This is a genomic window from Paenibacillus sp. FSL M7-0656, from assembly GCF_038003225.1.
GTDB lineage: Bacteria > Bacillota > Bacilli > Paenibacillales > Paenibacillaceae > Paenibacillus > Paenibacillus amylolyticus.
In genome coordinates, this window is record NZ_JBBOOT010000001.1 from 5,305,768 (window position 1) to 5,363,438 (window position 57,671).

At 46.1% G+C, this 57,671-nt stretch carries 45 protein-coding genes, 1 pseudogene and 1 riboswitch (1 of these 47 running past the window's edge); of the genes and pseudogenes, 36 read left to right on the forward strand and 10 right to left on the reverse strand.

All coding sequences use genetic code 11. From position 1 onward, the window contains the following. The first annotated feature begins 10 nt into the window (after window positions 1-10). The 6 genes from MHI01_RS23285 to MHI01_RS23310 all read left to right on the forward strand — a co-directional run bounded on the left by MHI01_RS23285 (window position 11) and on the right by MHI01_RS23310 (window position 7,408). Window positions 11-769, forward strand: a complete 759-nt coding sequence (locus MHI01_RS23285) for a DeoR/GlpR family DNA-binding transcription regulator (protein WP_340984234.1) — start codon at window positions 11-13, stop codon at window positions 767-769. A gap of 77 nt (window positions 770-846) precedes the next feature. Continuing rightward, window positions 847-1,599, forward strand: a complete 753-nt coding sequence (kduD, locus tag MHI01_RS23290; RefSeq protein WP_036606921.1) for a 2-dehydro-3-deoxy-D-gluconate 5-dehydrogenase KduD — start codon at window positions 847-849, stop codon at window positions 1,597-1,599. 37 nt (window positions 1,600-1,636) lie between these two features. Next, window positions 1,637-2,482 carry a sugar phosphate isomerase/epimerase family protein gene (locus MHI01_RS23295; RefSeq protein ID WP_100529836.1) on the forward strand — a complete coding sequence of 282 codons (846 nt, stop codon included), beginning with the start codon at window positions 1,637-1,639 and terminating at the stop codon, window positions 2,480-2,482. 238 nt (window positions 2,483-2,720) lie between these two features. Beyond that, a complete protein-coding gene (locus MHI01_RS23300) occupies window positions 2,721-4,028 on the forward strand; it encodes a homocysteine synthase (RefSeq protein WP_036606925.1) in 1,308 nt (435 codons plus the stop codon). 422 nt (window positions 4,029-4,450) lie between these two features. Next, window positions 4,451-6,466, forward strand: coding sequence for a heavy metal translocating P-type ATPase (locus MHI01_RS23305; RefSeq protein ID WP_340984235.1), 2,016 nt, complete (start codon window positions 4,451-4,453; stop codon window positions 6,464-6,466). A gap of 132 nt (window positions 6,467-6,598) precedes the next feature. Then, complete coding sequence (locus MHI01_RS23310) at window positions 6,599-7,408, forward strand: alpha/beta fold hydrolase (RefSeq protein WP_127546588.1); 810 nt, start codon at window positions 6,599-6,601, stop codon at window positions 7,406-7,408. A gap of 123 nt (window positions 7,409-7,531) precedes the next feature. On the opposite strand, the gene MHI01_RS23315 is transcribed toward MHI01_RS23310, so the two are convergent. Beyond that, complete coding sequence (locus tag MHI01_RS23315) at window positions 7,532-8,263, reverse strand: ZIP family metal transporter (RefSeq protein ID WP_036606933.1); 732 nt, start codon at window positions 8,261-8,263, stop codon at window positions 7,532-7,534. A 256-nt stretch (window positions 8,264-8,519) separates the two neighbouring features. On the opposite strand from MHI01_RS23315, the gene trxB reads away from it, so the two are divergent. Together trxB and MHI01_RS23325 are read left to right on the forward strand one after the other, a co-directional pair. After that, window positions 8,520-9,461: a thioredoxin-disulfide reductase gene (trxB, locus tag MHI01_RS23320; protein WP_047841589.1), complete on the forward strand. Its 942-nt coding sequence runs from the start codon at window positions 8,520-8,522 to the stop codon at window positions 9,459-9,461. Window positions 9,462-9,523: 62 nt separating this feature from the next. Further along, on the forward strand, window positions 9,524-9,754 hold the full coding sequence (locus MHI01_RS23325; RefSeq protein WP_076212704.1) for a glutaredoxin family protein: 231 nt from the start codon (window positions 9,524-9,526) through the stop codon (window positions 9,752-9,754). 1,023 nt (window positions 9,755-10,777) lie between these two features. Here the strand turns inward: MHI01_RS23325 and MHI01_RS23330 are convergent. Together MHI01_RS23330 and MHI01_RS23335 are read right to left on the reverse strand one after the other, a co-directional pair. Then, complete coding sequence (locus MHI01_RS23330; protein ID WP_017692236.1) at window positions 10,778-10,975, reverse strand: hypothetical protein; 198 nt, start codon at window positions 10,973-10,975, stop codon at window positions 10,778-10,780. 147 nt (window positions 10,976-11,122) lie between these two features. Beyond that, window positions 11,123-12,289: an ROK family transcriptional regulator gene (locus tag MHI01_RS23335; RefSeq protein ID WP_340984236.1), complete on the reverse strand. Its 1,167-nt coding sequence runs from the start codon at window positions 12,287-12,289 to the stop codon at window positions 11,123-11,125. A gap of 198 nt (window positions 12,290-12,487) precedes the next feature. Between MHI01_RS23335 and xylA the strand changes: the two genes are divergently transcribed. From xylA to MHI01_RS23380, 10 genes and pseudogenes are all read left to right on the forward strand, one after another. Then, window positions 12,488-13,804: a xylose isomerase gene (xylA, locus tag MHI01_RS23340; protein WP_036606941.1), complete on the forward strand. Its 1,317-nt coding sequence runs from the start codon at window positions 12,488-12,490 to the stop codon at window positions 13,802-13,804. Window positions 13,805-14,535: 731 nt separating this feature from the next. Beyond that, complete coding sequence (gene xylB / locus MHI01_RS23345; RefSeq protein WP_076253582.1) at window positions 14,536-16,029, forward strand: xylulokinase; 1,494 nt, start codon at window positions 14,536-14,538, stop codon at window positions 16,027-16,029. A 221-nt stretch (window positions 16,030-16,250) separates the two neighbouring features. Then, window positions 16,251-16,967, forward strand: a complete 717-nt coding sequence (locus tag MHI01_RS23350) for a glycosyltransferase family 2 protein (RefSeq protein WP_256720160.1) — start codon at window positions 16,251-16,253, stop codon at window positions 16,965-16,967. After that, a pseudogene (locus MHI01_RS31020) lies at window positions 16,955-17,617 on the forward strand (glycosyltransferase); the annotation flags it as partial. The gene MHI01_RS23350 and the pseudogene MHI01_RS31020, both read left to right, overlap by 13 nt. 420 nt (window positions 17,618-18,037) lie before the next feature. Next, complete coding sequence (locus MHI01_RS31025; RefSeq protein WP_100529913.1) at window positions 18,038-19,108, forward strand: glycosyltransferase family 2 protein; 1,071 nt, start codon at window positions 18,038-18,040, stop codon at window positions 19,106-19,108. 246 nt (window positions 19,109-19,354) lie between these two features. Beyond that, complete coding sequence (locus tag MHI01_RS23360; protein ID WP_047841586.1) at window positions 19,355-19,981, forward strand: bifunctional 4-hydroxy-2-oxoglutarate aldolase/2-dehydro-3-deoxy-phosphogluconate aldolase; 627 nt, start codon at window positions 19,355-19,357, stop codon at window positions 19,979-19,981. A 169-nt stretch (window positions 19,982-20,150) separates the two neighbouring features. After that, complete coding sequence (locus tag MHI01_RS23365) at window positions 20,151-21,077, forward strand: alpha/beta hydrolase (RefSeq protein WP_051447016.1); 927 nt, start codon at window positions 20,151-20,153, stop codon at window positions 21,075-21,077. Between the two features lie 227 nt (window positions 21,078-21,304). Beyond that, on the forward strand, window positions 21,305-23,698 hold the full coding sequence (locus MHI01_RS23370) for an S-layer homology domain-containing protein (protein WP_340984238.1): 2,394 nt from the start codon (window positions 21,305-21,307) through the stop codon (window positions 23,696-23,698). Window positions 23,699-23,900: 202 nt separating this feature from the next. After that, window positions 23,901-25,028: a transglutaminase domain-containing protein gene (locus tag MHI01_RS23375; RefSeq protein ID WP_340984239.1), complete on the forward strand. Its 1,128-nt coding sequence runs from the start codon at window positions 23,901-23,903 to the stop codon at window positions 25,026-25,028. A 163-nt stretch (window positions 25,029-25,191) separates the two neighbouring features. Continuing rightward, complete coding sequence (locus tag MHI01_RS23380) at window positions 25,192-29,703, forward strand: collagen binding domain-containing protein (RefSeq protein WP_340984240.1); 4,512 nt, start codon at window positions 25,192-25,194, stop codon at window positions 29,701-29,703. A gap of 125 nt (window positions 29,704-29,828) precedes the next feature. Here the strand turns inward: MHI01_RS23380 and MHI01_RS23385 are convergent, their stop codons facing one another. From MHI01_RS23385 to MHI01_RS23395, 3 genes are all read right to left on the reverse strand, one after another. After that, a complete protein-coding gene (locus tag MHI01_RS23385) occupies window positions 29,829-30,470 on the reverse strand; it encodes a class D sortase (protein WP_036606954.1) in 642 nt (213 codons plus the stop codon). Between the two features lie 195 nt (window positions 30,471-30,665). Then, entirely contained in the window at window positions 30,666-32,147 is a 1,482-nt protein-coding gene (locus MHI01_RS23390) for an amino acid permease (protein ID WP_127546584.1), read from the reverse strand. Window positions 32,148-32,263: 116 nt separating this feature from the next. Continuing rightward, a riboswitch (Lysine riboswitch) is annotated at window positions 32,264-32,479 on the reverse strand. A 147-nt stretch (window positions 32,480-32,626) separates the two neighbouring features. Further along, window positions 32,627-33,769, reverse strand: coding sequence for a virulence factor (locus MHI01_RS23395; protein ID WP_076319643.1), 1,143 nt, complete (start codon window positions 33,767-33,769; stop codon window positions 32,627-32,629). A gap of 241 nt (window positions 33,770-34,010) precedes the next feature. Between MHI01_RS23395 and MHI01_RS23400 the strand changes: the two genes are divergently transcribed. Beyond that, a complete protein-coding gene (locus MHI01_RS23400) occupies window positions 34,011-34,430 on the forward strand; it encodes a hypothetical protein (protein WP_036606962.1) in 420 nt (139 codons plus the stop codon). Between the two features lie 49 nt (window positions 34,431-34,479). Here the strand turns inward: MHI01_RS23400 and MHI01_RS23405 are convergent, their stop codons facing one another. Next, on the reverse strand, window positions 34,480-35,178 hold the full coding sequence (locus MHI01_RS23405; RefSeq protein WP_017692253.1) for a response regulator transcription factor: 699 nt from the start codon (window positions 35,176-35,178) through the stop codon (window positions 34,480-34,482). Between the two features lie 344 nt (window positions 35,179-35,522). Between MHI01_RS23405 and MHI01_RS23410 the strand changes: the two genes are divergently transcribed. The 6 genes from MHI01_RS23410 to MHI01_RS23435 all read left to right on the forward strand — a co-directional run bounded on the left by MHI01_RS23410 (window position 35,523) and on the right by MHI01_RS23435 (window position 44,297). Beyond that, the gene (locus tag MHI01_RS23410; protein ID WP_340984241.1) at window positions 35,523-38,369 is read left to right on the forward strand and encodes an ATP-binding protein; all 2,847 of its coding nucleotides are present in this window, start codon (window positions 35,523-35,525) and stop codon (window positions 38,367-38,369) included. Between the two features lie 385 nt (window positions 38,370-38,754). Next, complete coding sequence (locus MHI01_RS23415; protein ID WP_036606964.1) at window positions 38,755-40,101, forward strand: cytochrome ubiquinol oxidase subunit I; 1,347 nt, start codon at window positions 38,755-38,757, stop codon at window positions 40,099-40,101. After that, a complete protein-coding gene (locus tag MHI01_RS23420; RefSeq protein ID WP_340984242.1) occupies window positions 40,098-41,132 on the forward strand; it encodes a cytochrome d ubiquinol oxidase subunit II in 1,035 nt (344 codons plus the stop codon). Before MHI01_RS23415 ends, MHI01_RS23420 begins: the two co-directional genes overlap by 4 nt. A gap of 8 nt (window positions 41,133-41,140) precedes the next feature. Continuing rightward, window positions 41,141-41,338: a cytochrome bd oxidase small subunit CydS gene (gene cydS, locus MHI01_RS23425; RefSeq protein WP_127546575.1), complete on the forward strand. Its 198-nt coding sequence runs from the start codon at window positions 41,141-41,143 to the stop codon at window positions 41,336-41,338. 71 nt (window positions 41,339-41,409) lie between these two features. Further along, window positions 41,410-42,456 carry an MBL fold metallo-hydrolase gene (locus tag MHI01_RS23430; protein WP_340984243.1) on the forward strand — a complete coding sequence of 349 codons (1,047 nt, stop codon included), beginning with the start codon at window positions 41,410-41,412 and terminating at the stop codon, window positions 42,454-42,456. A gap of 215 nt (window positions 42,457-42,671) precedes the next feature. Beyond that, a complete protein-coding gene (locus MHI01_RS23435; protein ID WP_036606972.1) occupies window positions 42,672-44,297 on the forward strand; it encodes an ABC-F family ATP-binding cassette domain-containing protein in 1,626 nt (541 codons plus the stop codon). A gap of 113 nt (window positions 44,298-44,410) precedes the next feature. Here MHI01_RS23435 and MHI01_RS23440 read toward each other — a convergent pair whose 3' ends face one another. Further along, window positions 44,411-44,599: a hypothetical protein gene (locus tag MHI01_RS23440; RefSeq protein ID WP_017692261.1), complete on the reverse strand. Its 189-nt coding sequence runs from the start codon at window positions 44,597-44,599 to the stop codon at window positions 44,411-44,413. 290 nt (window positions 44,600-44,889) lie between these two features. Between MHI01_RS23440 and MHI01_RS23445 the strand changes: the two genes are divergently transcribed. Next, window positions 44,890-45,777 (forward strand): cation diffusion facilitator family transporter, encoded by an 888-nt coding sequence (locus MHI01_RS23445; RefSeq protein WP_036606974.1) that lies wholly within the window; start codon window positions 44,890-44,892, stop codon window positions 45,775-45,777. A gap of 91 nt (window positions 45,778-45,868) precedes the next feature. Here the strand turns inward: MHI01_RS23445 and MHI01_RS23450 are convergent, their stop codons facing one another. Continuing rightward, window positions 45,869-46,387 (reverse strand): hypothetical protein, encoded by a 519-nt coding sequence (locus MHI01_RS23450; protein WP_143781127.1) that lies wholly within the window; start codon window positions 46,385-46,387, stop codon window positions 45,869-45,871. 374 nt (window positions 46,388-46,761) lie between these two features. Beyond that, a complete protein-coding gene (locus MHI01_RS23455) occupies window positions 46,762-46,926 on the reverse strand; it encodes a DUF1328 domain-containing protein (protein WP_017692264.1) in 165 nt (54 codons plus the stop codon). Window positions 46,927-47,146: 220 nt separating this feature from the next. On the opposite strand from MHI01_RS23455, the gene MHI01_RS23460 reads away from it, so the two are divergent. The 10 genes from MHI01_RS23460 to MHI01_RS23505 form a co-directional block, all read left to right on the forward strand. Continuing rightward, window positions 47,147-47,656, forward strand: a complete 510-nt coding sequence (locus MHI01_RS23460; RefSeq protein WP_036606976.1) for a DUF948 domain-containing protein — start codon at window positions 47,147-47,149, stop codon at window positions 47,654-47,656. A gap of 68 nt (window positions 47,657-47,724) precedes the next feature. Continuing rightward, entirely contained in the window at window positions 47,725-48,258 is a 534-nt protein-coding gene (locus MHI01_RS23465) for a hypothetical protein (RefSeq protein WP_036606978.1), read from the forward strand. Window positions 48,259-48,352: 94 nt separating this feature from the next. Further along, window positions 48,353-48,697, forward strand: a complete 345-nt coding sequence (locus MHI01_RS23470; RefSeq protein WP_017692267.1) for a general stress protein — start codon at window positions 48,353-48,355, stop codon at window positions 48,695-48,697. 341 nt (window positions 48,698-49,038) lie between these two features. Continuing rightward, the gene (locus tag MHI01_RS23475; protein WP_036606980.1) at window positions 49,039-50,208 is read left to right on the forward strand and encodes a PP2C family protein-serine/threonine phosphatase; all 1,170 of its coding nucleotides are present in this window, start codon (window positions 49,039-49,041) and stop codon (window positions 50,206-50,208) included. Next, a complete protein-coding gene (locus tag MHI01_RS23480) occupies window positions 50,205-53,930 on the forward strand; it encodes a response regulator (RefSeq protein WP_340984244.1) in 3,726 nt (1,241 codons plus the stop codon). Before MHI01_RS23475 ends, MHI01_RS23480 begins: the two co-directional genes overlap by 4 nt. A gap of 86 nt (window positions 53,931-54,016) precedes the next feature. Further along, window positions 54,017-54,889 carry a CheR family methyltransferase gene (locus MHI01_RS23485; RefSeq protein WP_036606984.1) on the forward strand — a complete coding sequence of 291 codons (873 nt, stop codon included), beginning with the start codon at window positions 54,017-54,019 and terminating at the stop codon, window positions 54,887-54,889. Window positions 54,890-54,905: 16 nt separating this feature from the next. Next, window positions 54,906-56,582 carry a response regulator gene (locus MHI01_RS23490; protein ID WP_127546566.1) on the forward strand — a complete coding sequence of 559 codons (1,677 nt, stop codon included), beginning with the start codon at window positions 54,906-54,908 and terminating at the stop codon, window positions 56,580-56,582. 86 nt (window positions 56,583-56,668) lie between these two features. After that, window positions 56,669-57,007 carry an STAS domain-containing protein gene (locus tag MHI01_RS23495; RefSeq protein WP_036606989.1) on the forward strand — a complete coding sequence of 113 codons (339 nt, stop codon included), beginning with the start codon at window positions 56,669-56,671 and terminating at the stop codon, window positions 57,005-57,007. Between the two features lie 18 nt (window positions 57,008-57,025). Beyond that, window positions 57,026-57,478, forward strand: coding sequence for an anti-sigma B factor RsbW (gene rsbW / locus MHI01_RS23500; RefSeq protein ID WP_036606993.1), 453 nt, complete (start codon window positions 57,026-57,028; stop codon window positions 57,476-57,478). Next, window positions 57,475-57,671: the 5' portion of a sigma-70 family RNA polymerase sigma factor gene (locus MHI01_RS23505; protein WP_036606995.1), read on the forward strand. It continues 577 nt past the right edge of the window; the window shows 197 of its 774 coding nt (coding positions 1-197); it begins with the start codon at window positions 57,475-57,477; the stop codon falls past the right edge of the window. Before rsbW ends, MHI01_RS23505 begins: the two co-directional genes overlap by 4 nt.

Below are 57,671 nucleotides of genomic sequence, written 5' to 3' on the forward strand. Positions count from 1 at the left end.
GTTGATTATGATGAATCCATTGAAAAGACATGAAAAAATTATGGAGGCTCTGCTGGAACACCAGGAAGTAACCGTCAGTGATCTGAGTGAGTTGTTGCAGGTGACGGGTAAGACTGTGCGAGAGGATCTCGACAAGTTGGAGAGTATGGGACTGCTCGTACGTGTCCATGGTGGTGCTATGCTGGCTCAGAATGACCAGTATGGCATCTTGAATAGCCGCGGAGTTACCGAGAAGCATCATTCGGAGAAGACGGAGATTGCTGAACGTGCCCTTGCTTACATTCGACCTGGAGATATCGTTGCTCTCGATGGTGGCAGCACTACGCTGGAGATGGCCAAACGTCTCGATAATCAACCGCTGACGGTGGTGACTAATGATCTATTCATCATTGCGGAGTTGACCAAAAAGGAGCAAGTGCGACTGGTTGTGCCTGGCGGGGCGCGTGTACGGAATATGCTGGTTGGGGATGATACGGCTGCATTTATATCCAGTCTTAACATTCATAAAGCCTTTATATCCACGACAGCCCTTCATCCGGAATTTGGATTATCCATATACACGGGAGATCTGGTTCCTTTGAAAAAAGCAATGATATCTGCCTCGCAGCAAGTATACGGCGTTGTGGATCATTATAAATTCGGACAATTTGCACTGCGAACTTTCGCCCAGTGTTCGCAACTGGACTATATTATCAGCGATAGTCGTTTGGATGAAGAGACGGCTGCCTTATACGAGCAGAGCGGTGTCACAGTGGATTATCAAAGTTAACCTCATTCATTATTCATGGGATTAAAGAACGGACGGATCTAAGGATTGCATATCAAAACCATGCGGAGGAATCATTCATGAACCCATTTGATTTAAGCGGACAAGTTGCACTGGTGACAGGTACCTCGGGAGGACTTGGACAAGGGATGGCCATTGGTTTGGCAGAAGCAGGTGCTGATGTGGTGCTGGTCTCTTATTCCAAGCCTGCGGCAACGGCAAGTGCCATTGAAGCACTCGGACGCAAAGCTTATGTGATTGAAGCGGATTTAAGTCGTGAAGATGAGTTGTCGGCTGTGTTCGAACAGGCGCTTGCGTTCCAGGGCAGAATTGACATTCTCGTCAACAATGCCGGAATCATTCGTCGCACACCTGCGGCTGATCATGCAGTTCAGGACTGGCATGATGTAATTGGTCTGAACCTGAACACTGTATTTTTCCTAAGCCAATTGGCAGGCAGACATATGATTGAACGCGGAAGTGGCAAAATCATTAATATTGCATCCATGTTGTCCTATCAAGGTGGGATCAACGTGCCAGGGTATACAGCCAGTAAACATGGCGTTGCCGGTTTAACCAAAGCACTCGCTAATGAATGGGCAGGTAAAGGAATCCAGATTAACGGTATCGCACCTGGTTATATGGAAACCGATAATACTACCCAGATCCGTGCGGATGAGAATCGTTACCGGGATATTACAGCCCGTATTCCTGCTGGGCGTTGGGGAACACCTGAAGATCTGAAAGGCCCGGTTGTCTTTCTGGCATCTGCCGCTTCGGATTATCTGAATGGTCATGTGCTGAATGTCGATGGCGGCTGGATGGCACGTTAATCGTTTGATAATCGGATTAGCATAGGGAGGCAGTGAGATGAAACTTGGTATTCTGGCACATACATTTGGCAAACAGCCTACAGCACAGCTTGCGCAGACGATTGCGGATAACGGATTTAATTCCGTACAGCTGGCGCTGGCCAAAGCATTATCCGATGTGGACTCATCGAATGGCAAGCTGAGCCCAGGGCTAGCGAATGAGATCGGAGATCAATTTGCACAGCGCGGGGTGAAGATTGCAGTACTGGGCTGTTATATTAATCCGATTGACCCTGATCCGGTAAGACGACGTGCGGACATTGATCGATTCAAGGAGCATCTGCGTTATGCCCGGGATTTTGGTTGCAGCATGGTTGCAACGGAGACCGGGGGCTTGGACACCTATCAGGATACACATCCGGATGGATATGAAGAGAAGGCGTGGAGTGTGCTGAAAGAAACGGTTGAGGAGTTGGCTGAGGAAGCGGAGAAATGGGGCGTGCATGCGGCGATTGAGCCTGTGTCCACACATACTCTTCATACCCATGAACATATGACACGTTTGTTTGAAGAGATTCCTTCATCGAATCTGGGGATGCTGTTCGATCCGTGTAATCTGATCAAACAACCACATGCAACAGATCAAGGGGCTTTCTTGCGCGAGGTGATGGAATCGCTGTATCAGCGCATGATTGTGATCCATGCCAAAGATGTAGCCTTTGATGCACAGGGAGAGAAGTACAATCCGGTACCTGGGGCAGGGATACTGGATTACCCGTTATTTTTTGAATTGTTAAAAACGTATAAGCCACATATCGATATTTCACTTGAAGGCGTAACTGCGGAGGAAGCTGTACCTGCGGCCAAACATTTGCGTGAAGTATGGAGTGCAGTTCGGGTCTAACCAAACCCAGGATGAGGTATTGCATACCGAAGCCAAAGTAGCTGAAAAACCTTTGCGAGTGCAAAGGTTTTTTTGGTACAGAAATTGATAATATACATATTTAATATTTCTTATCGGAAAAATCGGAAATAATTCTTTTCAAATGCGACATCTTGTGAGAGAATATGGAAAACATACGCTACCATGCGAAGACATCAGGAACTTAAAGAACGTATACATTGAGGGAGGATTCAGATTTATGTCAAACGAACGTGAGCTTTCATTTGAAACATTGGCAATTCATGCAGGCCAGGAGATTGATCCAACCACCAACGCACGAGCTGTGCCCTTGTATCAGACAACATCCTATGGATTCAAGGACACCGAGCATGCAGCTAACTTGTTTGGTTTGAAAGAGTTTGGCAACATTTATACCCGTCTGATGAATCCAACAACCGACGTGTTTGAGCAACGAATTGCGGCGTTGGAAGGCGGAGCTGGAGCGCTGGCTACAGCTTCTGGTCAGGCAGCCATTACGTTTTCACTTCTGAATATTGCTGGTGCAGGTGATGAGATCGTATCTTCGGCGAGTTTGTATGGAGGTACATACAATCTGTTCTCGACGACTTTGCCGAAACTGGGTCTGGACGTAAAATTTGTGGATTCCAGTGATCCTGAGAATTTCCGGGCAGCGATTACGGAGAAAACGAAAGCATTGTATGCCGAAACGATCGGTAATCCAAAGGGGAATGTACTGGATATTGAAGCGGTGGCAGCCATCGCTCATGAACATGGAATTCCTTTGATCGTGGATAACACATTCCCAAGTCCGTACCTGCTTCGTCCAATCGAACATGGCGCAGATATTGTCGTTCACTCTGCAACGAAATTTATTGGCGGTCATGGTACATCCATTGGTGGCGTTATAGTGGACAGCGGGAAATTTGACTGGAAAGCAAGTGGCAAGTTCCCTGGGTTGACGGAGCCGGACTCCAGTTATAACGGTGTGGTATATACGGAAGCGGTTGGACCGATTGCTTATATTATCAAAGCTCGTGTACAACTTCTGCGTGACTTGGGTGCAACGATCTCTCCATTCAACTCCTGGTTGTTGCTGCAAGGACTCGAGACATTACATCTGCGCGTAGAGCGTCATAGTAGCAACGCCCTTGCGGTTGCAGAATTCCTTGAGAAACATGAGGATGTGTCTTGGGTAAGTTATGCAGGTCTACCGAGCCACGGTTCTTATGAGCTTGCACAGAAGTATCTGCCAAGAGGGCAGGGTGCGATTCTGACCTTTGGCATCAAAGGTGGTGCGGACGCGGGTCGCAAGTTGATTGAAAGTGTCAAACTGTTCTCTCACCTTGCAAACGTGGGCGATTCCAAGTCACTGATTATTCACCCGGCAAGTACAACTCACGCGCAGTTGACCGAAGATGAACAAACTGCAGCAGGCGTTAATCCGGAGTTGATTCGTTTGTCTGTTGGTACGGAGAACATTCAAGACATTATCTATGATCTGGAGCAAGCCATCAAAGCAAGTCAGGGAGCAAGTGTAGGCGCGTAAATGGCATTTGGGTGGATGTGTAAACAATCACTTAAGTGATATGCCATAAACAGGTCATATGAGTATCAATAGATGGTTAAAGCCGTTGTCCTCCGGGACAGCGGCTTTTTGTCTTTTTGAACACGCATGTATGACTATCCATCGAAAAAAGCCCATTTACAAATGTGGATCGCAGGCATATACTGATTAAAAGTTGTATTGAGTAAACACAATTGCATAAGTGCAAAAATGATTATCATTCTCATTCGAGATTATGTCAAAATCATTCACAAAACCATGCTGCTGCGGGATTCCCGCAGCAGCATGTGTCATTTTTAGGGCATTAACAATGGCTCTCATTCTCAATACAACTTCATTTTTGGGAGCGGAATTTAGCAGACTCTTCATCCGCAAACCTACCATTCGAAAGGAACGTGATTCATATGCAAGCGATACATCAACCACTACACAGACAGAAACAAGCGGAACAGCGCTTATCCCAAACACCAGGCCCAAACCGGGGACGTAAGCCTGATTTTCGAGCCATGGTGCAGAATAAAGAGATGCAATCTGCATTGGGCAGCGGGCTGTTGATGCTGATTGCCTGGGGAACTGCACCTTATTTTGGTACCTTATCCATCATGCTCTACATTGTGGCGTATGCCGTTGGCGGTTGGACCAAAGCGAAGGAAGGCATCGAGACACTGGTGAAGGAACGTGATCTGGATGTAAACCTGCTGATGATTGCAGCATCCCTCGGGGCAGCAGCCATTGGTTACTGGAATGAAGGTGCGATGCTGATCTTTATTTTTGCACTCAGTGGTGCGTTGGAAAGTTATGCGACAGAGCGCAGTCATAAGGATATCTCATCTTTACTGGCGCTGAAGCCGGAGACTGCACTGCGTATTGAGGACGGACAGATGAACCTCGTGGCTATTGATGATCTGGAGCCGGGTGATCTGCTGTTGGTCAAACCGGGAGAACTCATCCCAGCAGATGGTGTCGTGTACCGGGGGAGTTCTTTCATCAATCAGTCGTCCATCACCGGAGAATCCCTGCCTGTGGACAAAGTTGCGGGGGATGAAGTCTATGCAGGTACGGTAAACGGGGAGGGTGCATTATACGTAGAGGTTACAAAATCGGCTGAAGGGTCACTGTTTGGCAAAATCATTAAAATGGTGGAAGAAGCGCAGGCAGAAGTGCCGGATTCCCAGCGTTTCATGGAGCGGTTTGAAGGAATTTACGCACGTATTGTTGTAGGGGTGACTTTACTTGTGATTGCAGGAACTCCACTACTGCTTGGCTGGACATGGAATGAGGCATTTTATAAAGCGATGGTGTTTCTGGTGGTTGCTTCACCTTGTGCATTGGTGTCTTCCATCATGCCTGTTATGTTGTCCGCGATGTCCAGCAGTGCGCGCCGTGGTATTCTCTTCAAGGGTGGTGCCCATATGGAGAATATGGCTCGCACGCGGGTTGTGGCTTTTGACAAAACAGGTACATTGACCATGGGCACCCCGCAAGTCACCGATATTATTACGGCTGAACATGTAGATCGTACCCAGCTGTTAGCTGCGGTAGCGGCAATTGAGAACCTCTCGATGCATCCTTTAGCTCGTGCCATCGTAGATCAGGCGAACAAGGAAAACATTACACTTCAGGAAGCAGAGCACGTACAGGCTCTAACAGGCTGGGGCATCGAAGGAACGGTAACCGATGTGGTCTGGAGCATTGGCAAAACAAATGTAATGGGATCAATGCAGTCAGAGAAGATGACAGGCAGCAACGTTGATGATTCAGATGAACATGATGTTAACCCTGTGAAGGTATCTTCTGAGTGGGGCGATGTATGCTCTCGTCTTGAAGGGGAGGGAAAAACCGTATCCGCTGTTATGGCTGATGGTGAATTAGTCGGGCTGATCGCGATGCGGGACACGGTACGGCCACAGGCAGCAACTGCAGTGAAAAAGCTTGAAGCGATGGGTGTAAAAGTTGCCATGTTAACAGGTGATCGGGCCAGATCAGCTTCTGTAATTGCGTGTGAAACTGGAGTAAACATGGTCTATGCAGACTTGCTGCCTGGAGATAAGGTGAAGCAGGTACAAGCACTCCGCAAACAGTATGGTCCTGTGCTGATGGTAGGGGATGGTGTCAATGATGCACCGGCACTTGCAGCAGCTACTGTGGGTATGGGGATGGGATTGTCCGGCAGCGGAACTGCACTGGAGGTCGCTGATGCGGTACTCATGAACGATAACATTGAAGAGATCGCTTGGGTGATTGGGCAGGCTCGTCGAGCACAGCGCACGGTGAAGCAGAATATGTTTTTTGCCATCACCGTTATTCTGGCCTTAATTGGGGGTAACTTCCTCCAAGACGTCGCATTGCCTCTGGGTGTGGTAGGTCATGAGGGAAGTACAATTCTGGTTATTCTGAATGGGCTTAGGCTGCTAAGGTAATCAGATTTGGAGAGGAAGATGGTTAATTGGTTTCGCTGGTAATATGCGGCTGGTTGAACAGCTTACGTTTGAACCTTGGGTCAGCGGGTAATGATTCGAAGAGACGATTCGATACTAAGGGAGCTGTGAAATATGGGACGTTATGTACAAGTGGAACCAAATGTAAAAGTATATGTTGAAGATATTGGCGAAGGAACCCCGGTTGTCTTTTTGCACGGCTGGCCTGTTAATTATAAAATGTTTGAATATCAATTGAACGTACTGCCGAACCATGGCATTCGTGCCATTGCGATAGATTTTAGAGGATATGGCTTATCGGATAAGCCGTCCACAGGATATGATTATGATCGCATGGCAGACGATGTTCGTGCCGTTATAGATGATCTGGAGCTGAAAGACGCGGTACTCGCAGGATTCTCTATGGGTGGAGCGATCGCAGTACATTACATGGCTCGCCATAAGGGACATGGCGTCTCCAAGCTGGCCTTGTTATCTGCGGCAGCACCTGTGTTCACACAGCGTGAAGGTTATCCGTATGGATTGACTCCAGAGCAGCTGAACGAGCAGATCATTGAGCCGATCTTTGCAGATCGTCCGAAGTTGTTGGAGACGTTTGGCGGCATGTTCTTCGCGAAGAAACACAGCCAGCCATTCATGGATTGGTTCCACGCCCTCGGCATGGAAGCTTCATCTTATGGTACCATTCGCAGTGCAATTGCGTTGCGGGATGAGGACTTGCGAGGTGACCTGAGTTCCATTCAAGTGCCAACAGCCATTTTGCACGGGAAAAAAGATGAGATCTGTCCGTTTGAGTTCGCCGAGCAGATGCACCAAGGCATCGCTTCGTCTCAGCTGATTGCTTTTGAAGAGAGTGGTCATGGTGCATTCTATGATGAATTGGAAAAATTCAATTCGGAATTGATTCGTTTCATCCAATCCTGATCAGGAGAGGGCAGAATACCTCTGACAGACGATCCCAGTAATTTCATGGAATCTTCATTTGTGGCTAAACAAAGAACCCGGTCGACAGTCTTGGACTGTTCGCTCGGGTTCTTTAGTCTTCCATTAAAACAGTTCGGTCAGACCAATCATCGTGATGAGCCCGAGTAAAAAGGACATCGTCGCCACACGTGCATTGCCATCGCCGTGACTTTCGGGAATAAGTTCCTTATAAACAATGAACATCATCGCACCGGCTGCAAAGGCCAGACCATAAGGCACAAGACCAGCTACGAGACTGCTTAAGGTGTAACCAATCATAGCTGTAATAATCTCTACCGCTCCGGTCAGGGTGGCAATACCCAGCGCTTTGAAGCGGCCAATGTTCTGGTTTACTAGGAAAAGGGCCACCAGAAATCCTTCCGGCGCATTTTGCAATCCAATGGAAAAGGCAATGAGATTGCCAAGGTTCTCATCCGAGCTTGCATAGCTAACGCCAACGGATAACCCTTCTGGCAGGTTATGCATGGTGATGGCTGCAATAATCATGAAGGCTTTGGTTTCAATTTTAAAAGGCATTTTCTCGGGATTCTCCAGATCGACGTGTGGAATCTTCATCTCCAGCACCAGTAGAACCAGGCTACCAAGCATAATACCAAATGCAAGTACAAAGAGATTCGATTGGCCAAGCGCTTCCGGAATGAGATTATACACCGAGGCTGAGGTCATAATACCTGCGGCGTATGCCAGCAAGATATCACGCAGACGGTGTGATATTTTACGCATAAATAGAATCGGTACGGCCCCTAGGCCGGTAGACATGGCTGATATAAAACTGCCAATGAGTGCATCGTTCATGCTTCCATTTTCCCTCCTGATGAAGACTTCTTCATAATCGCTGCCGAGCATTGACACCGTACATAAAAGAGATCATAATGAACAACAGATTAGAATGATTATAAATTAGAATTCCGTTTCTGCATAGGGCCATTGTCATATCACAGGCAGGTCTTGTGGACATGATGTGGGCTTTTCGTTCTAGTGTATGCAAAAGCCTAAGCTTTTGATGCCGGAGGGTCTAACCTTTTTGCAGAACCCGGGGGAGGAACTATACATGTATAAATCAATTATTATTGGAACAGGCCCTGCAGGGCTGACAGCAGCAATCTATCTGGCACGTGCCAACTTGAACCCACTCGTTATTGAAGGACCACAACCTGGTGGCCAACTGACAACAACGACTGAAGTGGAGAACTTCCCAGGTTTCCCTGATGGAATTATGGGTCCTGAACTGATGGATAACATGCGTAAACAAGCTGAGCGCTTCGGTGCTGAATTCCGTACAGGCTGGGTTAACAACATCGACATGAGCGAGCGTCCATTCAAGATTCAAGTTGAAGGTATGGGTGAACTCGTATCGGAAACATTGATCCTGTCCACAGGCGCAACTGCTAAATACCTGGGTATCCCTGGCGAAGAAACGAATGTAGGCCGCGGTGTCAGCACATGTGCAACATGTGATGGATTCTTCTTCCGTAACAAAGAAATCATCGTTATCGGCGGTGGCGACTCTGCTCTTGAGGAAGCAAGCTTCCTGTCCCGTTTCGGTTCCAAAGTAACGTTGGTACACCGTCGTGAAGAACTGCGTGGCTCCAAAATCATGCAGGATCGTGCACGGAGCAACGAAAAAGTAGAAATGGCTTTGAACCGTACACCACTCGAAGTACTTGCTGGCGACAACGGCGTAACCGGACTGAAAGTGTTAAACAACGAAACAGGTGAAGAAGAAGTGATTCCGGCAAGTGGCGTATTCGTAGCGATCGGTCACACACCAAACACTGGTTTCCTTGGCGGACAGATCACTACGGACGAACATGGATATATCCTGACTACACCAGGTACATCCGAGACAAACATCCCAGGCGTATTTGCATGTGGTGACGTTCAGGATACACGTTACAAACAAGCGATTACAGCTGCAGGTAGCGGATGTATGGCTGCCATGGACACAGAGAAATACATTGAGAGCTTGGAGCACAGCGCAGTTGTTCTGTAATAGAATGAGCTGATTCCAACCAAACTATAGATTAATATAAAACCATATGAGGTGAATTAAACATGGAAAACGTAATTGTATATACATCAACGAACTGCCCGAACTGCAAATCCGTAAAAACGTTCCTGGCTGACAAAGGTATCTCTTATGAAGAGCGCAACATCGAAACTAGCGATGAATATGCACAACAAGTATGGGACATGGGTGTACGTGCCGTGCCATTGACTGTCATTGGTGAACACCGCATTCTGGGTATGAACAAAACCCAATTTGCCAAAGCATTGGACGCTTAAATCAGGCTGATTATCTGAATCATCATGTGTTGAAAGAAATTTTCGATTCATATGCAATTCCGGTTTTCGCGAGCCGTTAGGATATAGAAAGAACCGTACCCGGAAGGGTACGGTTTTTTGTGCGTTTTCTATGAGTGGCTCGGATGAATTGGTATCTGGTCACAAACATCATTCGCAATTGTCCGATGTACAGAAGTGCGATATCATTTTCTTGAGTCGCAGAGCATAATTGAGGTGAACAAGCAGCATGATTATAGATCAGGAGGAGCATTTTCGCTTCTGGGAACAGGCGAGTATACGAGATATCCATTCTCACATACTAGTTAAAACAACTGGAATTAAGGCCATTATAATAATAACTGACATTACTTTTTTATTAGTTCGGGATTTGATCATTAGTTCTCGTGAGGTATACCAATTTCCAAAATTATAAAATCTAGAATGAATAAGAAAAGTTATCAAAGAATTAATTACAAAGAATATCAAAATATAATCTTTTGGATTAACACTCATCATAGGATAAACTTGCAGTTCTATACCCCATAGTAGGGTTATACCAATAAAATAAAGAATAGAACAAAGTATAAAATCAAACAGGAAACCAGATGTCTTTTTAAGCATATTAAAGCTCCTCTCTAATCTAGTGGTAAATCCAATATTAATTTCCAACCAACAATCATTTTACATTGAAAAAGTAAAAAAAACATACTGGTTTGACTACTTTTGTTCCGTTAACTAGGATTTAAGAGTAAGTCAAAAAACTCCATTGCTTATCTTCTGCAGAGGTCAGATCTCAAAACAACGTAAACGTATTAAATATATAGGTACTCAATCCAGAATATCGTTTATATGATTGAAGAACGATTTAAAGAAAGTTCGAGTTGTCCATAATTCAGCATCGATGTTAAGAATGGGCAAAAATATGCAGAAAAATCCCCTTGCGTCTGTAATTCAGAGTACATGATAACGTGTACCCATGAATTACTGCGAAAGGGGATTTTGCATGAAAACAAATAATTACATCTAGAAAAAAATACTCATGAAAGTCTGAAATACAACATACACCAGCAATCCTGACAGCATGTACATGAAACCAGCCTTCTTTTTGCTCTGGAACAATCGGAGTATGCCAAGGCTGAACAGGGGCGCAAGCACAATCAGGAACAGGAGGACGGTGACAAACATTTGCGCCGAGATATCTGAAGTATCCACGTAGGTCACGCTTTTTTTCACTCCGTTTCGTTATCGGAATTAACACAGCTTGATTCACACAGCCATGACAAAAATCACATAACCCCATTATACATCTGGATTTCTTTAACAAAAAGGGAGGAAATGGGGCGAAATGATGTCAATTTTCATCTGTTATTAGACAGACACCCTAATTTTACCTAAAAACTGGGATATCGCAGAGTAAGCGGCACCAACGCGGGTGGAACGGCTACCCAGAGCTGCCCATTCAATCTGCAAACTGCGGCGGTGATAAGGTAATGTACGTTCCTCGACAACTTGTTTTAACGCTGTTTCAATCCATGGACCTGCTTCAGAGAGCGGACCGCCAATGATAATACGTTCCGGGTTGAAACTGTTAACGATATTGGTAATGCCAATCCCCAGTTTTCGCCCAATCGTGTTGTATAATTCTTGAACAGCCTCGTGGCCTTGCTCCGCATAATGAATAAGTTCGCGTGTGGTATGAGCAGGTAATTTTAGCTGATGATCCGGGTGTTCGTAGGCTTTTTCCGATGCGTACAACTCCCAGCAACCACGATTACCACAGGAGCAGGGCAGACCTTCCGCTTCAATGGACATATGGCCTGTTTCTCCTGCGTAGCCCCACGCGCCTTTGTATAATTCACCATCTACCATGATGCCTGAACCAATCCCCATGCCTGCACTGATGTAGATCATGTGACGGACACCGATACCTGCCCCAAAATTCAGCTCTCCATGGGCACCGGCATTGGCTTCATTATCGATCGTTACAGGCAGTTGAAATTCTTCTTCAAGCATCGAGCGCAGAGTTACCTTCTCCCACCCCAGGTTGGGTGCAAACAGGACCGTTCCTGCCTCATCCACCATGCCGGGCACGCCGATACCAATACCAATGACACCGTGAGGGGAAGGAGGAGCTGCTTCAATGAGCTGCTTTGCTGCCAATTTCAATTGCTCCAGTACAGAGGACACGTCATGATGTTCCAAGGTCACTGCGTACTCTGTAATGATGTGTCCTTCCAGATCTGTAAGCACGCCTTTCAAATGGGTCACACTGAGTTCCAGACCGACTGCATAGCCTGATGTCCCTCGGAACAGCAGCATGAGTGGTTTACGTCCGCCGCTGGATTCACCAGGGCCAATCTCCTGCACCAGGTCATCACTGATCAGATCAGCAACCAGGTTGGATACCGTTGCTTTGTTCAGCCCCGTAACCTCGGACACTCGTGCGCGAGAAAGAGGGGCATGGCGCCGGATCGTATCCAGAACGATCGACTTGTTTATTTTTTTGACCAGCATCTGGTCTCCGGTAATTTTCATATGGTTAAGGCACTCCTATTCTTCTGATAAAAGGGTTCTGACCCACATCCGAAACAAGTTATTCGACTATTATAGCGTAAACAACCATGTAAAAAACAATTTTATTTTACTTTGTTTAACCAATAGACAAAGTAAATTCGATGTGATAGGATAACGGTGTAAACGATTTCTTAAAACTATTGAGGAGGCATTTTACACATGGCCTATTTTGAATCCGTTAATAAAATTGCATTTGAAGGTAAAGATTCCAAGAATCCTTTTGCTTTTAAACATTATAATCCGGAAGAAGTGGTAGCCGGCAAATCGATGGAAGAACATTTCCGTTTTGGCATGGCTTACTGGCATACATTAACTGCAGGCGGCAGTGACCCGTTTGGTGCGGAGACAGCTGTTCGTTCGTGGGATAAATACTCGGGTCTGGACCTCGCGAAAGTACGCGTGGAAGCGGCATTTGAATTTTTGGAAAAAATGAATCTCCCGTTCTTCTGTTTCCACGATGTGGACATTGCACCAGAAGGCAACAACCTGCGTGAGTTCTACAGCAACATTGATACGATTGTTGATCTGATTGAAGATCATATGAAATCCAGCGGCAAAAAACTGCTCTGGAACACGGCGAACATGTTCTCGAACCCACGCTTCATGTTTGGTGCGGCTTCTACTTGCAACGCAGACGTGTACGCTCACGCTGCAGCACAGATCAAAAAAGGTCTGGAAGTTGGTAAACGTCTGGGCGCTGAAAACTATGTATTCTGGGGCGGTCGTGAAGGTTACGACACATTGCTGAATACAGACATGCAACTGGAGCAAGACAACATTGCTCGCATGTTCCACATGGCTGTAGACTACGCGAAGGAAATTGGCTTTGATGCACAATTCCTGATCGAGCCTAAACCAAAAGAGCCAACGAAACACCAATATGATTATGATGCAGCAACTTCCATTGCTTTCTTGCAAAAATACGGTTTGGACAAACACTTCAAACTCAACCTGGAAGCGAACCATGCTACACTGGCTGGTCATACATTCGATCACGAAATCCGCGTTGCTCGTACAAACGGTATGCTCGGTTCCCTCGATGCGAACCAAGGCGACATGTTGATCGGTTGGGATACGGACGAGTTCCCGGTTGATATGTACGATGCTACATTGACAATGTATGAAGTATTGAAAAACGGCGGTATCGGCCGTGGTGGTGTGAACTTTGACGCGAAAGTACGTCGTGGTTCCTTCGAAGCTGATGATCTGTTCTTGGCACACATCGCAGGTATGGACACGTATGCAAAAGGTCTGAAAGTAGCAGCGAAGTTGATTGAAGATCGCGTATTCGATGACTTCATCGAAAAACGTTACAGCAGCTTCAGCGAAGGTATCGGTGCAGATGTAGTTGCAGGTAAAGCAACACTGGCTTCCCTTGCTGAGTATGCACTCAACAACGAAAGCCCACGCAAAAACCAATCCGGACGTCAGGAATTGCTGAGAGCACAACTCAACCAGTACATCTTGGCTGACTAATAGCGCATTAGGCAGGGTTGGTGCACGTCGACCACCGATGGTTACTCAACTTATATGTGTTGGACATTAGTATCCAAGCTTGCCTATGCACAAGATTAGCTTGTACCATGGAACGCCTGAACAAGCATGACATTCGGACCGTCCCCGACTTTCCCTTGGGAAGACGGGGGCGGTTTTTTGGTTAAACAAATAACATGGTTTTTAAGTTTTTTGATATAAATGGTTGTCTAAGATGGTGCATGCAAAACGGAGTGAGCAGAAAGGACCCGAGGAAGCGGAGCGTTCGCTAAGAGCTTTCTGAAAGAAAGCTGGCTTCGGAAGCATAGGCTTATACCCGGATTTCTCCCTTGTCAAAGGGATTAAAGGAAATCCGGGGGTAACGGCGATCCGAGGGTTTTCTGATCACGGAGTGACCACATGAGCATCAAGGTTTCATTTATAACCAATGACGAATCAAGGTCATTGGATCAATCTTTCTGTTATAAGAACGAGTATGTTTTACACGTTTCATATCCATGTGTGTCCAGTATCATGCATGCAAAACGGAGTGAGCAGAAAGGACCCGAGGAAGCAAAGCGGTCGCATTTATCCCCGGATTTCACCCTTGCTAAGGGGTATAAAGGAAATCTGGGGGTAACGGCGATCCAAGGGTTTTCTGATCACGGAGTGACTTTCATGCGTACTTGGATCTTTCGTGGATATAACCTGTGATAAACGAGAGGAGTTAACCTATGAGTTACGTAATTGGCGTCGATCTTGGAACCAGCGCGGTCAAAACCGTGTTGGTCAATCGCGAAGGAAAAGTGGCATTTGAAGCATCCGAGGCATACCCGTTGTACCAGCCCAAGGCTGGATACAGTGAACAAAATCCCGAAGATTGGGTAGAGCAGACCATTGTTTCCTTGCGTAAATTGCTTGAAGTATCTGGCGTGCAGCCTTCGGAAATCGAAGGATTGAGCTTCTCGGGCCAGATGCATGGACTGGTCTTGGTGGATGCAGAAGGTAAACCGCTGCGTAACGCAATCCTGTGGAACGATACACGCACAACGGCTCAGTGCCGTCGCATCGAAAAAGTGCTGGATGGCAAGCTGTTAAGTATTGCCCGGAACCGTGCACTGGAAGGGTTTACCTTGCCAAAAATTCTGTGGGTTCAGGAGAACGAGCCTGAATTGTTACAGCAAGCATCCTTGTTCCTGTTGCCTAAAGACTATGTGCGTTATCGCCTGACCGGGGATTACGCTATGGATTATTCTGATGCAGCGGGAACTTTGCTGCTGGACGTTGCAGGCAAACAGTGGAGCGACGAGATTGCAGAAGCTTTCGAGCTGCCAATCTCTCTTTGTCCACGTCTTGTGGAATCGTTTGAGGAAGTGGGCACGTTGCTGCCTGAGATTGCGGATCAAACGGGTCTAGCGGCTGCAACAAAAGTATACGCAGGTGGTGCGGATAATGCGTGTGGTGCCATTGGCGCAGGCATTCTGAGTGAAGGACAGACGATGTGCAGCATCGGAACGTCCGGGGTTGTGCTTTCCTACGAAGAGCGTAAAGATCTCGACTTCGAAGGCAAAGTACACTTTTTTAACCACGGAGAGAAAGATGCCTTCTATATTATGGGTGTAACGCTTGCCGCAGGATATAGCCTGTCCTGGTTCAAGGATACGTTTGCAGCGGATAAATCGTTTGATGTGCTCTTGCAGGGCATCGATCAGATTCCGGCGGGCAGCAACGGATTGTTGTTCACACCATATATCGTTGGGGAGCGTACACCTCATCCGGATGCGAATATCCGTGGCAGTTTCATCGGTATGGATGCAGGGCACAAGCTGGAGCACTTTGGACGTGCGGTGATGGAGGGTATTACCTTCTCGCTACGCGAGTCCATTGATATTCTGCGTGGTGCAGGCAAAACCGTCAATGAAGTCATCTCCATTGGTGGCGGCGCCAAGAACGAAGCTTGGTTGCAAATGCAGGCTGATGTCTTTAACGCCACGATTGTGAAGCTGGAGAGCGAACAGGGTCCAGCGATGGGTGCAGCGATGCTGGCTGCCTATGGCTGTGGCTGGTTCCCGTCTTTGCAAGAATGTGCAACAGCGTTTATTCGTCCAGCGAAGTCCTATGAGCCGAACCCGGAAACGGTTGCCGTCTATGATGGACTGTTCGCACTGTATCAGGAAGTCTATGGACAGACGCGTAGTCTCAATGATCGTTTGGCTGAATACCGTTAATTCATTTATTTCACTACATTAATCTTATGATTACATTTAAAAGCATCCGCGAAGGCGGGTGCTTTTTTGTCGTTCATCAAGATTAACCCCATGAAAGGTTTACTCGGCCTGCATATCCGCATTCAGGCTCTGCATAGATTGGAAATAGAGGATTGTGATTCGTCCAGGCATCGTGTGCCCGAAATTTTAATAGGTAGAAGTTTGAGCAAGGGGGTGAAGCTTTGGATGGACATGAGGAACATGGAAGACCACATATTACCTTGTCGATGATCGTTCGTAATGAAGAGAATCGTTATCTCAGGCAGGCACTGGAGAGACATCGTCCCTGGATTGATCGCGCAGTAATCATTGATGACGGAAGCACGGATGGAACGGTCGGGCTGTGCAGGGAACTTCTGGACGGTATTCCACTCGTATTAGTGGAGAACGCTGCTTCACGTTTTGCAGACGAGGTAAGCCTGAGAAAACAACAATGGGAAGAGACGGTGGCGACCAATCCGGAGTGGATTTTGAATCTGGATGCGGATGAGATTCTAACCAGTGACTTTGGGTTGGTACGGGATCTGTTGCTCAGTGGCAATGAAGATGCGATCTATTTCAGATTGTTTGATATGTGGAGTGAGACGCATTACCGGGAAGATGAGTTCTGGCAGGCGCATGCCTATTATCGGCCATTTCTGATTCGTTATCACCCGGGGATGAACTATGAATGGAAGGAGACACCCCAGCATTGTGGTCGTTTTCCGTTAACGATCCAGCATTGGTCCTATGGATGTCATGCTCCCCGGGTGAAGCACTATGGTTGGGCGCGGGAAGAAGACCGTATCCGCAAATATGAACGCTATCAAGCACTGGACCCTGAAGCAAGATACGGTTGGAAGGAACAGTACGAATCGATATTGGATCAAGAGCCACGACTGTTGGCATGGTTCGAATAAGGAGAGGGGGAGTGAGCACGTTGAAGAAAGAACTGTTACGCAAATCGCAAGAAGAATCCCAACCTCAAATAGAGCTGAATTCACAAGAAAAAGAGAATGAGAAAGAACATCAAAAAGAGGAGCAACATGAGAGCCAGAGTAATCATCGACCGTCCAGACGTTCTGATAATTCGCTGGAAACCCGCCAATCGGAAGAGCATGAAGCGTTTGAGCAAGAAAGAATACTGATCGCCAGCCCGATTCGCCAGACAACTCCGGTGCTCCGTGAATTTCTGGATTCTCTGCATGCACTGGAACGAACAACAGTGAAGACGGATTATCTGTTTGTTGACGATAACGTGGAAGAAGCCGCATCGAATATATTGCATGAATTTGTGCTTCAGCATGAAGGGACGGTTATTCAAGCAGATGAACATGGTAGCGGTAGTACTGACAACAAAGGGGTGTACAGCAAGGATGAGGGAGGACACTATTGGCAGGATGAGCAGATTTGGCGTGTAGCCGGTTTGAAAAATCGCATATTGCAATATGCACGCGACAATCACTACGATGCGGTGTTCCTGATTGATTCTGACTTGGTGCTGCATCCGCGGACGCTGGAGCAACTCGTATCGAGTGGCAAAGACATTGTTTCTAATATCTTTTGGACCCGCTGGCAGCCAGATGCCAGGGAAATGCCGCAGGTATGGCTACAAGATGAGTATGCCTTGTATCGCCGCGGTGGCAAAACAGTAGACGGAACCGAGGCGGAGGACGAGGGCACGCAAACGACTGCTTTTCTAAATCAGCTGCGGATCCCGGGTTGTTATGAAGTTGGAGGGCTAGGGGCATGTACTCTTATTCGCAAAAATGTTCTGGCAGCAGGAGTCTCATATGACCAGATTCCCAATGTATCCTTCTGGGGCGAAGATCGTCATTTCTGCATCCGTGCTCAGGCATTGGGTTTTCGTTTGTTCGTCGATACTCATTTCCCTGCGTACCACATCTATCGATTGTCCGAACTGCCGGGGGTATCTGCCTTTAATCGCAGGGCGAGACGAGGGGAGGAGACGATCAGTATTACCCTGTGTATGATTGTGAAAAATGAAGAAGCTTCCCTCGTCAGATGTCTGGACTCGGTCAACGGTATTGCCGATGAGATTGTAATCGTGGATACCGGTTCGACGGATCGTACCCGTCAGATCGCTTCCAGATATACGGATCGTATCGTTGATTTTGAATGGGTGGATGACTTTGCAGCAGCACGCAACTATGCCTTCGATCAGGCAAAGAGTGAATATATTCTGTGGCTGGATGCCGACGATGTGTTCGAACCGGAAGATCGGGCGAAATTGATCGCCTTGAAACGTTCGCTGGACCCGGATGTTGATAGTGTCACGATGGATTACAATCTGTCATTCACAGCAGATGGCAAGGTAGCCTACAGCCTGCGCCGGAATCGTCTGGTGCGTCGGGATCGGCAATTTCGCTGGATTGGCGCGGTGCATGAATATCTGGCTGTAGCGGGCAATCTGCTGCATAGTGATATAGCGGTTACCCACAAGAAAGATAAGGAGTATACCGATCGGAATCTGCGGATCTATCGTAAAAGGGAACAGGCCGGAGAGGAATTTGGGCCGCGTGACTTGTACTATTTCGGTAATGAACTGAAGGACCATGGACAGCATGAGGATGCGGTGAAGTACTATGAGAAGTTTCTGGATACCGGATTGGGCTGGGTGGAAGATCAGATCGCTGCTTGCCAGAAAATTGCGGATTGTGAAGCTGCACTTGAACATCCGGAACAGGAAGTCACGGCGTTGTTCCGATCATTTGCCTATGATCTGCCAAGAGCCGAGATTTGCTGTCGATTGGGTGGTTATTTTGCCGACCGTGAAGATTATCGCAAGGCCCTGTTCTGGTACGAACAGGCGACTCGTGCTGTACGTCCTGATGATCCTATGGTAGTGCTGAATGAAGCAGCCTGGACCTGGATGCCGCATCTGCAACTATGTGTGTGTTATGACCGGATGGGTAACCGTGCCAAGGCCCGGGAACATAATGATATCGCACTCGCCTATCATCCAACACATCCGAGCATGTTATATAACGATCGATACTTTAAAGATTTGGAGAAGGATAACGTATTGGAAAATGCCTAGTATTTTCAGTCGAAATGCAGCCTCTTTCGTGGAATTGAATGGGTAATCAGCCCATGTTCCATGGAGAGGTTTTTTGCATTGTGATAAAAGTACATCCTAGAGTTGGTGACAGACGCATTCACATTGAAATGGATTAATGTATTTCATCCAGGGGAGGATATGCTTTACAATAATGAATAACGGAAAAGCGGTGACCATGATTGCCTGTCTTCGGCTGCCGAATTGATGAAGCAAGGGGAACTGGATATGAATTTGACGGAAGTACTATTGGAGTCAAGGCTAGTTGCGATTGTGCGCGGTATAAGCCGCGAAGCGGCAGTAACAGCTGGACAAGGTATGACAGGTGGCGGCATCCGACTAATGGAAGTCACACTGAACACACCTGGAGCACATGATATTATTGCAGACTGGCGTGAGCGGCATGAAGGAAAGGCTTATGTTGGAGCGGGTACGGTACTGAATGTGCAGATGGCGAAGGAAGCCGTCGCTGCAGGAGCACAATTTCTGGTATCTCCCAATGTCGATCTGTCTGTCATTGAATATGCTGTAGAACATGGTGTCGAGATCTGGCCTGGAGCCATGACACCTACGGAGATTGTCGCTGCCCATGAAGCGGGAGCACGAGTTGTGAAGTTGTTTCCGATGGCGAGTCTGGGTATACCGTATCTGCGGGAGATCAAAGCTCCACTGAATCATATTCCACTGCTGGCAACAGGTGGTGCCACACTGGAGAATATTGCTGATTATTACGCAGCAGGCGCTGCTGCAGTGGGTCTGGGAAGTGCACTTTTACCACGAGAAGCTCTTGTGGCAGGAGATCATGAGCAGATTGCAGCATGTGCACGGAGATTTGTGGAAGCAGCTGAAGCCTAGGATTCCAGCATCAGACGAGGAATATGTATATTTGGGTATATATATGATGGTTCCTTTAAATTAGTTGTTGGATTAATCTTTATCATAAAAACCCATGTCGCTTAACGTGCCGTTCATTCTATTGTTTTATGATGGATGTATGCCAGAATTCGGAGAGGAGAGATGCCCTGTGAAAGCTAAAACAATGATAGGCGGCATGCTCGCCGTGGCCGCAGTAACGGCAGGTGGTTTATGGAAGGCAGCGGTAAAGAGCCAAACCCCCAAGAAGATTCCAATCACACTCACACCCCCAATGCCATTTGAGGATGTGACCTTTGACAGTGGGGGAGGTCGGGTGCATGGCTGGTTCATCCCCGCCAGAGCCGACATTCCGAAACCATGGCCGCTCGTTATTATTGCACATGGCTGGGGCTCCAATCGCTCCCGTGTTCTTCGTTACGCACGTCCGATCTGGGAAGCTGGATATGCCTTATTTATGTATGATGTGCGTAGTCATGGGGCCAGTGATCCGGTTCGTGCTGCATCTGCCTACCTGTTCCGGGATGATCTGCTCGCGGCATTGCAGTATACGACTGCACGACCAGAGATTGATGCGGATGCCATCGGAGTGCTTGGTCATTCTTTGGGGGGATTGGGTACTATTCTTGCAGTGACGGAGGGAATTCCTGTATCAGCAGTGATTACGGACTCGATGCCATCGCAATTTGAGGTAATCGTCAGTTCAGAGCTGAGACGCCGGCGTCTGCCCTTGTTTCCACTGGCCCAGTTAATTCCGAGAATCTGGTTCTGGCGACTGGGTGAATCTCTGAAATCTTATCGTCAGCGTGATCCGGTGATGATGCTGAATGAACGGCGCAGGGGGATGCAACTGCCAATGCTTATGGTGCACTCCAAGGGAGATAATTTCATTCCCCCGAGTGAGCTTGAATATTTTATGTCCAAAGCCGATCCGCCTGTTGAACATCTATGGGTCAACAGCGGAGGACACAGTTGTTCTGAGGAAGATCCCACCTTCTGGGACACCGTTATTCCCTTTTTGAAAACCCATGTCCAAGGTCAGGCGAAGTTGAACGATTCGTCTAAAGCGAGTAGTTGACAAGGTAGATTCAGCCTACATAAGAGTGCAGGCTAACAGAGAAAACGCCAACGTGGTTGGCGTTTTTTTTGCTGTTACTAGCAATATGCAGAAATTCACATTTGTAAAATTGCCCGGAAAACGACGATTAAAAAGGAAGCTTATGGTATCATAGATTAGACTGGCAATATTCATGCGAGGTTATTTGTTATGCTTCTTTGTATGAAATTGAAGGGAGAGGTCCAGATTTGAGTTTGAATTGGAAGTTTAATTTACGATTGAAAATGTTCGCAACCAAAGCAACAACCGCAGCGATGGCAACACTGCTGCTTGCTTCGCAAACACCAGGTTTTGCAGGCAGTGCATCAGCCGCGCAAGCAGAGCAGTTGACCGCAGCGACAACGGGGGAAAATGAACAACTAGACGCAACGAGCAATGACGTGCCTGAGGGAGCGAAAATCTCATCCAGGCAAGCCAGTGAAAATATACTGAAATTATTTCCATTATTAAAAAAAGCAACGATCTCATCTGCACGATTCGATTCACCTAATTCCTATCCACCGCCAGACTACAAGGCGTGGGAGATCGGGTTCCAGATTACACAAGGCAATCATACGTCGGGATTCAGTGGAACTGTACATGCAGGCACAGGGGAAGTGTTAAGTGTACATTTGCCGTCGGATATCCTGGATAAACATGTCTCGGAATCAGATGTGAAGTTAACCAAAGCTCAAGCTGAAGAAAAGGCCGTGGCACTGTTGTACCAAGCGATTCCGGGTCTTAAGGACAATGAATATGCTCCGCTTGGAGATCTGTATTCTTCCATCGAACAAGAGTCATTGTTTGGCAGAACAGAGTATCGATACGGGTACCAGTTAAAACATGATGGATTGTTATCTGACGCAGAGACAGTCTACATTAATGTGGATGAAAGTGGTTTGGTGACAGGTTACTCACGGGGTACTATTGAAGCCAAGTATCCCTCATCGAAACCGGCAGCTTCAGAAGAGAAGGCCAGACAGCAGTTTGAAGAACAGTTCGATGTGGAGCTGGCTTATATCGCCAAAGATCGTCTATCTTCCAAACAGGGTCAGCAGTATTACCTTGCATATACACCAAAAAATATCAGTATCATTCCGATTGAAGCCAATACGTTGGAACGGATTAATACATTAACAGGTAAAGCTGTAGATGAAGATTCTTTGCAGCAGGATACGAAGTTAAAAGGTGATGTAACGCCTTTTGTCCCGGCCAATGGTACGAGGTTAAATGTTCAGCAGGCCGCCAATCGGGTCGCAACAAACTTTGATATTCCCAAGGGATATAAGCTGGAGCATAACCAGTTGGGCAAGGGATATTACTCAAGTCCGAACAATCAGGTGTGGAGTCTGAGCTGGAGCGATCGAAGTGCCAATATGTCCTATATGTTCATGCGGGATATCTCAGCACAGGTAGATGCAGTTACCGGGCAGATCTACAGTTATACGATGATGCAACGAATGGGACCGGAGATGGAACAGGAGAAGCCGGCTGAGGAGAAGGCAGGCAAATTGGTAACCCGGAAGCAGGCTGAGAAACTGGCGATGGACACGGTGATTGCGCTAGTTCCAGACGCAACGGAGCAGTTCCGACTGGCTAACGTGATTGAGGTGGATGATGCTCGCACATTTTTGTTCCAGCGTTATCTGAACGGAATTCCGGTTAAGGAAGATACGGCACAAGTACAGGTGTTGAACAACGGGACGATTAACGAGTTCTATACACGTATTGCGGCAACGACTGAACAACTGCCGGCAGATGTTAAGCCAGCCATCAGTTATGAAGAGGCCAAGGCACTCTATCTGGAGGAATTCAAGCTGATCCTCGCATATTCCCGTTATGGCGGATATGGTATGAACGGTGGTCAAGTCATCCCAGCGGGGGTGAACCTTGCTTATATGCCTACACGTGATGAGAATTCGATCTATGGCAACTATGAAGCGCTGGATGCGAACACAGGGGAGTGGAAGCTTTTATACGGGGACACAAGCTCTGCAACCAAGGCTGAACCTACGGATATCTTGGGTCATGTGGCCGAAGCAGCTCTACGCAATATGACACAGCATGGCGTATTGCTTGCTGATGAACAGGGACGCGTATTCCCGGATCGTGTGATCACCCGAGGGGATTGGTTTAACTATCTGGCAAGAGCGATTAATCCAAATATGGATCTGTACTACAGTGGGGACGGAGATGACAAGTTATACGCTGATGTGACACCTGACAGCCCGTATTATAAGGCAGTTCGGGCATTAATCGATCAGCGCTGGCTTGCCGGAGCGGACCCTGAACAGAATTTGAATCCGCAGGAAGAGATGACACGTGAAGAATTGGCAGTGCTGCTTGTACGTATTTTACGCTATGAGAAGCTGGCCGGATTCTATACGTTGCCATCGGATCTTCCCAACATTGCGGATGCCAGTGCCATTACGAGTAAGGGAGCGGTCTCCCTGAGTCTGAAGCTGGGATTGCTTCCTTCGATTGAAGGACGATTCATGCCTGCACGTAAAGTGACGGTAGCTGAAGCGTCACAGGTATTGGAACGGCTGGCGAAGCTTCAAGGTAAGACAGATACGTTTATGAGTGGTAATCGCCTGTATTAGACGAGGAATCACTCATATCGTGACCAAACGAAACATAGGATGAAGATAACGGGTAGTCGTGATTCAATGAACTAAAGATCAAAGGGACCTTCCATAGAAGGTCTCTTTTGATTTAATTTTTACAAAACTAGAAGAATGACGACAGAGCCTTTTGTGATACAATAGGGCGTGAGAACTTTGCAAAGAAGGGTGGGTTCCTTTCATGGGTAAGAACGGGAAACGAATTATCACCATACTGCTGGCAGGCTGTCTGATTGCTGTAGCGTTACCACGTACGGTTGATCTGGATCAATTGTATGCTGCATCAGGGACATCAGATATATCCACGGCAACAGATTTGCGCCAGACCTTGCTTACCGCAATGTCACAGCGAACGGAGGAACTTGTTTTTACATACAAAGGCAATGTGAAGGGCCTCAAAAAACAATTACAAACCTCCATCGATGAGGCAATGAAGAGTAACCCCTATATCCAATATACCGTTAAAAGTTATGCATTTAATTATAAAGGCTCCAATGTGTCGGCCGAGGTGCATGTGACTCTCTCCTATCGGGAGACCAAGGAGCAGACCGATTATGTGAATCGTAAAGTCACAAACGTGTTGAAAGAAATCATCAAACCAGGCATGACGGATCATGAGAAGGTCAAGGTCATCCACGACTGGATTGTGCTTAACCTTTCTTACGATACTTCGTTGAAGAAATATACGGCCTACGACGGGCTTGTTACAGGCAGTACCGTCTGTCAGGGATATTCACTGTTGGCATATCGGATGCTGGAGCGAGTAGGTATCGATAACCGGATTGTGGAAGGTACAGCGGGCGGGCAGCTTCATGCCTGGAATATCGTGAACCTGGACGGCAAGTGGTATCACATGGACACTACCTGGGATGATCCTACCCCTGACCGCAAAGGTAAGGTTAGCCACAGCTACTATTTGCTGAGTGATGATGAGATGGCACGTGACCATATCTGGACAGGCAAAAGCAAGTACCCCGCTGCGCCCGCCCCATATCGAGAAGCTTTATTAAAGCTGGTGAAGGCCGGAGATAACAAAAAAGCCGCTTATCAGAAGCTGTACCACGCTCTGGACTATTCCCTGTATGATGAACAGGATGCTGTTAAAGGCCATGCTGCGCTGAAGACCAAAGTTCAGAGTAAGCTGAAGGAAGGCGGAACCTCACTCACGTTCAGGTACAAGGGTACGGAGGCTGGACTGATTGAAGATTTGCAGGATTTGTACCAACTTGGCATGAAATCGATATCTTATTATGTGTCCAAAATGGAAGGTACTACGGATCTGCGCGTCAAAATTAACTGGACATTATAACAACCGTTTGAACAGGATGCTCCGCTTGAGGAGTATCCTTTTTTGTGTTCAATTTTGTGTTCAAAAACGAGGATTTTAGTGTTGTCTATTTTTTGTATATGTAGCTTTGCTATTCTAATCTTCGGCGTATGCCAACACTACGTACGAGGAGGATATGCAAACAATGAGGAAAAAAGTGAGCATAGTGATCATTGCTCTGTTACTGGTCACGCAAATGATGCAGGGTTGGATATTTACACCAACAATGCATGCTCAGGATGAATTAACTAATTTGCCAGCCAGTGCAATCAGCGATACAGCATCAGAAGAAGGTTTGGCAGGTTCGGAAGAGGTTAACAACGTTGACGTTGCTGCCACTCCGGAAGAAGAGGGGGAGGGAAACCTCAACCAGAGCAGTTTAGCAATCGCAGCTGCAGGCCCGGTAATTACAGATCAATTGATTACCAGTGTGCAGATGTACAATCAGGCACCAGAAGACAACGGGAATGGCACGATTGAAGTCAAAGGAGATAAAATCGAGGATATTCGACCACGAATCCAGGATGAGGTGGCTGTAGTCTTTACATGGGGACTTGCAGATGAAAACCACAACTACAGCGATGGCTCTACGTTCACCTTTAACTTGCCTGATAAATTCATCATCGGATCGCAGCTTAAGGGTAATCTGGATGGCGGTGTTGGGGAGTATGTGGTGAATCCAGATGGCACAATCATCTTTACCTTTAATGAACTGATCGATCATGCGAAGCTGGAAGGCAACTTCTACGTGTGGATTAAGTTCGATGAGAGCAAGATGGAAGATGGCTTGAAACAGGAGATAGACTTTAGTTCCGTAGGGCAGGGCATCATTGATGTACATTTTGCCAACACAGCCGTAGATAAGTTGAAGAAATCGGGAAGCGCAAACAAAGACAACTTCAACTCGGATGAAATTAAATGGACTGTAGATTTTAACCAAGGCGAGAAGGCAATGAAAAATGCTGTTCTTGCAGACACGTTCCCAGCAGAGCTGGAGCTCAAGGGCAATATCGAAATTCGCGAATTGGAAGTGCAATTGAATGGATCTGTAAAAGAAGGCCCAGTAGTTCAAACGGAACCACAGTTTCCAATTCAATTGGGAGATACAGATAAGGCCTATCGTGTAACCTATACGACAAGTGTTAAAGCACCAACCACTGCTCCGTTCACCAACGTGGAGTATCAAAACCAGGTTGCGCTTACAACGGATCAGAGTGAGCACAACGAAACAGATATTGGCCGAGTTCGTGTGAGTTTTAATGAGCCTTTGAACAAATCAGGGCAAGAGAGTGCGTATGATCCGGTGACCCAGACGATCACATGGAAAGTGCAATATAACTACAATCAGCAAGAAATTATGCAAACGAATGCATGGATTGAAGACCGCTTTGATACGGCAAAACAGCAACTGATCAACAATTCCGTCAAAGTGTATCAAGTGGACATTAATGCAAGTGGAGCGGCTTCCAACAGAACACTGATCAATCCGAATGAATACACACTCGAAGCGATGGGTACAGGGTTCGATAATGGCTTCAGATTACATTTTAAGAACGATATTACAAAGGCCTATGAGATCGAATATGATACTCAATCTATTCATCGTGTGTATACAAACGACACCATTACGAACACAGTGAACATGTATGATGGTACTTCCAAAACAGGCCGAAGAGACATCCAGGAAGTCATTTTTGCAAAGAGTGTAAAAAGTGAAAACTTCAACACAAAAGAAATCGAATGGCAGATTGTTGTGAACCGTGATTTGCAGGACATGACGGATATCGTCATCACCGACAATTACGAAGGCAGACATATGAAACTGATTCCGGGTAGTCTTCAAGTGAGTGGTGTTAACAAAGACGACTTTGAACTGACTCCAGACCCGGCTGATCCAACGTATGAAAAAGGATTCTCACTTCGCTTGAAGGACGGCGTAACGCTCAGTACGGAGCATGTTATTACTTATAAAACAAGCTTTGATCCCACAGCGGGTATGCCAACGAATGATGAATATCGCAACTCAGCCAAGATCGATTGGGAAGAGTCTGATGTAAAACAGACTGCGATTACCAAAACTGCTGCGGTCAAACCGCAAGACTACACAATTCAAAATGGTAACAAAAAGGGTGAATATAGCGCCAAAGATAAAAAGATCACCTGGACAATCGATGTAAACTACAATTTGTTTGATATTCAGGATGCAATCCTTAAGGATGCTTACACTGGAGACCAATCTTTCGTAGACGGCTCATTGAAAGTTCATGAGTTAGAGTTGCAGGGAGCCAATAATGTTACTGCTGTGGGTAGCGAGGTTCTGCTCACACCTGGTCAATTCCAGTTGAACCCGGACGGTAAAGGTTTTGCGTTGGATCTGGGTAACATGGGCAAAATGGCTTATCGCATTCAGTACCAAACAAGTCTGGATGGACCATATTCTGTAGCAGGCGCATATGCCAACCAGGCTGTTCTGACGGATGGTGAGGGTGGTGCAATACGATTTAATAGATCAGCCAGTGTTACACCTGCCAACGGTGGTGTATACGTGCGCAAAACAGGGAAGCAAGAAGGTACAACGGATAAAGCATCATGGACGGTAAATATCAATCCAAGTCAATCTTTCATTCCTGCGGGTAACCAATTAACAGATACCTTGTCAGAGAACCAGATTTTATTGGCTGATTCATTGAAATTATATGCAACCAATTTACCTGCCAACAATTCAGGCAATGTATCCACCAAAGCTGGACTTGTTGATCCGGCTGATTATGAATTGGACGTGGAGGGCAATACATTTACCTTCACCTTCAAGAAAGATATCCATACTGCATTCATTTTGGAATATCAGTCTTATATTAATGCCGATCATGGCGCCCGAATTGAGAATAAGGTTGAATTTGCAGGCCAATCTTCCTCGGTAATCGGAGAAGGTAATCAGTCGGGAATCAAAGTTTCCTTGGCTGGAGCTGGTGGAGGAGCCTCTACAGGTCTGGGCAAAATCAGAATTCACAAAGTCAGTGATACAGGAGTTCCGCTGGAGGGTGCAATATTTGCAATCTATAATGCGTCTGGAACTACGCTTCTGGAAACATTGAAACCAACGGACGAGAATGGTGTGGTTGAAAGCTCCAGAAACTATCGATTAAACAATCTAACCAACGGTGTACCTTATAAGTTAAAAGAATTATCTGCACCGGCAGGATATTTGGTTGATCCTGAATATGGCTCTGCCTCAGGTCAAACGATTGAATTTAAGGATGCGGATATTGCTTTTGAAATTGAAAATAAAAAGATTCGCCAAGGGTTTGAATTAACCAAGGTAGATGCGGTGGACTCCTCCAAGACACTTAAGGGTGCAACTTTCGAATTGTACTCCAAGGACGGCGCAACGCGAGAGAAAATCGATGAGTTAACGACAGGGGAAGATGGGAAGATCGCCAAAGGTGGACTGTCGCCAGGGGATTATGAGCTGGTAGAAGTCGTGGCACCTGAGTTTTATCAATTGGATGCTACACCAATTCCGTTTACCATTGTAGAGAATCAGACGGAGAGTATTACCTTGACGAAGTCTAATGCAATGGGTGCAGGTGGTAAACTTGTCGTTACCAAAGTAAATGCCAAGGATAAGTCTGTATTAAGCGGAATCGAATTCGAATTGCGTGATCGTTCCAACATTGTCATCGATACAAAAGTAACCGACCTAAATGGGGTCATTGAATTCGATGGTTTGGATTATGGTTCATATACATTGGTAGAGACCAAGGCAGAAGGCTTTGTTATTGAACAGCCGGAGACCCTTGTATCTATTATCAAACCAGAAACTCAAATAACCATTGAAAATAAAAAAAATGATCGTTCTGTTAAATTGATTAAAACCAATGCGGGCCGAACTCAGCACCTTCAAGGAGCTGTATTTGAATTACGAGCTCAAACTGCATTGATGGATGCAAATGGGAATTGGGAATTCCACAAGGTAACAGGTCTAGATGAAGCTTCACTGACAACCAATCAACAAGGTGAAATTGTACTTGAAGGCTTGGATATCAATAAATATCAGTTGGTTGAAATAAAAGCGCCTAACGGGTACATGTTGGAAACAACACCAGTACCATTCGAAATTACGAACATACAAACCGAAGCTGTAGTTGTGGAAAAAACGAATCAGGCTATCCCGGTATCGGGTGGTGGGTCTAGTGGACCTTATAATCCGGGAACACCTACTACGGGTGTAACACCAGATCCAGAGAAACCAGTAACTCCGGAACCAGGAAAACCAAATCCGTCGGTTCCAGGCACGGTTGTAACTGAACCTACAGAGTCTGGGGGAGGAAGCGAAAGTCCGACAGATGAAGATTCCGGGGTAGTGACACCGACACCAGGCGATTCCAACGGTGACGATACTGCACCTCCAGTTGGGGATACAGATGCACCTGATGGGGATGGTGCACTTGCACCTCCTGCTGGAACGGATACAGATGGATCACAGGGCAATGGAAATTCCGCATCACAGCCAAACGGAAATTCTGGATCTCAGGGAATGCTGCCACAAACAGGTGAAGAGAGCACAATGGCTTACACTGCTGTGGGCATGATGCTGATGGCGCTAGGTAGCGCGGGATTCATGTACTTCCGCCGCAGACAACAGCTTCATCGCTAGATCGAAACACGCAGTATCTAAAATTCATCGTGTGAGATAGAAATACCCTCTAGCAATCACTACGAAGACTTAGCGTCGACGTGTGAATATGCTAGAGGGTATTTTTTGGTGATATTTAGGGAGGATCAGGTCCCCGTAACATTTGGTTTCACTGCAATAGCTCTTACAATTAGGCGATGTGTTGGATTGACGAGTGGATCACAGGTAATCAAGGTAAGGACCTGTCCAAGCCCAGGATCCTCCAGCACAGATAAGTCAGTTGGCTCCACAACGGATATCTGATCTACCTTATATTGGATAATCGTTCGATCTGCCAGGGTGACTTCCATTGAATCACCAATCTGGAGTTCTCCCAGACGATTGAACAGTCGTCCTTTTTTGTGGGCGCGATGAGCGGCTATCGCAGCATTACCTTTGTTCCCGATACTGGTGGTTTCAACAAGATGGGTTGCAGCTACCTTCATGTTGGCTTCCGTTGCACCCTCCAGAATCGGTAAGCGGACATCAATCTTGTCAATCGATAACACCCCCAACGTATCCGATGAGACCTCTTGCACTGTACCTGTATTGTCAGTAGTCGGCTCGGCAGAAACTGCATCCTGTATGCCTTGTTCGAAGGAGTGATTAAGCTTAGACAAGCCGTTTTGCAATTGCTCCAGATCGTTCATGACACGGGTTTGCTGCCAGTCATAATACGTTTCCCGCAGGAAAGGAAAGCTGATGATCAGGATGCCCAATAGAACGAGCAGAATAGAGAATTTTTTCATTATACACCAACTCCCGTTGTCCAAGAAAAATAGTATACCTTTCTCTATTTTACTTACCGACCTATACAAAATATGGACAGGGACGAAAGGATGTACAGAAATGTTCGAAGGGGGAGGCCGATCCAAAACAAAACCTCCCCGTTTCGCTACAGTAGGAAAACTGCAACGCCACGGGGAGGTTTTATTAAATAGCCACTATTTATCAGCTGGTGAATCCGTAGGTGTGAAGTCACATTCCTGCAACGGCACCACTTTGGTCTTTTTGATCCATTTGTAACCGAGCCACAACACCAGGAACAGGGGTACGCTCAAGTAGGCAACGATGGCTCCACTCCAGTCGATCTGATCACCCGTGAATGCCTGGTAGTTCTGTCCAATGATCACAACGATACACAGGACAAAAGCGAAGATGGGCCCAAACGGGAACCAGCGTGCACGGTAAGGCAGATCGCTCAGATCCCTGCCTTGTGCAACGTATGCACGACGGAAGCGATAATGACTGATAGCGATACCCAGCCAAGTGATAAATCCGCACATCCCGGATGCATTCAGCAACCAGGTGTACACAATCCCATCACCGAACAGCGAGGCAAGGAATGCCAACATACCAACGGCTGTTGTAAGCAAAAGTGCATTCATTGGAATACCCTTTTTGTTCAACTTGCCCAAGAAACGAGGGGCTTTACCGTCACGGGCAAGAGCATAGAGAACCCGGCTTGAAGCATACATGCCTGAGTTACCGGCAGAGAGTACAGAAGTCAGAATAACGGCATTCATGACGGAAGCCGCAATGGCGAGGCCAGCTTTCTCAAACACCAGTGTGAACGGGCTGACACCGATATTTTCCAGGTCACCTTTGAGCAGATTCGGATGAGTATACGGGATGATCAAACTGATCACGGTAATCGCCAAAATGTAAAAAATCAGAATACGCCAAAATACCTGACGAATTGCACGAGGGACATTCTCGCGCGGGTTTTCACTTTCACCGGCAGCTACTCCGATAAGCTCGGTACCTTGAAATGAGAATCCAGCAGCCATGAACACACCAAGCACAGCGAAGAATCCGCCATGGATGGGCGCATCACCGATGGTGAAGTTGCTAAAACCAACGGCTTCTCCGCCCATAATACCAAAGATCATGAGCACACCAACGGCCAGGAAGATGATAACAGTAGCGACTTTGATAATGGCGAACCAGTACTCGGACTCTCCATAGCCTTTAACAGACAACACGTTCAAGGAAAAGATCAGCACGAGGAACAATAAGCTCCATAACATGGATGAACTGTCGGGGAACCAGTATTTAATGAGTACAGTAGCGGCAGCAAGCTCTGCTGCAATGGTTACCGCCCAGTTGTACCAAAAGTTCCAGCCCATGGCGAACCCGAGAGCAGGATCGACAAAACGTGCGGCATACGTATTAAATGAACCGGAGTCCGGCATAAAGGTAGCAAGCTCACCAAGGCTGGTCATTAGGAAATAAACCATGATGCCAACGGCCACATAGGCAATTAATGCTCCACCAGGGCCTGCGGTTGAGATGGCGGTACCACTTGCGAGAAACAGCCCGGTACCAATTGAGCCACCGAGGGCGATCATCGTCATATGGCGTGCGCGTAATCCTTTTTTCAGGGAAGGTCCAGTTGTTGTTGTTGGGTTACTGCGGTCTTGCATGGAAACACTCCTTCATTCGGTATACTGATGTTTGCGATACTTGAATTCATAAACAAAAGACCACAGGCATCAGCCTGCGGTCTTTAATATTTCAATGTCCGCACCATGTCCCAGATGATTAAGATAGCTCAACACAGAAGAATTCATACCTTTATATAAAGGAAATGTACTTCCGTGACAGTTCTGCGCCTTTCGACAGCAGCCCCAGCTCACTGGACCGTATAAGGAACGTCCAGCGAGCTTCGGCGGGTACACCTTTCGGCTGATCTCATAAGCGGCTCCTTAGCGCCTCCATCAGCGTACTGATCGCACCCGCGACCTCTACCTCACCATCAATGGATGAGGTGTATCTATTGTCTATGAAATTATGAACAACACAACTTAACACCGTGTGTCCTGTTTAGTAAACAGACAATCAGTATAACGCGCATGGTTTTCCAGTGCAATAACAATTGTTGGATGTGAGGTCTGAGAGACGACTATTCCTCTTTTTTATTACGGCCAGCCATCTGCTGCCATACCGTTCCAGCAGCCTGTTCGCCTGATTCGATCCGCTCCAGAGCCATCTTGGCCTGCAGGCTGACTTCAAATTCAGGATCTTCAGCTGCAACGCGCAACGCTTGCTCTGCTTCTTCAGTTCCGACCTCATAGAGAAAACGTGCTGCACGCCAGCGTACAAGTTTACTTTTATCGGATAACGTAGCTGTCATGGCTGGAGTGGCGGCAGGATCACCGATATCCGACAAGGTATCCCCGGCAGTCCGGCGTACCGCAGGAGAACTGTCCTGAAGTGCTTCATAGAGCAGTTCCATCGCTTCCGGTGTACGAATGTCACCCAGGTATACGACAGCCAAGCGACGTATCTGCATTTTGTTGTCATGCAAGGCATGGGCTACGAGAGGCAGTCTTTCTGCCGTAGGCTCCATGCTGTCAAATGCCGCATAGCGAACATTCCAGTCTTCGTTTCGCAGAGCCTCTTCAAGTTCGGCTCCATCCAATTCACGGCGGCGCTCGACGAACTCTTCGGATTTGGTACCATGTTCAATGGCCTGTTTAATGACTTGCTCCAGCCGTTCCGGCGGGTAAGCGGCTTCCAATTCCTGCTCGACTTCACGTGCAATATCAGGCAATTCACCATATCGAACACCGTAATCACTCAGTTTACGTTCTTTGATCATCGTTGCACTGGCGACTTCTGTTACGGCTTTGACAAAGCGGTCTGACAACGAAATTCGTTCTTCCTTGACCCCGGCCTTGACCCTAATTTGCATCGGTACACCTCGGAAGAATTGTACAAATACCTGTGCTTCTCCGAAGTGCTCGCCTGAACCATCTTCGGATTCAATCCAGTCCAGATCGATGCCGTGCTGTCCAAGGCGATTTTGGACTTCGCCCAAGATAACGGACCAGTCGGCATTCCCTTTACGATCAAGTGCGACAAAGTCTGTTGTGTGGAACACACTCTTTACACCGGGAATATGAAGCATCTGGCGAATGAACGCCGGAGCAGATCGTTCGTTGTCCAGTGTATATGTTTTGCGAATTCCGTCCTCCAGACGTTCATCGAGATGTAACATCATCGTATTTGGACTCGGTGTTGGTTCAATGGAAACAATATTCATCAATGTAACCTCCTATAGTACCAGATTCATCTTTAACTTCCCGTAAATTAAATCACACGGGTATTTCTCTATTTTACATCAATGTGTGGAATCTGCGAAATCATCCAGAAGTGAAGTGGACGTGTCTAACACTTAATGTGAAGAAGTGCGAAATTTGTTAACACTTCTTTCATGTTCACGCACAAACATTTTTAAACGAAAATTGGCACAATAAAGATAAGAATCAACTGGAGGTATACCTATGGAACCCATTACCGTGCTCTCGGATGGAAAACGTCGTATTGCATATGAGAATATTATTCAATTGTTCACGAACTGGATTGAGGACTCAACATCTGGTTCTGCGATAGAAACACATCGGGGAAGTTGGGAAAATGCCCGTTATTGTATTGTTGATTATCAGGTTGCCGAAGAAGCGGTGTCAGCAGCAAATGCCATTCGGGCTTTTATGCCACAACTTCCGTTACTAGTCATTACGGATTTCCAATCCCTTATTCGGAAGCGTCACCTGCAAGAAATTACAGGTACGGGTGAGATGAAGATGATTCTCTGGAACGAGCAAGACCCGAATCAACTAATCAAGGATATGGAAAATTGGTTTCATTCTTCGTCTATCCATAACTCAAAAATAGCCATACCACCCATCTTATCCATGAGATAAAAGAGAGATATGGCCAAAGATGTTTAACTTTTTAATCGTTACGATCGTATTAGATCACATATTTATAGCCTGTTCCCCAAACCGTTTTAATATAACGTGGGTTCTTGGGGTCAGGCTCAATTTTTTTACGTAGACTTGAGATATGAACATCAATGGTACGATCCAGATAGGCGCGTTCGGAGCCTTTGATCCGATCCATCAGTTCATTGCGGGTGAACACTTTACCCGGATTGCGGTACAATTCCTTCATAATCTCAAACTCAATATGAGTGACCTCGATTTCAACGCCATCCACAAACAGGGTTCTTCTGTACTCATTCACATTCACATGTCCAGTAACCTCTGCCTGCTTGTCTTCTTTTACCGGTTTATCCTGATAGGAAATGATTGATCTTCGCAGCAGTGCTTTAATCCGGGCATCCAACTCTTTCAAACTAAATGGTTTGCACAGAAAGTCATCCGCACCATTATGCAATGCACGAAGTCGATCATTCAGCATGGTGCTTGCCGAGATCATCAGAATGGGCACAGTGGAGTGCTGGCGAAAGGCTTCTACGAGATCATTTCCATCCATTTCAGGAAGCATGAGATCCGTTACAACAATATCCGGCTGGAATTGTGGAAACAGTTGAAGTGCCTCGCGGGCATGATGAACCCGTTCAGTGATGTATCCTTCCTCCTCAAGAAAGAAAGCAATCATGTCGGCTAGATTTTTCTCATCTTCTATAAGAAGTACTTTGATAGTCATAGGGTCACACTCCTGGTGAAAATAATATGTTAAGAAAATGCTAAAAAAACAAGGTGAATTGCGAATAAATGCCGCAAATTTTTTAATGTTTCTATCCCAAAATATAGGATGTATATGTAGAGAAAGAAGACGCTTTTTGAATGAACTTCAATATTCTAGCATGAATGCAGTTTGGTTGCCGATCAATCAGAATTTCCCAAAGCTACACCAAGTATTAATTACAGTATAATGGATCAGAACGAGTTAAGGGGAAAAAAGTAATATTGTATCCGCTTAAGTTTATAGGGGGAACCAACGTTGTTGTTGAAAACAGAAGAAAAAATGATCCATGAGGGCAATGGCTTATGGATCGTATAAAGGCAAGACAAATGCTGGATTGGGTCGTGTTGAAGCTGAGAATACCCTGGATTGGGACCAGCATTCTGATCATTCTGGGCTCATTAAGCACTATTTTTCCGTTTACTTTATTCTATGGTGTACAGTTTATGATTGGTAGCGCGGCAGCACTCATTGCTCTTCGTTTGCATGGGGCCATCTATGGATTTGTCACCCTTACAGTTATCCATCTCCTGAATACCGTCTTTGTCGGCTTTGTGCCGCACAATTTAACTGTCATGCTTGCCCACTTCATGGAATTAATTTGGATGCTCGTTTGGCAGATCCGCTGGAAGAATGGCAGCTTAATCAAGGCTAATGCTGTCTTTTGGGTAGTGATGTTACTTCCTGTTATCTATGGCGGGCATTTTATGTTGGGTCTAAATATAGACGATTTGAAGTATGAGTATATGTATATTGCTGTGATTGGTATGGTGAATGCGCTGATTGCGGGAATTGTAGTTGATTTTTGGATCACCACGGGTGAACACAAATCAAAACGCATGGGAACCATTCCACTAACAAGAATTGCGTTTAAATACGTAGTCGCCTTTGTGGTATTTGTTTCTCTCGTACTGTTATCCGCAGATAGCCGCAGACAATTGGGGCAAATGAATGATGCCATATTACGTGATATGAAATATGCAGCAACTGCGGTTGTTCAGGATCTTGATGAAGAGTACGTTACCTCTGAGAATATGGATCAGAATATGGCGCGTTATCATCATCTACTGGGTGTGAATGTGATTCTGCTGAATCGCAATGATACAGTCGTCGCTTCTGGTTTGAATACACTACAGGTGGGCGAGTATCTGGACATGGACAGATTCCGTCTTCTGAAGTCGAGGGATAACCTCATTCTGTTAAGTTCCGCAAATATCCATTACAGCGATGTATTGAATCATTGGAAACAAGCCTCTTTTATCTATGAAGCAGAAATGACAAGGTTAACACCTTATCGGGTATTCATTGTGACTGACTCGTCCGAGTATTACCCCCGAATCGAATCCATTTATCTGACCACGCTGCAATCCCTGTTCATCATCATCGTGGCTTCCATGATCGTAGCGGCTCCTCTCAGCAGTAAGGTTGTTAGCCCGCTGTTAAGACTGACCCGAATGACAGGCTCTCTTCCGAGACTGCTGTTTCGAAATGGGAAGATGGAGTGGCCAACCAGCCATGTAACCGAAGTACAGATCCTGATTGGTAATTTGCGCAAAATGGCCGATGTGCTGCTGGAACAATTCGAACAGATTCGTCACGACAAGTTAACGCTGGAGGACAGGGTTATCGAGCGTACCAAGGAACTCAAGAATAGTGAAGAGGTCAAACGTGCCATTATTGAATCCTCTATTGATGCGATTATCGCTGTGGACTCCAATGGGCTGATCGTTGAGTTTAATCCGGAGGCTGAAAGAATGTTTGGATTGCGTCGGGAAGAAGTGATCCTGCACAAGGAAGCGCCATCTCTTTTTCAAGGGGCCAGCTGCAAGGAGATCAAGAATTTGCTGGAGCGATTTGAATATGTTGAAGGTAAAAGATACACCATCGTTGAAGAAATTTCAGGTATCCGACGGGATGGTTCCGTATTTCCGATTGAGTACAAAATTGTTGAGATCCAGTTGGGCAAAAATGAGACATTATATAACCTGTTTATTAAGGATATTACGGAGCGGACCAGAGCAGAAGAAGATCGTGTACGTCATGCCCTTGCGCTGGAGAAGCTGAACTCGGAGTTGTTCAATGAGAAGATTGCCATCCAGGAACAGCGAGATATCAGTGAGCAATTTATTGAATCCGTACGAGAAGGGCTCGTGATGTCTGATCGATCAGGTACCATAACCATCGTCAATCGAAGGATAGAAGAGATGTTTGGTTTGGGTGATTTTATGGGCAGATCCATTGAAGATTTGGCGCAGGCCATTGATACGATGGTATTAACGGACAACTTCAATCTGATGGAACAGACGAGAGCATTCCTGAATGGAGAAACGGCTTTTATCGAGACCGAATTTATATTCAATAATGTGGATAAAAGTGTTTTTTCCTTGTACATGAAGCAGATGGATGTCCCGGGTAAAAACCATGGGTTTCTGCTGGTGTTCCGTGACCGAACAGGAGAAGAACGGCTGGATCGGATGAAAAATGAGCTGATCAGTGTGGTATCTCATGAGCTTCGAACGCCTGTAGCCACCATTATGGGATATGTGGAACTTATGATGATGTATGACCTTCCGGCAGCTCAACAGCGGGAATTCATGCAGACCATCTCTTCGGAGGGCAAGCGGCTGAGCAGTTTGCTCGATGATGTACTCGATATTCAGCGTCTCGACAACGAAGGTATGACTTACCACATGACGTATGTACCGCTGGTGGAGTTGGTAGAAGGGGTTGCCGAACAGTGGAATATGAAGTCTGCCCAACGTATCTACGTGCATACGTTTAATGGAGACTTTTTTGCTTATGCGGACCAGAACAGGATGGTTCAGGTTCTGCATAATCTGGTGGGTAATGCAGTTAAGTATTCTCCGGGAGCCGATCGTATCGATGTTACGTTATGGGAAGAAGAGGAATGGTTATGTCTTGATGTGCGTGATTACGGAATAGGTATTGCGGAGCAAGAGAAGGACATGCTGTTTAACAAATTCTATCGGGTCGATAATTCGGATCACCGGCAGATTGGTGGAACAGGAATTGGGTTGTACATTTCCCGTAAAATTGTAGAGGATCACAAGGGTACGCTGACCTTTATATCTGCACCGGACAAAGGAAGTACGTTCAAGGTACGACTGCCCAAGCAGGACGTATTGGTCTGAATTTAATGAAGAATGAAGAAATGTATTCCACTTTTTTTATGAATAATGTTTATGTACGAGACCTACGGATAGAGCCTTTGCCCTTCAGCGCGTGAGCGTGATAAGGGGAAAGGCTTTTTTTGTTTTTCAATTTCCCCGGATAAAAAAACAACTTCTTTTGCAAACTGTCTATAGAGCCATAATTTGCATCCCATGCAAAAGGAGGACGGCAGGTATATGTTCCGTAAACAAGAGAAAACACTCATTATCGTCTGTCTGGTTGCAGCTGTGGTTGTGCTGTATGCCGTTGTGAAGAGCATCATCCGAATCATGAGTTATTGAGATACACGTTCAAGCAGAGTAACTGCTGTCGTACATAACGATTATGTGAAAGAGGAGTGTAACCATGTCATCCCTGGACCCTGTTTTGCTCAGCCGGATACTAACCGGCCTTACCCTGTTTGTACACATTATTTTTGCCTCTATTGGTGTAGGTGTTCCACTTATGATTGCCTTGGCCGAGTGGCGAGGACTCCGAACCAATGATATGCATTACACCTTGCTGGCACGCCGGTGGGCGCGAGGTTTTGTCATCACCGTTGCTGTTGGCGTCGTTACAGGCACCTCGATCGGATTACAGCTCAGTCTGCTGTGGCCGATGTTTATGCGGGTAGCGGGTCAGGCAATCGCCCTGCCGCTGTTCATGGAGACGTTTGCCTTTTTTATAGAGGCTATCTTTCTTGGGATTTACCTCTATACGTGGGATCGTTTCAAAAAGAAATATACGCATATGCTGCTGTTAATTCCGGTAGCTCTCGGCTCATCTGCATCTGCGATCTTCATTACAACGGTGAACTCCTTCATGAACCAGCCTCAGGGATTCACCCTGATTAATGGCATCATGAAGGACATTCATCCGATTGCTGCCATGTTGAATCCGGCAACGCCAACCAAAGTGTCCCATGTGCTCGCCTCATCCTACACCTTGAGTGCAGGTATTCTGGCGGGGATCGCCGCCTTCAGTTTGCTTCGGGGACGGGATCATGTGTATTACAAAAAAGCACTGAAACTCACGACGGTATCTGCGCTCGTATTTGCCATTAGTACCGTCATGATCGGCGATTCCTCCGGTAAATTCCTGGCGAAATATCAGCCGGAGAAGCTGGCTGCCGCAGAATGGCATTTCAAGACGATGAAAGAGGCACCGCTCGTTTATGGCGGTATTTTGGATGAGAATAATGAAGTGAAATACGCGATTGAGATTCCCTATGCGCTTAGCATTTTGGCGGGTAATCGTCCAGATACGGAAGTGAAAGGTCTCGAAGAATTTCCGGCGGATCTGAGACCACCACTATCCATACATTATATGTTCGACCTGAAGGTCACCACCGGAGTGATCATCCTGATGATTCCTGTGTTATATGTACTGCGGCGCTGGTTGCCAGGGCGCAAGCCCTATCCCAAGTGGCTGCTGCTTGGCATTGTCTTGCTGGGGCCACTGGCCATGATTGCGATCGAGTTGGGGTGGATGTTCGCTGAAGTTGGCAGGCAACCTTGGATCTTACGCGGATATATGAAGGTGGCGGAAGCGGCCACGACGTCAACTTCGGTAGGATGGATGTTAGTGTTGTTCATATTGCTGTATCTGATCCTGTGTTTCTCGTGCATTCGGGTACTCAGCAAGCTGTTCCGTAACAAGGAAGCAGAGAAGGAACTAGAGTCTCTGGGGCTTGAAGGAGGGATCGTGCATTGAGTTTCGAAATTGCAGGCATCGCAATATTGTGGACGTTTTTGTTCGGTTACCTGATCGTTGCTTCGATTGATTTTGGCGCCGGGTTCTTCAGCTTTTATAGCATTTTGACCGGGCATGAGAACAAAATTCATAACATCATTCAGCGCTACCTGTCTCCCGTGTGGGAAGTGACGAATGTGTTTTTGATCTTTTTTGTGGTCGGACTGGTCGGGTTTTATCCGGACAGCGCCTTTTATTACGGGACGGCCTTGCTGGTGCCGGGTTCCCTGGCCATTGTACTGCTTGCGATCCGGGGCGTGTATTACGCCTACAATACCTATGGCAATCATGGGCAGAACAGCCGGATCTATATGGCATTGTACGGGGCGACGGGATTGCTGATTCCAGCCGTGTTCTCCACCATTTTGGCGATATCCGAAGGCGGGATCATTGAAGAGGTGGGCGATCAGGTGTTTTTTCGCTGGCGTGAATTTTTGACGAATCCCTATACATGGTCGGTTGTTTTGCTTGCACTGGTTAGTGTGCTGTACATCTCGGCGATGTTTCTATCTTATTATGCAAAACGGGCGGGGGATGAGCCGGCATATGAGGTGCTTCGAGAGTACGCGCTGCTCTGGAGTTTGCCTACCATTTTTGCAAGCTTTCTGGCTTTTCTGCAGATTAACAAACAGAATCCCGAACACTTTGAGCAGATGGTAAATATTTCGTGGATGTTCATCGCTTCGTTTATTTGTTTTGTCATTGCTGTGTCGCTGGTGTGGAAAAGTAAATATCTGGGTTGGTGTTTTGTTGCTGTCATTCTTCAGTTTGCCTTTGCCTGGTATGGTTACGGGCGATCTCACCTTCCGTACATATTGTATCCTTACATCAATATTTACGACGGCTTTACGAATCGCACGATGGGGATTGCGCTCATTACAGCGTTTAGTCTGGGGCTACTCGTGCTCATTCCTTCGCTTGTGCTGATTATGAAGCTGTTCCTGTTTGATGCCAATTATGTGCGCGGTAATTCTGGTAAAAAGAAAGGATGAGTCTGTTCATGCACCCATACATGTTCTCACTCATGACTTCCTTGCTGGATCCACTATCTACTGAGGGAGTCACGGGGATACCCGGTATAACCGGATTGAGCTTTTTTGAGACATTCACCATTATGTACGCCCCTCCACTGATCATTGCGGCTGCTATTGTCTTTCTGTTTGTATATCTGGCCGTATATAAGAACCCAAAGGATTGATTGGTTGGTACGTCCATTCCCGTTTGGGGTAATCTGTTGTTAAGAAATGAGGAAGGGAGGAGGGCCCTTTCATGCCAAAAATCCGTTATAACAATATCGATAATGTAAGTACGGACAAAACGCTGAAGGAATTCAAACAATGGAGGGAGCAACGGCGGAGCAAAGTGAAGGACTACTCCTACACCGTGCCCAAACACCCGCCTGAACTGGATTATCTGCATGCCAACCGGGATGACACAAGTATTACCTGGATTGGTCACTCCACGTTTTTCATTCAATATTATGGATTGAACATCGTGACTGACCCGGTGTGGGCCGAAAAAATGGGATTTCAACGAAGGCTCGGTGCCCCCGGCATTCCGATTCAGGATATTCCACCGTTGGATGTGATTCTGATATCCCATTCCCACTATGATCATCTGCATCTGGCTTCCTTGCGTAAGCTGATTACAGCCAAGACGTTGCTCATCGTACCCGATGGTCTGAAGCGCAAGATGATTCGCAAAGGATTTCATCGATGCCAGGAGATGAAATGGTGGGATCATATGACACTTGGCGGAGTCAAAATAACTTTTGTTCCTGCACAGCACTGGACGCGCCGAACGTTGTTTGATACCAATACGTCTCATTGGGGCGGTTATGTATTGGAATCGAATCATTCGGCAACGAATTCAGCAGTGGAAAGTGCTACAACAACGAACAATCAGGATGAATCATCCACGGAATCAGGGAAGAACGAAACATCCAAAACATCAGGCGGTCCGCCTGTGTTGTATTTTGTGGGTGATACAGGTTACTTCCAGGGTTTCAAAACGATTGGAGAACGCTTTGACATTGGTGTTACCCTGATGCCCATCGGTGCCTACGATCCGGAATGGTTCATGACTTCTCAGCATGTGACACCCGAAGAAGCGCTGCAGGGGTTCGTTGAATCCGGTTCACAGCTCATGGTGCCAATGCATTACGGCACATTCAAGCTGGCGGATGATACGCCCAAGGAAGCACTGGATCGGCTGGAAGCCGAACGTGAACGGCTAGGCATTGGTAAAGAGCGGATTCGGGTGCTTGGTCATGGCGAGACACTCCGCATTCACCACGAGGAAGGTAAACGGGGCTAACAAAAGTGAGCCAAATATGTTAATGTAGGGATATGCCTGCATGAACAGTGTATTTACCAAATCTTTAATAAGTAAAAAGCGGCCAATTTTCGAATTTGCCGCTTTTTTGTGTTATAATATGGTGCCAGAATAGGCATCGGGATATTGAATCCATGATTTACGCAACTTGCTATTCATGCAGTATGCAGATTAACCAATAAAGGATGGTATGCTTAATGATCAGTACAAGCGGCATCACGCTCCGCTACGGAAAACGTGCACTTTTTGAAGATGTAAATATCAAATTCACGCCAGGGAACTGTTACGGCCTGATCGGCGCCAACGGAGCCGGCAAATCAACATTCTTGAAAATTTTGTCTGGTGAGATTGAAGCCAACTCGGGAGAGGTGCACATCACCCCGGGCGAACGTATGGCCGTTTTGAAGCAAAACCACTTTGAATATGATGAGTATCCGGTTCTCGAAACGGTAATTATGGGTCATAGTCGTCTGTATTCCATCATGAAAGAGAAGGATGCTTTGTATGCGAAGGCAGACTTCACAGAAGAAGACGGTTTGCGTGCAGGTGAGCTTGAAGGGGAATTCGCTGAGCAAAACGGCTGGGATGCTGAACCAGATGCAGCGGCGCTCCTGATCGGTCTTGGCATTGTTCGTGACATGCATGACAAAAAAATGATAGAGCTGAGCGGAAACGAAAAAGTCCGTGTATTGCTGGCACAAGCGTTGTTTGGCCGTCCAAACAACCTGTTGCTCGATGAGCCTACCAACCACTTGGATCTCGAATCCATTCAATGGCTGGAGAACTTCCTGATGGATTATGAAGGTACCGTTATTGTGGTATCCCATGACCGTCACTTCCTGAACAAGGTATGTACGCATATCGCAGATATTGACTTCGGTAAAATCCAGATGTACGTAGGTAACTATGACTTCTGGTATGAGTCCAGCCAATTGGCACTTGCTCTGCAGCGGGATGCCAACAAGAAAAAAGAAGAGAAGATTAAAGAGCTGCAAGCCTTTATTCAACGTTTCTCTGCGAACGCTTCGAAGTCCAAACAGGCGACTTCCCGGAAGAAAACACTCGACAAAATCACATTGGATGACCTTCGTCCATCCAACCGTAAATACCCGTTTATCAACTTCAAGCCTGAACGTGAAGCAGGTAAACAATTGCTGACGGTAGATCGTATTGACAAATCCATCGATGGTGTGAAAATGTTGAATGATGTGAGCTTTGTGGTGAACAAAGGTGACAAAATTGCATTTGTTGGCCCGAACGGAAATGCCAAATCACTGTTATTTGATATTCTCATGGGTGAAACCGAAGCAGATAGCGGCGAATATACTTGGGGTATAACGACGACTCAGGCTTATTTCCCGAAAGACAACTCTCAGTATTTTGACGGTGTAGACATGACTCTTGTGGATTGGCTCCGTCAATATTCCAAAGATCAGGATGAAACGTATCTGCGTGGATTCTTGGGCCGTATGCTGTTCTCCGGTGAGGAGTCCCAGAAGAAGGCTAGCGTACTCTCCGGGGGGGAGAAGGTTCGTTGTATGCTGGCAAAAATGATGCAGACAGGTGCAAACGCACTGATTCTGGATGAGCCAACGAACCACTTGGATCTTGAATCCATCACAGCACTGAATAACGGTATGATTGACTTTGACGGCACAATGCTGTTTACATCCCATGACCATCAGTTCATCCAAACGATTGCTAACCGGATTATCGAAATTACGCCAACAGGCATCATCGATCGCCAAATGAGCTATGACGAATATCTGGAAAGTGATGAAATCAAAGAACTGCGCAATAAAATGTATCCGGTAGAAGCTTAATCTAAGCATCATCTGCGGCACATGATTATAGGAACACCAAAGAACCGCAAGCCTCTGTGAAGAGGGCTTGCGGTTCTTTTTGTAATTCAATGGTTTATCGGCGGCTTTAAGACCTAAGATCCACCAGTACGGCGACGTTGGTTGTTAGGCTTTTTGTTGTTTTGACTCTTCATCGCTTTAGGTCCGCCTTCAAAGTAGGCGCTGGATTGGTTACCAGAATTTGCTTGTTCTTTCTTTTGCGCCAGTTTTTGGCGTATAGCATCCTGCAAACTGACCTTTTTCGGTTCGTTATTTTCGCTCATCATTATTTCCCTCCCGGTCTTACAGTGAGCCGTCCAGATTGGACGGGATGTACCTATTTTATACGTTTTATAAAAGCCCCACAAGGGCAACCTGATAAAATGCTCAAAACCTTTGGTTTTACCCAGGCCAACATTTTTTCTCAATAACTACAGCCCTGCCGTCTGGCAACTTTGTTTCGGCTTGCCTACAGCAATGCAAACTGGCAACACTGTTTCTGTAGACCCACACGCTCCGCATTTGGTAACATGGAAAAACCGTAATACGAAACGTTAAAGGGGTGTCGCCCGGTTTGAACGCTTATGAAGAAATTCGAAAAGGGGAGCGAGGGGCTTGGGTTAGTATCGTAGCCTATCTCGTCTTGTCCGCTTTTAAGCTGATCTGTGGATATTTATTTGCTTCCAGCGCCTTGCTGGCCGATGGTTTTAATAACCTTACAGATATTGTAGCATCCATTGCTGTACTGATTGGGCTTCGGATCTCCCAGAAACCACCTGATTCGGATCATGCCTATGGTCATTTTAGAGCGGAGACGGTTGCTGCTTTGGTAGCTTCATTTATTATGGCTATGGTTGGGCTGCAAGTATTGGTTGAAGCCGTTCGCTCCTGGTATGAAGGAGCCTTTGTTGCTCCAAACCTGTGGGCGGCAGCGGTGGCTGTAGTCTGTGCTGTGGTGATGTTAGGCGTGTACCGTTACAATCACCGTCTGGCAAAACAAATTAATAGTCAGGCTCTGATGGCTGCGGCGAAAGATAATCGTTCCGATGCCTGGGTCAGCATAGGCGCTGCAATTGGAATTATAGGTGCGCAGTTTGGACTTCCATGGCTGGATAAAGTAGCTGCCATTGCTGTAGGTCTGTTGATCTGCAAAACGGCTTGGGAGATTTTTCGGGATTCTACACATCGTCTTACCGACGGATTTGACCAGAAGGAACTGACGGATCTCAGATCCTCCGTAGCACGCGTTCCCGGTGTTGAGATGATCAAGGACGTGAAGGCACGTGTGCACGGCAGTCATGTACTTGTGGATGTAGTCATTGAAGTGGACGGAGGCCTAAGCTTGATTGAAGGCCATCAGATCTGTGACCGTGTTGAAGAGCGGTTGAAGCGATCGCATAACATCATGCATGTACATGTACATGTGGAACCAAAGACGGAAGAAGTCACAAGGAACCCTTGAACAGGGAGTGAACATCTTGGAAAATGAAAAGAGGACAGCCGCAATTGTGCGTGCTGTCCTCTTTACTTATCATTAGAACGATTATACGATGTTATTGAATGGCAACGTGGATCCACGCTTTGCCTTTCCAAGTGTATACTTGTACCCACTCGCCGCCATCGAATCCATCAACCACTTCACCTGTTGTATCGATGACTTGGGAACCTAATGCACCGATTGGTTTACCGTTAGGTGCATCATAGAACCAAGTGCGCTCCAGAAGGTTCAGCAACATCGTTGGTGCCAGTACTTCATCACCTGGTTTTACGAGTGGCTCTTCAAACATTTTCTCATCTGTAGTCGTAGCTGGCGTTTCAGTTGTAGTTGAAGTACCTTCTGCACCTGTAGTGTCTACTGTTGTACCTGTTACAGTCTCAGCAGTACCTTCTACTGTTTCTACAGCAGGTTTGTTCACTTCAACAGCTGGAGTTGTTGTGGTCGTTGTCGTTGTTGTAGCCTCAGTTCCTGTTTCCGGATTTACCGTTCCAGTAACCGCTTCCTCCGCACCCGCAGCGGCAGCCATCGAACCCATCAACGTTAAAGCAGCGGCAAAACTTACGATTTTTTTCATTTTGTTTTTCCTCCTCGGTAGGTATGTAAAATGTTGTCCTGATTACAAGTAACCAAGCAAGCACCCTTATGAATCACAAATTATAACAATATTTTCTTGCATTCTCCAGTGTCAACTGGCTCATATGTGGGTATATAGCAAGCCTGTAAATATCATACTTCAGTGGGATAAAACCGGGTTGGCTATCTCAAAAAGGTCCTGTTTTTTTTGGGATTCATACGAGAGCGGATTGGAATAAAGCAGAAGGGAGTGCAATACATAATATAGAAAAGTTGACCTATGCCTGAACGCACAAAAGCCAATCGGCTTGGGAGCACGATCGGCTTTTGTATGTATTTCGTTTAGTAAACACTCAGTCATATCAGAGCCTGAGGTTATCGCATTCGGCTACGTCCCGTAATCAGGGAGATTACGAACAGTACAACAAAGATGAAGAAGAGTACTTTCGCGATTGAAGCAGCTGCTTCAACAATACCGAAGAATCCAAAAATACCTGCTACCAGTGCAATAATTAGAAATAATACAGACCATTTCAACATAAGTATTCATCCTTTCGTATAATTGATTGTGGAGTGAGTTGTGTTCACCTCACCGCCTTGTGTAGTCTAACTTTAACCGAGTGCTAACCGCTTGAAACATTGGTTTTTTTTCCAAGCGAAGGCATATATGAAGGGATATATAATATTGTTTCGTCCGGGAAATCGCCGGGTAACTATAGCAATAACAAACTGATGCACATATGGAAAGAGAGGTTCTTCTATGATCTATCAAATTAGCGTGGCCCTGATTGCAGTGGCATTTGCAGTACTGGTATTCTTTTTAATTCGTACCTTGAAATCCGCTCAGGGTTCTTTGGACAATGTCTCACAGACATTGCAGGAGGTACAGAAAACCATTGACGAACTTAGTTATGAAGTGAAGCAGACGGTAAGACATGCCAATGATATTACGGTGGATGTACAACACAAAATGAAAAAAATTGATCCTGTTATGGAATCTGTTGAGAATCTGGGAGAAGTGTTAAATGAAGTGACGGCAGCAGCCAAACAAGTTTCCACAACGCTGATGGCGAAATTTCAGACCAAACGTAACAACGCTGAACAGACCAAGCATGCTGAAGCGGTTCATGTAACTGCACCGCCTGCTACATCAACGGATCGTACCCTGCAATCCTATGAAGCTACATATAATGGTGAAGCTAAGGGCGGGAAAAACTGGATGAAGTATGTTGATGTTGCAGCGAACGTATGGCAACGGATGCGCAAGTAACATGACCGCTTTGTAACCCATGAAGAAGCCTTCAGAGCGGTGATGAACCTGATGAAAGGGTGAGAATCATGATGAAACTACTGCTTGTGATGTTTAGCGTAATTTCTCCCTTTTCCGTTCAACCGGCAGCGGTACCCGCTGCTCACGATATGCAATGGACGGCAATGGAAGAGAAGGCGTCAGAGGTAACTCTGGCTGTTGATCGATCCGAGACTTTCCAGCATTTTCGGACTCTGAATGGCATTTCTCTGGATGACACCATGGATGATTTGTTGGCCAATAAGGGCCAGCCGGGGCATAAGCAGGAAGATCCTTATCTGGGATGTCCTGAATATCACTTTCATGATGTGAAGGTTGGCTTGTGTGAAGATACGGATGTCATTCAATATGTGCATATCGATGCATCTGAGAATCACATCATGTTAAACGGAAAGAGAATTGAGATGAATATTGAAGCGATCCATCATGCTCTAGGGAAACCTTATTATGTGGCAGAGGACGGAGAAGTGTTTCTCCGTGGAGACCAGGCTCTGAAGGTATATATGAAGTCAGGATCTCATCAGATTGAAGGCATTGATCTTTTTGATGACACAGTTTCCTAGGATTGGTTATTACCAAATCGTTTCAAACCCATATAGTATGGTTATATACTAAGTAGCTCGATACAGAAGATTAAATCAGAGGAGAGTGGAAACGATGAATTCAACCAATGAGCAAGCTTATGCAAAAGTGGTAGAAAACGGAGTCCAGGCGGTAGAAGCGGTGAAAGAATTGCAGATTACCGGATACCTTGCTGATCAAATCTTTGTTCTCGCCCATGAGAAGGATCGTACAGATCGAATTGCCGATACAGCAGATGCCAAAGAAATTGGCATAAAGGAAGAAGGCGTATTTGATTCCTTGGCGAATCTGTTCCGCTCACGTGGTGATGAACTCCGGGCCAAAATTGTTTCGATGGGCTTTACCGAAGCCGAAGCGGACTTCTACGAGAGTGAACTCGACAAGGGTAAAGTACTCGTTATTGCTAAAAAGAAAGATTAACTCGATAAGTTGAAGTTTGCTGAACATGGACAAGCTTCTGAATCATTTATGTAAAATGCTTAATCAAAAACATAGATAAGGAATGGGGCTTTCCCCATTCCTTATCTATGTTTTTGCAAGTTTGGAAGCGGGATCAGGACGCTGCAAAAACAGGGTGAGTCGCGGGGATATTCCCCTACGATGGTGCCATTTACTGATAGAAGTTTTTTGTTTTTACGATTATAGTTATACTAGGAATTATTATGTCTACTGCCGTTTTGTATGCAAAATTTGTATAATCAACGTTTGTTTTAACCTAATAAGAATCGACAAACCCGGACGCCACAGATAAGGAGATATCAATGAGAATACTTATTGTTGACGACAATCCGACGAATGTCATTATCATTCGAGAAATTCTGAAAAAAGAAAACTATCGTGACATTGTAACGGCGAGTTCCGCCATGGAAATGTTTGAAGTGTTAGGAATTGGGGAGGAAAGCAACGAACTTCGTCCAAGACCGTCGGATATTGACCTGATTTTGCTAGATATGATGATGCCTGAGATGGACGGTATCGAAGCCTGCAGTATTGTGCAGAAATTTGAGAATCTGAAGGATATACCGATTATTATGGTGACTGCCATCGGAGACTCCAAGAAACTTGCCGAAGCATTGGATGCTGGTGCATCTGATTATGTGACCAAGCCGATTAATAAAGTCGAACTGATGGCCAGAATTCGACTCGCACTTCGTTTGAAACAGGAGAAGGATTGGCATAAAGAGCGTGATCAACGTATTCAGGATGAGCTCAAGTTGGCAGCGATGGTCCAAAATGCTGTATTAAGTCCGGCAATTAGGGACCCGTTGTTCCAAGTGCATGCCATCTATAAACCATCCTTTGAGCTTGCGGGTGATCTGTATTCTTGGTACCCCCTTGGGGAAGGCCGTTACGGAGTACTGCTACTCGACATGATGGGACACGGGATATCTTCATCCCTGTTTACCATGTTTATCGCTTCTGTGTTAAAAGATACGGTTACCACTTATGTGGATCCAGAGAAGGTCATTCAAGAGTTGAACCGTCGTTTTAACCAGCTCCATCTGGAAAAACAATTGGTGCAGTATTATTTCACGGCAATTTATCTGGTCGTTGATACACGGATGAAACGTATTGATTATGTTAATGCAGGGCATCCACCTGCTTTATTTTTCCGAAACGACGGCAGTGTCACCACATTTGACAGCGTCTGCTGTCCTGTTGGTTTATTTGACAAGATGGATATTGAACCACAAACGATCCATTATGAGGGTGACGGGCATATTGCACTCTATACGGATGGATTATTGGAAGCTGTTCAGGGCGGGCAGGAAGAACAACATGAATTCCTGATCGAAAAACTGACTGGCTCACATCAGTGGAATGAAGCTGCTATGCAGGCCATGTTTTTTGACGACGAAATTCCCCAAGAGCGGGATGATGATAAATGTCTGGTCTGGATTACTTTGAATAAAGGGGCGGGGGATGAATGAAGATCAGGAATAAACTGCTGATTGGTTTTACCGCTCTGATGGCCATTTTGATCGTGCTCACGTTTGTGAGTTATGAACGGTTAAACAGCAGTAATCAACAGATTGATCAGATGTATCAGGAACGTTATCTCAAAGTAAGGTTCACTTCTGCTGCACGTGGAGAGGTCAATGATATAGCCAAAGTGCTGGCTAACTTGTTATTGAATCCGAACAATTCGATTAATGCTGCTGAGGGTGACCTGAAGGAGATGAAGGATCGGGGGGATGGTTACCTCGCAGAAGTGAGAAACCGGGCAGACAGTGCACCTGAACATCAACTGGTGGATCGTGTGAATACGGCGTGGACCGCTTATACATCTTATGCAACGAGACAGATCAACCTGATGTCCCAAAACCGGGTAGAAGATGCGAATAACTACCGCAATTCAACAGGACTCGCGGTGCAAAAAGAAACTGTGGATAGTTTGAATGCTCTTTCACGTTATCAGGACCAAGAGATTGATGCTGAGATCAAGAACGCTAACGAAGCGTATACGAGAGCAGTACAGATCACGATAAGTATCATGATTGCCGGGTTGTTGCTTGCATTGGGTGTCATTCTGTGGGTGTTGCCGAGTATTACACGGGGTCTGAACACTGTATCTATGATGATTACCAGCTTTGGTAAAGGGCGTTACCGAACCATTCGGCGCATACAGGTCAAATCAACCGATGAGATTGGTCAGATTGCCAGTGTGTTCAAGGATGTATCCAGTGATCTGGAAGAAAAACTGGAGATCGAGAGGGCTTATGTGCAGGCTCAGCAGGATCAAAACTGGATGAGTTCGAACATCGCAAGAGTCCCGGAGCTGCTTCGGGGGATTGGCTCCATTCGCCAAATTTCACAGATGTTTATCAGTGAGTTCACACCTGTGCTTGGTGCTCAGTTGGGTGTCGTCTATCTGATCGATGAGGAGAAACATCCCGACGAACTGAGACGTTACGGTGCATACGCATTTGAAGAGAACGAAGATGTTGGTAAGGAAATGTATCGCATCGGGGAAGGCCTGATTGGTCAAGCCGCGCTGGATATGACACCGATTATTCTGGAAAATACGCCCGAAGATTACGTGCATATTGGTTCAGCTTCAGGCTCAACACGTGCTGCGGGTATCATGATCTATCCTGTCGTGTTTGAAGATGAACTGATTGGTGTAGTTGAAGTGGCTTCCTTTGAAGGTTTCAATGAACTGCACAAGCAGTTATTCACACAACTGATTATGAACCTGGGCGTAATTTTGAACAACGTTCGACGTCGTTTGCGTGTGGAGGAGCTGCTACGTGAATCCCAGGCACTGACTGAGGAACTGCAGGTTCAATCGGAAGAATTGCAGACACAGCAAGAAGAACTTCGTCGTTCCAATGAGAATCTGGAGGAGCAGACAGAGGCGCTTAAACGATCTGAGGAGTTGCTACAGCGTCAGCAGGAAGAACTGGAACATTTTAATACGGAACTCATTGCCAAGACGCGGGCGCTTGAAGAGCAGGTGCGTGAAGTTGAAGAGAAAAATGACGAAATTGAGAAAACGAAGACACAGTTGGAACAGCAAGCTACACAGCTGTCGATGACAAGCAAGTACAAGTCCGAATTTTTAGCGAATATGTCACATGAACTCCGTACACCATTGAACAGTTTACTCATTTTGTCCCAGTTATTGTCGGAGAACAAGGGTGGGAATCTGACTGACAAACAGCAGGAATATGCGCAAACCATCTACATGTCAGGCGCGGATTTGCTGAAGATGATTGATGAGATTCTGGATCTATCCAAGGTGGACGCAGGTAAGATGGATATCAATTATGAGACCGTACGAATGGAAGATCTGACCAGCTTTGTTCAGCAGAACTTTGGACCGATGGCGAACAAAAAGGAACTGAACTTGAATATTGATTTCGACAGCGATCTACCGGAATGGGTGTACACCGACAGCCATCGCGTCAAACAGATTTTACGGAATTTGTTGTCGAACGCATTTAAGTTCACCAATCGAGGTTCGGTTAGTCTGATTGGACGACGGATGAAACCGGAAGAACTGCCGGGTTATATGAACACCAATCAGGAATATCTCGGATTCAGTGTAAAAGACACCGGCATTGGTATTCCATCGGACAAGACGGATCTGATCTTTGAAGCGTTCCAGCAAGTAGACGGGACCACAAGTCGGAAATACGGTGGAACTGGTCTGGGATTATCCATTAGCAGGGAACTGGCACGTTTGCTTGGTGGTGCAATACAGGTGGAATCATCCGAGGGAGAAGGTAGCTGCTTTACCTTATACCTGCCGGATAATCATGAAGAGGAAGCCTTGGCGGAGGAAGGTGCTTCAAGAGAAGCAGCTGTTTCCTCAGAGGATCTTTATGAAAAGTCCATCGAAGCACGGACCATGCTTTCAAGTCATCAGTCCATTCTCTCTCCTGATCCGGAGCGTAGCGTAGGTACAGATCTGTCTCCTACCCATACTCCAGATGTCACGCAGATCGAAGATGATCAGGAGAATCTGATGGAAGGTGACAAAATCCTGCTCATCATTGAGGATGACGTGAACTTTGCACATATTTTGATGGATATGGCGAGAGGAAGAGGATTCAAAGCACTTGTTGCCCTTCAAGGTGATAAAGGACTAGAAATGGCACGTCAATATCTGCCGGATGCCATTATCCTGGATATTCAATTGCCGGTGATGGATGGTTGGACCATTCTGGGCGAGCTGAAGAGCAGTTCGGCAACACGCCACATTCCGGTTCATGTGATTTCAGTCATTGATGATATGAAGCAAGGTCTGATGATGGGCGCCATTGCGTATCTGAAAAAACCTTCGAGCAAGGATTCACTGGATAAAGCATTCTCGCATATCAAATCATATACCGAGAATCAATTGAAACGACTGTTGATTGTCGAAGATGATGAAATTCAGCGTAAAGCCATTATTGAATTGATTGGTCACGATGATGTTGCAATCACCGCTGTATCGACAGGTAGTGAGGCATTGAATGAATTACACAGCCAGCGTTATGACTGCATGGTACTGGATCTGATGTTAACGGATATGACCGGGTTTGAGTTGCTCGACCAGATTCGTGATGATGAATATCTGAACGATCTGCCGATTATAATTTATACAGGCAAAGAACTGGATTCCAAGGAAGAGATGAAGCTGCGCAAATATGCGGAATCCATCATTATCAAGGATGTGAAGTCACCGGAACGTCTGCTGGATGAGACGACTTTGTTCCTGCATCGGGTAGAAGCCAATTTGCCGGAAGACAAGCGTCGAATCTTACAGAAACTACACAACAAAGAAACGTTGTTTGAAGGCAAGAAAATATTGCTTGTAGATGACGATATTCGTAACGTATTTGCCCTTTCAAGCGTTCTTGAAGGCTATCGGATGGATGTGACGTTTGCTGAGAACGGCCGAGAGGCTTTGGAGATTTTGGACAAAAATCCGGAATTTGATCTGGTACTGATGGATATGATGATGCCAGAGATGGACGGTTATGAAGCGATGACACGAATCAGACAGATCCCGCAGTTTGAAAAGTTGCCGATTATTGCGCTTACGGCCAAAGCCATGAAAGAGGATCGCGGCAAATGTATTGAGGCCGGAGCATCTGATTATGTGAAAAAACCGATCCAGACAGATCAATTGTTATCCTTAATGCGCGTATGGCTGTATTCGTAAGTTCATTATTCGGATGTTCATTGTTTGGGTAATGAAAGACAATACGACGAATACGCAAGTAACAAATGAAGAAGTGGAGAGAACTTATGACACCGTGGGAACCTACCGAGACGGGGGCAGATTTGGTCCGTATGCCGCAAGATGAAGAACGCGAGCTGATCGAGATTGAGTTGCTGTTGGAAGGCATGCACCGTTTATATGGATATGATTTTAGAAACTATGCACTGCCATCCCTGAAACGAAGAATCTGGCATCATGCACATGCTGAAGGTGTTAAAAGCATCTCCGGCTTGCAGGAGCGTGTTCTTCATGACCGTTCCGCGTTTGAACGTTTTGTACAGAACTTATCCATCCCTGTAACGGAAATGTTTCGAGATCCTTCGCTTTTCCGAATGTTTCGGGAACAGATTATTCCGATCCTGAGAACCTACCCGTATATCCGAATATGGCATGCGGGATGTTCTACGGGAGAGGAAGTTTATTCCATGGCCATCATGTTGCATGAGGAAGGACTGTATGACAAGGCAAGAATCTACGCAACGGATATGAATGATCGCTCTTTGCAACAGGCCAAAGAAGGCGTATATGGTATTGAGAAAATGAAACTATTTACTACAAATTATTTGGAGGCAGGGGGTACCAGAGCCTTCTCCGAGTACTATACAGCGAAATACAATTCGGTGATATTTCATCCTTTTCTAAGGAAGAACATCATTTTCGCCGAGCACAACCTGGCAACAGACCGGTCATTTAACGAGTTTAATGTTATCTTTTGCCGTAATGTCATGATTTATTTTAATGATGAACTGCGGAACCATGTGCATGGGCTGTTTCATGAGAGCTTGAGCCACTTTGGTATTCTGGTTCTGGGGTCGAAAGAATCGATACATTTTACAGAGTTCAGTGATACCTATGAGCCGTTAGACCGGACCGAAAAAATATACCGGAAGATCAAATAGGGGGTTAGGGTTAGCCATGGGGCTCAATGAACCAATCCACATATTATTGGTAGATGACCGCCCTGAGAACTTGCTTGCTCTTGAAGCAGTTCTGGAATCGGAACAATATAAACTCGTTAAGGCAACTTCCGGAGAAGAGGCACTCCGCTGTCTGCTAAAAGACGAATTTGCGGTTATCGTTCTCGATGTGCAGATGCCTGGAATGGACGGAATTGAGACAGCAAAGTTAATTAAGGCACGGGACAAGTCCAAGGATGTGCCGATTATATTCATCTCTGCCAATAGCAGAGAAGCGGAGCACTTGTTTGCCGGATATTCAGCCGGGGCCATTGATTACATGGTTAAGCCATTTATTCCTCAGATTTTGAAATCCAAAATCGAGGGCTTTGTGGAGATGTTTATCACCAATAAACGTTTGAAGACACAGACCATGCTTCTTCACCAGAAGACACAGGAACTGGAGAAGATGAACCAACAACTCATTCAGGCCAAGGAAGAAGCAGAAATTGCAGCCAATGCAAAGACTGAGTTCCTGGCAATGATGAGTCATGAGATTCGTACACCGATGAACGGAGTTATCGGTATGGTTGATCTGCTGATGGAAACGGAACTGAGGGAAGATCAGAAGGAATATGCAGACATCGTTCGTCGCAGCGCAGATGCACTTGTCACGGTCATCAACGACATTCTTGATTTTACCAAGATGGAATCCGGCAAAATGGAACTGGAAGAGCATCCTTTTGAAATTGTCTCCTGTATTCGGGAAGTGTTGGGATTGTTTGCTGCAGAAGCAGGCAAAAAGAATCTGGAACTGGATTATTTCCTGGAAGATTCTGTACCTGAATTAATCTATGGAGATATGGCAAGGCTCCGTCAGGTTCTCTTGAATCTTATTGCCAATGCGATCAAATTTACCGATCAGGGTGGAGTTTATCTGATCGTGTCAGTTAAGGAAGAAGAGGATGGAGAAATGGCATTGGAGTTTGCCGTTAAAGACACCGGGATAGGTATCGCTTCAGACAAAGTTGATCGCCTGTTCCAGCCGTTTTCCCAGCTGGATACATCCATGACACGTAAATACGGTGGAACTGGCTTAGGACTGGCAATATGCAAGACTCTGGTTGAAATGATGGGTGGACAGATCTATCTGGATACAACAGAGCAACGGGGAGCAACGTTTGTATTTACAATTCAGGCGAAACGTTATGTAGAAACTGAACTGGTCCAGGGGAACGGGGAAGAGAAACCAACGGATGTGAAAAATGAGAATAAATATCCTACGGTATTAATTGTGGATGATCATCCGATCAACCAGAAGTTGATGGCGATTATGCTTGGTAAGCTGGGGTTGCTCTCAGACATTGCTGAAGATGGACAGAGCGCACTCGATATGGTAAACGGCAGCCGTTATCCCTATGACTATGTGTTTATGGATCTGCAGATGCCTGTGATGGACGGTTTGGAATGTACACGGCGGATTCGAGAGAGTCTGTCCCAGTCTAATCAGCCAATCATTATAGCCATGACTGCTAACGTAATGGAAGGTATTCAGCAGCGCTGTATTGCTGCCGGCATGGATGATTATATTAGTAAACCGGTGAAAATGGGCAATGTAAAACAGAAAATAGCCCAGTTTCAGAAACAACGACAAATGTTAGAACCAGGCCCTTCAGCCATGAATCAGGCCAATTGAAACATTTTCCAAACTTCTTTCTGATTCACTCATGCTGAAGTTGGGTTATTAGGTAAGGAAACCATTGATCAGGAGAGAGATGTCTAATGAATACAAATAAAAATGAAAAATTCAATGCAAGAACTGAAACTCAGGACGGCGTGTGCACGGTGTATCTGACTGGCGAACTGGATTTGTCGGTTGCTCCTGACTTCCGCTTGGTGATGGAGCCGCTCGTGGATAACAAGGAACAGGATCTTGTGATTAACATGAAAGAATTGAAGTATATCGATAGTACAGGGATTGGTATCCTGTTATCTGTTCTGAAGGCCAGACATGGAATGGAAGCTCGCTTTGAAGTACAGGAAGTTCCTGCGCAGATTCAGAAACTTTTTGACATGACGGGCATCGCCAAATTCTTTGTCACACAGAAGAATTCCCAATAGGAAAGGATCGAAAAAGGAATGAATGCAGAAGTTCAAAGAGTCACCCTTAATTTACCTGCGACAGCTGATTACGTTGATATTGTAAGACTCAATCTCTATGGAGTAGCATCCAAAATGGGATTTTCCTACGAAGACATTGAGGATATGAAAGTTGCTGTATCCGAGGCCTGTAACAACTCTGTATTGTATGCCTACTCACACGAAGGCGGCATGGTTGAAGTTGTATTCGAAGTGGATGGCGAAACATTGTCCATTATTGTCAAGGACGAAGGTGCCAGCTTCGAGAACATGAACCCTGCTGTGTCACGTGCCGGTCTACACGACAAAGAACTGACGGAAGCACAGATTGGCGGACTTGGGTTCTACCTGATGCAAGCCTTGATGGATGATGTCAGTGTGGAAAGTGAGACGGGCAAAGGTACGAAAGTAGTACTCGTAAAACGTCTTGCAAGAAGTGAGGAGAAAGTATGAATGAAAAAGTGACTCCCCCAGAGTCCATGTCTGAAGCTATAGGTTTGATCTGGGAATACCAGCAGACCCTAGATAATGAAATTGCAACAGTTCTCATCCGTAAATATGAACCAATGGTCAAGATGGCAGCAGGTAAAATCGCTCGGAATCGCCCCGATCTATACGAAGACTTGTATCAGACCGGGCAGATGGC

Coding starts and splice junctions, on each gene's coding strand:
- MHI01_RS23285 (WP_340984234.1), top strand. CDS start 11: ATGAATCCATTGAAAAGACATGAAAAAATTATGGAGGCTCTGCTGGAA.
- kduD (WP_036606921.1), top strand. CDS start 847: ATGAACCCATTTGATTTAAGCGGACAAGTTGCACTGGTGACAGGTACC.
- MHI01_RS23295 (WP_100529836.1), top strand. CDS start 1,637: ATGAAACTTGGTATTCTGGCACATACATTTGGCAAACAGCCTACAGCA.
- MHI01_RS23300 (WP_036606925.1), top strand. CDS start 2,721: ATGTCAAACGAACGTGAGCTTTCATTTGAAACATTGGCAATTCATGCA.
- MHI01_RS23305 (WP_340984235.1), top strand. CDS start 4,451: ATGCAAGCGATACATCAACCACTACACAGACAGAAACAAGCGGAACAG.
- MHI01_RS23310 (WP_127546588.1), top strand. CDS start 6,599: ATGGGACGTTATGTACAAGTGGAACCAAATGTAAAAGTATATGTTGAA.
- MHI01_RS23315 (WP_036606933.1), bottom strand. CDS start 8,263: ATGAACGATGCACTCATTGGCAGTTTTATATCAGCCATGTCTACCGGC.
- trxB (WP_047841589.1), top strand. CDS start 8,520: ATGTATAAATCAATTATTATTGGAACAGGCCCTGCAGGGCTGACAGCA.
- MHI01_RS23325 (WP_076212704.1), top strand. CDS start 9,524: ATGGAAAACGTAATTGTATATACATCAACGAACTGCCCGAACTGCAAA.
- MHI01_RS23335 (WP_340984236.1), bottom strand. CDS start 12,289: ATGAAAATTACCGGAGACCAGATGCTGGTCAAAAAAATAAACAAGTCG.
- xylA (WP_036606941.1), top strand. CDS start 12,488: ATGGCCTATTTTGAATCCGTTAATAAAATTGCATTTGAAGGTAAAGAT.
- xylB (WP_076253582.1), top strand. CDS start 14,536: ATGAGTTACGTAATTGGCGTCGATCTTGGAACCAGCGCGGTCAAAACC.
- MHI01_RS31025 (WP_100529913.1), top strand. CDS start 18,038: ATGATTGTGAAAAATGAAGAAGCTTCCCTCGTCAGATGTCTGGACTCG.
- MHI01_RS23360 (WP_047841586.1), top strand. CDS start 19,355: ATGAATTTGACGGAAGTACTATTGGAGTCAAGGCTAGTTGCGATTGTG.
- MHI01_RS23375 (WP_340984239.1), top strand. CDS start 23,901: ATGGGTAAGAACGGGAAACGAATTATCACCATACTGCTGGCAGGCTGT.
- MHI01_RS23380 (WP_340984240.1), top strand. CDS start 25,192: ATGAGGAAAAAAGTGAGCATAGTGATCATTGCTCTGTTACTGGTCACG.
- MHI01_RS23385 (WP_036606954.1), bottom strand. CDS start 30,470: ATGAAAAAATTCTCTATTCTGCTCGTTCTATTGGGCATCCTGATCATC.
- MHI01_RS23390 (WP_127546584.1), bottom strand. CDS start 32,147: ATGCAAGACCGCAGTAACCCAACAACAACAACTGGACCTTCCCTGAAA.
- MHI01_RS23395 (WP_076319643.1), bottom strand. CDS start 33,769: ATGAATATTGTTTCCATTGAACCAACACCGAGTCCAAATACGATGATG.
- MHI01_RS23400 (WP_036606962.1), top strand. CDS start 34,011: ATGGAACCCATTACCGTGCTCTCGGATGGAAAACGTCGTATTGCATAT.
- MHI01_RS23405 (WP_017692253.1), bottom strand. CDS start 35,178: ATGACTATCAAAGTACTTCTTATAGAAGATGAGAAAAATCTAGCCGAC.
- MHI01_RS23410 (WP_340984241.1), top strand. CDS start 35,523: ATGGATCGTATAAAGGCAAGACAAATGCTGGATTGGGTCGTGTTGAAG.
- MHI01_RS23415 (WP_036606964.1), top strand. CDS start 38,755: ATGTCATCCCTGGACCCTGTTTTGCTCAGCCGGATACTAACCGGCCTT.
- cydS (WP_127546575.1), top strand. CDS start 41,141: ATGCACCCATACATGTTCTCACTCATGACTTCCTTGCTGGATCCACTA.
- MHI01_RS23430 (WP_340984243.1), top strand. CDS start 41,410: ATGCCAAAAATCCGTTATAACAATATCGATAATGTAAGTACGGACAAA.
- MHI01_RS23435 (WP_036606972.1), top strand. CDS start 42,672: ATGATCAGTACAAGCGGCATCACGCTCCGCTACGGAAAACGTGCACTT.
- MHI01_RS23440 (WP_017692261.1), bottom strand. CDS start 44,599: ATGAGCGAAAATAACGAACCGAAAAAGGTCAGTTTGCAGGATGCTATA.
- MHI01_RS23450 (WP_143781127.1), bottom strand. CDS start 46,387: ATGAAAAAAATCGTAAGTTTTGCCGCTGCTTTAACGTTGATGGGTTCG.
- MHI01_RS23455 (WP_017692264.1), bottom strand. CDS start 46,926: ATGTTGAAATGGTCTGTATTATTTCTAATTATTGCACTGGTAGCAGGT.
- MHI01_RS23460 (WP_036606976.1), top strand. CDS start 47,147: ATGATCTATCAAATTAGCGTGGCCCTGATTGCAGTGGCATTTGCAGTA.
- MHI01_RS23465 (WP_036606978.1), top strand. CDS start 47,725: ATGATGAAACTACTGCTTGTGATGTTTAGCGTAATTTCTCCCTTTTCC.
- MHI01_RS23470 (WP_017692267.1), top strand. CDS start 48,353: ATGAATTCAACCAATGAGCAAGCTTATGCAAAAGTGGTAGAAAACGGA.
- MHI01_RS23475 (WP_036606980.1), top strand. CDS start 49,039: ATGAGAATACTTATTGTTGACGACAATCCGACGAATGTCATTATCATT.
- MHI01_RS23480 (WP_340984244.1), top strand. CDS start 50,205: ATGAAGATCAGGAATAAACTGCTGATTGGTTTTACCGCTCTGATGGCC.
- MHI01_RS23485 (WP_036606984.1), top strand. CDS start 54,017: ATGACACCGTGGGAACCTACCGAGACGGGGGCAGATTTGGTCCGTATG.
- MHI01_RS23490 (WP_127546566.1), top strand. CDS start 54,906: ATGGGGCTCAATGAACCAATCCACATATTATTGGTAGATGACCGCCCT.
- MHI01_RS23495 (WP_036606989.1), top strand. CDS start 56,669: ATGAATACAAATAAAAATGAAAAATTCAATGCAAGAACTGAAACTCAG.
- rsbW (WP_036606993.1), top strand. CDS start 57,026: ATGAATGCAGAAGTTCAAAGAGTCACCCTTAATTTACCTGCGACAGCT.